The organism is Nonomuraea sp. NPDC001636, from assembly GCF_040298265.1.
GTDB lineage: Bacteria > Actinomycetota > Actinomycetes > Streptosporangiales > Streptosporangiaceae > Nonomuraea.
On sequence record NZ_JBEOZT010000009.1, the window covers coordinates 169,196 to 225,428 of the forward strand.

Below are 56,233 nucleotides of genomic sequence, written 5' to 3' on the forward strand. Positions count from 1 at the left end.
GCGGGTCTGGCCGACGATGTCCTGCTGGGTCAGGACGTGGTCGCCGAGGAAGCGGCGGTACTCGCGCTTGCCCGGCAGGCTGCCCACCCACTCCAGCGTCAGGTTGTCGGCCTCGAAGCGGCCGGAGTTCTTGATGTGGTGCCAGATGCCGAAGACGATGCCCCACAGCTCGTCGCGGATGCGCTCGTTGTCGGCCACCGCGTCGAGCTCGCCGCCCCACTCGATCCACCAGTAGTCGCAGCCGTTCATGCCGGGGTCGATGTGGCGGCGCAGCGGCAGGTCGAACGCCTCGACGTCCTTGGTGATGCCCGGCGGGACGAAACGGACCGGGCGGCCGGTGTCCTTGGTGTAGAAGAGGATCGTGCTGCCGAGCATGTTGTCGTCGGCGACCTCGGGGGCCCACTCCTCGCCGTACGCGCCGCGGTCCTCCCTGCCGGTGGCGAACCTGGCGCCGGCGAGCAGGCCGACCAGGCCGTCCCCCGTGCAGTCGAGGAAGATCGGCGACTCGAACGTGATCAGCTTCTCCGAGCCGGACTGCCAGCCGGTGACCGAGCGGATCACCCGGTCCTCCTCCTCGCCGTCCGCCTCGACCTCGCGGACCTCGGTGTTGAGGAAGAGGGTGATGTTCGGCTCGGCGCGTACCAGGTCGAGCACGACGTGGTCCCACAGGATCGGGTTGCCCTCCGGGTTGCGCCACTGGTTCTCCGCGAACAGCTCGCCCATCAGGCCGGTCTCGCGGGCGAACTTCTGCGCGCCGTGCGCGGTGGCGCCCACCACCCACACCCGGATCTCGCTGCTGGAGTTGCCGCCCAGCACTCCCCTGTTGTTGATCAGGGCCACTTTCGCGCCGTTGCGGGCGGCGCTCACGGCGGCCGTGACACCGGCCAGGCCGCCGCCGACCACGGTGACATCGGCGGTGTGTGCGATCTGCATCATGATTGCCGACTTTCTTGGTCGAATCGAGCAACGCGGATCTACAATATTTCCGACGTCTTGAATAAGTCAACGACGGGTTGGCTAAGGTAGGCGCAGAGCGCGACGACGGCGAGGGGAACGGGGACCAGTGGCAGCAGCCAGGCGGGAGTCGACCACGGTCGGGAAGGCAGCCAGGCGCGAGGGCGGGCCGCCGGCCCGATCCTCGGGGCTACGGCGCGGCTCCAATCTCGAACACGTCGCGGACTTCAACGACTCGGTCGTCCTCGACGCGATCAGGCGCGCGCGGACCGGAAGCTCGCGCGCGGAGCTGGTCGTCGAGACGGGCCTGGCCGCGCAGACCGTGTCGGACGTCTGCCAGCGGCTGCTCGACCAGGGGCTCATCGCGGAGACCGGCACGTCCACGACCGGGTTCGGCCGGCCCCGCCGCACCCTTGAGCTGGTCCCTGCCAGCCGCTACGCGCTCGGCGTGCACATCGACCCGGCCACGATCACGTACGTGCTGCTCGACCTCGGCGGCAACCTCGTGGCCCACTTCAGCAGGCAGACCGCCAGCCCCCAGGACGCCGACGCCATCATGACCGGCATGGCCTCGGCCCTCGACGTCCTGCTCGCCGGATCCGGCGTCGAGCGCGACCGGGTGCTCGGCCTCGGCATCGCGGCGCCCGGCCCCCTCGACATCGCGGGCGGGGCCATGGTCGACCCGCCGCACCTGCCCGGCTGGCACCGCGTCGAGCTCGTCGACCGGCTGCACCAGGCCACCGGGCTGCCCATCGTGCTCGACAAGGACGTCACCGCCGCCGCGGTGGCCGAGCGCTGGGCCGGCGGCGCGACCGGCAACAGCGACTTCGTCTTCCTCTACCTGGGCACCGGCGTCGGGGTGGGGCTGGTCAGCGGCGACATCGTGGTACGCGGCCGGTCCAGCAACGCCGGCGACATCGGGCACCTGATCGTCGACGCCGACGGGCCGCCCTGCGAGTGCGGGCAGCGCGGCTGCCTGGGCACCGCCTGCTCGCCGCTGTTCCTCATCCAGGAGGCCGTCGCGGCGGGCGTGCTGCCCGCCACGCCGGAGGACGGTCAGCTCGTCCAGGCGGTCAGGCGGCTCGGCGCGCTGTGCCGGGCGGCCGACGACGGCGACGCGCGGGCGGTGGAGATCCTGCGCCGGTCCGGGCGGCGGCTCGCCCGCGCGATCCTCACCATCGGCAACCTGCTCGACACCGAGCTCGTGGTGTGCGGCGGGCCCGCGTGGGCGCCGGCCGCGCACCACTACCTGCCGCTGCTCAGGTCGGCGGTGGCCGAGCGGTTCGTGATGCGCGAGATCCACGACCTCGGCGTCGCGGGGACCGCGCTGGGCGCCGACGTGGCCGCGATCGGCGCCGCCTGCCTGATCCTCGACGAACGCTTCTCGGCCCGCCCCTAGGTCCGCCCCTGGGTCCGCCCCTGGGTCCGCCCGGGAAGCAGGCGGGCGCTTATCGTCCGCCCCGGCCCTTACCGCGGAAGCAGGCGGGCGACGAAGCCGCCGCCCGGGGGCATGGCGGGGACCTGGAACGCCTCGCCCGCCGCCACGTCGGAGACCGCCACCGCGTCGCGGTCCGCGCCGTCGCCGACCAGGCGCCAGGCGCCGCTCAGCGGCCCGAGGCGCCCGAGGCGCCCGAGGCCGAGGGTGGCCGCCGGGCGCGCGACCGGGCCGTTGATGCCCGCCAGCCACCAGGTCCCTCCCGTACGGCGGGCCAGCACGACGTGGTCGCCCGGCTCCCCCGCCAGCCCGACCGTGTCGTCCCAGGCGGCCGGCACGGCCCGCAGCACCTCGCGCACCTCCGCCGGCTGCGCCCGGTAGGACTCGGGCGAGTCCGCGAAGTGCAGCAGCCCCGACTCGTAGACCACCGCGAGCGCCAGCTCGTGGGCCGCCGTGGTCCTGCGGGGCCGCAGCGCGTCGCCGAAGGTCACCGGCGTGTAGTCCATCGGGCCGATCACGTTGCGGGTGAACGGCAGCACGGTGTTGTGCCACACGGCCTCCTCCGCGAACTCCGGCCCGAACAGGTACCACTCGGCCCCGCGTACGGCCTCCAGCGTCATCAGGTGCGGCCACGTCCGCTCCCAGCCGCGCGGGATGGTGCTCCCGTGGAAGTTGACCATCAGCCGCGCCTCGGCCGCGTCCCGCAGGATGCCGAGGTAGTGCGCGATCCCGGCCTGCTTGTCGGAGTGGAAGAAGTCGACCTTGATCCCGGCGATCCCCCAGCCCGCGATCCTGGCCAGCTCCGCCCGACGCGTCTCGGGCAGGTGCATGAGGTCGCGCGGCCCCTCGGTCGAGTCGTTGTTCGGCCCGGCGGAGTTGTACCAGAGGAACAGGCGCACGTCCCGTTCGGCGGCGTAGCGGACCAGGTCGCGGATCTCGTGCTCGGCGTGGACCGTCCAGTTCGCGTCGACGAGCGAGTACTCCCAGCCCATCTCGCCCGCCAGGTCCACGAAGCGCCGCAGCGCGGCCAGGTCGCGCGGGCTGGCGTTCTCCGACCACCAGCTCCACGACACGCGTCCCGGCCTGATCCACGTGGTGTCGGTGATCGCGGCGGGCTCGGCCAGGTGCCACACGGTCGTGGACCCGATCAGCCCGGCCGCGCTGTCCGCGATCGCGACGAACCGCCACGGGAGCGTCCACGGCAACGCCGAGGTGGCCAGGGCGTCGCCGTGCCCGAGTCCCTCGTCCGGGTCGGGGCCCAGCACGCCGTACTCCCGGCCGGCCGGGACGGGGGCCAGCCGGGTGCCGTGGAAGGTCTCGTCCAGCCCGGCCTCGGAGACGAGCAGCCACTGCCCGTTCACCTCGAACGTGGCCGGCAGGTCGTACGAGCGCGCGCCGGTCGGGGTGCCGATGGGCACGCCGTCGGTGTAGAGGTTCTCGTGGGCGGGGCCGCCGCCGTCGGAGGGCGAGGTCGGCTGCGCCCAGGCCCGCCCTTCCGCCGCGAACGCGAAGGTCGTCAGCTCCCTGGTGACCGTGGCCGTGCCGGAGCCCTCGGGGAAGCGGTAGCGGAACGCGACGGCGTCGTCCAGGACGCGGACGTCGAGGTCGAGGCGCGCGCCGTTGCGTCCGCGCACCGACAGCGTCGCCGCCGTGGACCGCTCGCGCAGCACGGCGCGCTTGCCGTGCGCCGCGGCGTGACCGTCCTCCCGCACCTCGGCCACGGGTTCGGCGACCAGGGTGAGCCCGTCGTGGAACGACGCGTCCCGCCGCTCGACGCCGAGCCTGGACTGCCGGAGGAGCACGACGCCGCGCCGCCGCACGTCGTAGAAGAGCCGGCCCCGGTCGTCCAGTGAGACGTCGAGCTCGACCGCGCCCTCGGGCGACTTCACGGTCCACAACACGTTGGGTTTCCTTTAGTCCGATGGGTGGAATAAAAAGACGCCTTACCGGAGCGTCAGAAGGCGCGGCGTCAGCGGGGCCAGCTCCGTCCTCGACCGGTCGAGTCGTTCCCCGGTGAGCAGGTCCTGGAGGTCGCGCGGCGCGCGGCCGTGCAGCCTGATCGTCACCACTTCCGGCCGCCTGCCGTAGTTCGTCACGCCGACCAGCCAGCGCCCGCCGTCGTGCACCGGCCGCCACTCGACGTCGGCGGGCGGGCCGCCGGACGTACGCTCCAGCGTCACCACGTCGAGCCGGAGCCGCCGTGCCAGACCGAGGACGGCGGCCCCGATGCCGGCCGGGCCGTCGGACCGCAGGACGGTCGCCTTCCCGAGCACCTGCGCGCGCTCACCGGCCGGATGGGCCTGGTCCCGCTCGTCGCGCGTCAGGGCGTCGGCGCCCGCGACGACGAGCCGGGCCTTGCCTGCCAGGTCCCGCAGCCCTGGCAGGCAGGCGGACGGCAGATGCGTCACCCCGGGCGCGATCACCGTCTTCACCCCCTCGGCGGCCTGCCGCCCGGCCAGGCCGGACTCGGTGACGAAGTGCACGGGGACGCCGTTCATGGTCAGGGCCTTGTACACCTCGCGCACCGCGGCCAGGTGCTGCGCGGAGTACACCGACGAGGTGCGCGAGTACAGGATGCCGACACCGGCCCCGGCGCCCTGCAGCAGGGCCACCTCGGCGGCGAACCGGTTCAGGTCCAGGCTGGTCCGGCCGGCCGCGGCGATCACGTCCGGCCGGTGCAGCATGCTGCCCGCCAGCGTGGACGCCGTCTCGGTGGTCCGCGCCCACACCCAGAAGGCGGTGGCGGAACGGCCGTGCAGGGCGCCCTGCCACAGGTCCGCCGCGACATGGGCGGCCTCCACCTTCGAGTACGACGTGCTGCGGTCGGGGATCACGTGGTCCTCGGAGTCGAACACCGGGGTCCGCGCGATGCCGGCCTGGAGGTCGTAGAACGCGAACTTGCCCAGGAAGCCGTCGGCGCCCTGTCCCGGGTAGTTCGACGCGTCGTTGCCCGACAGCTGGGAGAAGGTGGCCCACTGCTCGGGATCGGGGCCCCACAGCAGGTAGTTGCGGTCCTTCAGGGTGCTGCCCACCATCTTGGAGTGCACCGGGACGTCCGGGGCGAGGTCGTGGACCACCCCGGCCATCCACGCGTGCCACGCGGCGAAGGCCCTGGTGTTGAAGGTGATCCAGTCGTGACACCGCACGGTCGGCTCGACCGCCCGCACGCCGGGGGCGGGCACCTCGTCGAAGGTCCGGTGCGCGGTGCCGTACACCTTGTTGAGCTCGGCGATGTCGCGGTACTCCGCGGTGAGGAAGCGCGCCCAGCCGCGTCTGGTCGACGGGCTCGCCGTGTCGACGTAGCGGGGCTCGTTGCTGAGGATCAGGCTGTGCAGCGCCGGTGACGTCGCGATCCTGGGGACGATCGCACGCAGGAACGCCTCGATCACCTCCCGCGCCAGCGGGTGGTGGACGTCGTACCCCTCGGCCAGCTTGAGCTCGGGGTGCCTGGCCGTCAGGAAGGCCGGGAAGTACTGCGGCGCCAGCAGCAGGCTCAGGGCGACGTTCGCCTCGGCCGCCGCCGCGAGCCAGCGGACCGGGCCCCGGTCGATCTCGTACGGCGACACCGCGTACTCGCCGCTCGCCGCGACCGTCACCGCTTCGTCGAACCCCCCGTTGCCCGCGATGTTCCCCGGACCCGTCCCGTCGGCGCGCGTGATGGTCAGGTCGTCGATCCACAGCGCCCCTACCTGGCCCTCGCAGATGATCGAGAAGCGGTAGGACGACACGTTGCCGGGGGTGAGCGTGAACTCGACCTGCCGCCAGTCGTAGGTGCCCTCCGGCGGATAGAAGCGGGTGGCCCAGGTGGCGGTGGGGATCGACACCGCGCGAAGGGCGACGTCCTGCCCCTTGATCCACGCGCGGACCCGGTAGGCGGCCCCGGGCTCCACGGTCAGCAGCTGGGAGAGCTGGCGGTAGTTGTCCGGCCGCCTCGGACCGGCGAACGACACCCGCAGGGACGCGGCGGAGCCGTGCGCGACCGACGGGTCACGGGCGAAGGTCACCGCCGCGTCGCCGACGCCCGTCGTGCCCCAGCCCGGGATCGCGTCCGGCGGGACGATCGCGCTCTGCGGCCCCATCTCCAGGGCGCAGGCGTTGAAGCCGAGATCGGCCAGCCTGGGGATGTCGGCGACCACCTCGGCCCATCCCATCGGGCCGCTGAACACGACCGGGCGGCCCTTCCTGGTCGTCGTGCCGTCGGATACCGTGCCGGTGAACATCCAGTCGTCGCGGCCGATCGGCCCGGTGACGTAGCGCGGCACCCGCGTCCCCCGCGCCTGCCCGGCGGCCAGGGAGCGCAGGCGGGTGAGGAGGTGGCCGGCCATCGCCGTCATGGTGACCGTGTTGTAGGTGGCGCGCCACCTCTGACCTGCCGTGACGTCGTCGCGGGTGTAGCCGGTGAACTTCTCCAAGGTGGTCGCGTCGACGCGTTCGTAGTGGGTGGGGATCCCCCGGTCCTCGCACTGTGCCAGCAGGTCCCCGGCCGTCGTGACGGACGCGGCGATCGCGGCGAGGTCCCGCGCGATCGCCTCCGCCGACATCGTCACCCGGCCGGTCGCCGCCAGCTCGGTGGTCGCGCCGCCGGTCAGGTCCTTGACCGAGGCGGTGATCGCGAGCTCGCCCGCGGTCGTCGCGGTGATCGGGATCGTGAGCCGCAGGGTGGTGCGAGCCGGGATCGTGGCGGGGGTCGCGGCGCCGTCCGGGCCGGTCACCTCGACGCGGCGGTCGGCGTCGTCCCAGTTCAGGACGTAGATCGCCGCCTCGATCGTGGACCCGGCCTCGACCTCGTCCGCGTCGAGGGTGATCCAGGCCTGGCAGGCGCCCGACTCGGGCAGGGCCGCCAGCCGGACGAACTCCTGCGCGGACTTGCCGGTGGCGATGCCGGGACGCCACTGGATCCAGCCCCGCCGGTTCGCGCCGTCGTTGTCGTTGACGATCGCGTTGAACAGCACCGAGCCGCCCGGAGCGGGGGCGTCGACACCGGTCGAGGCCCACGGGAACGCCGCCAGGTAGTGCGTCTTCGTCCCCTCGCGCCGGGCGGTCAGGGTGACGTCGCCGACCGGCGAGGTGACCGGGCCGTCGCTGAACCGGTAGACCTCGGGGCCGCCGTCGAGCAGCGCGAGGCCGTACTCCGGGCCGTATCCGCCGCCGCTGTCGCCGAAGGCGATCTGGAGCCCGTCGCCCTGCCACTGGTTGGTGCCGCCGATCGGGTGGTGGACGTCGTCGGTCACCGTCGCGGCGACGTACAGCCGTTCGGCGTCGTAGCCGAGCGCGAGGTCGGCCGACAGGTCGTCCGCGCCGGCCCACCCCTTGACGGACACCTGGTCGTCGCGGCCCGGCAGGCGGGCGCCGAACGCGCCGCCGAGGTCCCCCGGCGCGGCGAGCCTCACGAGCGGGAGGTGCGCGCCCCGTCCGAGCAGCGCCGTCAGCTGTTCGCGGGTCAGCAGGGCGGAGCGCGGATCTGCGGCCGCCCACTGGGCGGTGACGGCGGGGAGCACGGCGGCGGTGGCGGAGACGCCGACGCCGCGCAGGAAGGTACGGCGGGAGATTGTCACAAGGAGACCTCGAGATAGCAGGTGCGGATGCTGGACGCGGCGTTGCAGGCGGCGGCGGCCGACCCCGGCGCGTCGGCCAGCGGCACGGTGACCTTGCCGCCGGTGAGGGCCAGCGGCGTGCGCTGACCGGTCAGGTCCACGCGGGCCGCGACGGCGGTGGACGGCGGCGCGGCCAGGGTGAAGGTCACCTGCGTGCCCGCCCAGCCGGCCGGGGTGTGGACGGCGATGACGATCCTGCTGCCGCCGACCAGGAACCCCTCGACGGAACCGGCGGCCCAGTCCCGGGCCGTCGTGAGCCCGGCGTCGTTGGTGTGGGTGTCGTAGGTCTCGGGCACCACGCCGTCGAAGAGGTCGGCGACGGTGGCGAGGCAGACGCCGTGGGAGGTCGGCGTCCCGTCGGCCTTGCGCAGGTAGCGGCCGGCGTCGGCGGCGGACGCCGAGGCGGGCGCCTGCCAGGCGTACCAGAGCAGCTTGAAGCCGTCCGGCCGCTGCGCGAGGCCGCGGGTGATCGCCCAGTGCAGCAGTCCCGGGTACACCAGGGCGGCCGCCGCGGGGCTGGCCGAGTAGCCGATCTCGGTCTGCCAGATCGGCAGCGACGTCCCCAGCGCGGCCACGCAGGCGACCCGCAGCGACTCCAGGTCGGACGGCTTGTAGTAGTGCACGTCGAGCACGTCGATGCTGGACCAGGCGCTCGTCTCGGTCAGCAGGGCGGTGAAGCGGGCGATCGCCGCCACCGAGGGCCAGCCGCCGTAGACGACCTTGCCGCCGTGGCCGCGGATCACCGCCGAGGCGGGCTTGTGGATCTGGTCGACGTACTCGTACGGGCTGCCGTACCAGAATCCCGCCGACCAGTACGCCTCGTTCCACACCTGGAAGTACTCGACCCCGTAGGTGCCGCGCAGGATCCCCACGACGTGCTCGACGAACGCGCTCCACCTCGCCGGGTCCGCCGGCGGCGTCCTGTCCTTGGGCAGCGCGACGACCTCGTCCTGGAGGACCTCGCCGGTGCTGATCCGGGTCCTGGTCACCCGGCGCGACCAGCCCGCGCCGGTGTTCGCCTGGGCGGCGCCGACCTCGTACCGCACGTCCCAGTGCGTCCAGCCGTACGCGGTCGTCCGGGCGGCCCACGGGGCGGAGTAGGCCAGGACCGGGAGCAGGGTGACGCCGTTCGGCGCGGCGGCGGCGAACCGGGCGCCGAAGGCGTGGACGGCGGTGTCGTCGTAGGTCCCCTGGGTCGGTTCGACGGCGGCCCACAGGACGTCGGCGCGATCCCACGACATCCCGGCCAGGGCGCCGATGCCGGGACCGGCCCCGGCGGCGTGGTTGGTGCCGAGCAGCGCCCCCAGCGGCACGGGCGGCACGGCGGCGCTCGCCGGCCCGGGGAGCCCGAGCACGGCGGCGGCCGTGCCGAGACCCGCGCCCGCGAGGACGGCACGGCGGGAGAGTGCACGAGGAACGTCGGGCGGATCTGCTGCGGTCACGGGTTCTCCTTCGCGAACGGCGACTAAATCCATCCCCCGGATTAAGTGGAGACTAGAGATCCGGACCACCTCCCGTCAACGGACGCGTACGAGCGGCCCGTACGCCTTCAGGTTGACGCGTTAACACGTTACGATCACCGCCATGAGCGGCGTCCTGCTGATGACCTTCGACGACTTCTTCGTCTCCGAGTGGAGCGCGATGCGCGGCCTGTTCAGGGAGTACGGCGCGCGGGTGACGTTCTTCGTCAGCGAGCCGTACAGGATCGACGACGACGGCTGGAAACGGCTGCGCGAGCTGGCCGACGACGGGCACACCGTGGGGGCGCACGGCTACCGGCACCTGTGGGCGCCCGACCGGATCGCGGCCCTCGGCGGCGACGGCTACCTGGCCGAGGACGTCACCCCGTGCCTGGCGGCGCTGCGCGCGCACGGGTTCGAGGCCGCCTGCTTCGCCTATCCGGTGAGCCGCCGCGACGACCGGTCGGACGCGGTGCTGGGCGGGGTGTTCCCCCGGTTGCGCGGCGGCGCCCGCCACCCGGCAGAGGGCGGCCTGGACACCGTGGAGGAGATCTTCACCCCGGTCGCCGAGCTCGCCGGGCGCCGCGTGCTGATCGGGGCCGGGATCGACACGGGCAAGCTGTTCGAGCCCGCCGGGGTCGACGACGCCTCGGTGCGTTCGGCCCTGGTGCGCGCGGCCGGGCGGCGGGAGGCGGTGACGTTCTACGCGCACGCGGTCGCCGACTCGCACGAGTGCAACCACGTGTCACCGGCGCGGCTGGAGACGGTGCTGGCCCAGGCCGCCGAGCTGGGACTCGACGTCCTGGGCTTCGACGACCTGGACCGGCCCGCTCAGACGAGCTGGGCGGAGCGGAACAGCGCCGGGTTCTTGGGCGCGCTGCCGACGCCGCTCCCCCATTCGAGGTAGCCGTCGCGGGCGTCGCCGCCCGTTCCGCCGTCGGCGTCGTTGACGAGGAACGAGATCCCGATCACGCCGGTCGGCGGCTGGTCGTAGCCGAGCGACGCCCACGGCACGGCCAGCCGGTACGTGGTGGTCCTGGCCGTCTCGTCCCTGGTGATGGCGACGTCGGCGCCCGGGGTCGGCCCGGCCGGGCCGGTCCAGGTGTAGGCGGCGGGCCCCGACGGCAGCAGGGCCGCGCCGATCTCGACGCGGTCGCCGGTGAGCTCGCCGGGGAAGGCCGAGTAGAGGCTGAACTGCACGGAGTCGACCTGCCAGGTCAGCGACGGGTCGGTGCGGGCGGCGTTGTGCACGTCGTCCTTGATGACCGCGTCCAGGATCAGCGCGTCCGGGCTGTGCGTGAACCGGATGGTCCCGGACAGGTCGTCGGGGCCGGTCCGGGTGCCGCCGCGCAGGCCCACCCAGCGGCCCAGGCCGTTCAGGTCGATCGGGTCCAGGGTGGTCGCCCCGGCCTTCTCGATCGGGCTGAAGCTGAGCGACCCGGTGTCGCTCGCGTTCCCGGCCGTGACCGCGTAGCTGTAGTTCACGTACGGCAGGGCGTCCGGCACCGGCACCTCCATCGAGGCCGAGCCCAGCGCGGGCACCTCGGCCGGATCGGCGACCACCCCGCGCCACGAGCCCACCTGCCAGCCGACGGAGCTCAGCCTGACCGGCGTGGACGGGCTGTTGTTGGTCACGGTGAGCCGGAGCTTCCTCCCGTCGACGACCGGCCGCCCGTTGACCGTGTACGGCCTGACCACCTGGGTTCCCGAGCGCAGCCGGGCGATGGGGCCGCGGTCGTCGGCGGCCGTCGCGGTGACCGGCCTGCGGCCTGTCGCCGGAGTGGCGGGCAGCTCCAGCGTGACCGACGTCTTCCTGCCCTTGCGGGTGACCAGGTCGGCCTGGACGCCGCCGGCGGCCACGGCCAGCCTGCCCGGCAGCTTCGCGCCGCCGGTGCGGTCGGCGGTGACGGTCACGGCCAGCTTCTCGCCGGTGACCGACTGCCCGGGGGCGCTGACCGACAGCGGCGAGGCGCCGGCCTTGACCGAGGAGACGGGGCCGGAGACGAAGACGGGGCTGCCGTCCAGGTCGAGCCGCACCTTGCCGGCCTGCGGCCGGAGCGTGCTGACCGCGCCGAACTGGTCGGTCAGCGTGACGTCGCCGAGCGCGGTGAGCGTGACCGAGCGGGGCTGGACCGCCCACAGCAGCCGGGTGCCGCCGCTGATCGGGTAGGAGTGGACGTCGGCGTCGCCGGTGTCCTGGCGGGCGCCGAGCGTGCGGCCGGCGAGCTTGCGGATCAGCACGGCCTGGGAGATCGCGGCCGGCTTGGGCGAGGGGGCGGCGACGCCGGGGGCCGGGCGGCGGAACAGGCCGAAGCGGTGCTCGCGCTCGCCGGCGTTGTCGCCGTCGTCGATGAGGTCGTACCAGAAGTACTTGTCCGCGCCCGCGCTCCTGGCCAGCGTCTGCGCCCTGATCAGGTAGTCGGCCTGCTGGGCTTCGGTGGAGCCGGCGGTGTGGGTGGGCCAGCCGTTCTCGCTGATCCAGATCGGCATGTTCTTCCTGGCCTTGACCTTCGCCACGAGCTGCGGGAACTCGGTCGTCAGCACGGTCCGCTCGGGCGGCGTGCCGGCCCCGGCGTCGGCGTAGCCGTAGAAGTTGACGCTCAGCGTGTCGAGGTAGTCCAGGCCGCCGAGGGCGAGGAACTGGTCGTGCCAGGCGAGCTGGGTGCCGGCCGAGGTCGGTCCGACCACGTTGGCCGTGGGCACGGCTTGGTGGATGGCCGGGTAGAGGGCCTTGACGACGTCGAGGTAGCACTGCGGGGTGATGCCGCAGGCGCCGTCGTTGAAACCGGTGGAGTTGTACTCGTTGTAGACCGAGACGTCCTTGGTGAAGGAGGCGTAGTTGGCCGCCACGGCCGCGCCGAAGCGGCCGAACGCGGCCAGTCCGGCGGGGGTGCTGGGCGTCTTGCCGCCGTCGTACAGCGGGTTGCGGTAGCCGAGGATGGGCATCGTGGTGATGCCGTTCTCATGCGCCTTGCGCAGGCCGGCGTCGAGGGCGCCGGTGAAGTCGTAGACGCCCGCCTGCTTCTCGATGCCCGACCAGTTGGCGTCGGAGCGCACCTCGGTCCACCCGATCTGCGCGGCCGTCCTGAGCAGCTGCTCCTCGATGCCCGGCTGCCAGCCGTAGTGGATGGCGGCGGCGAAGTACGGATCCTTCGTGGCGAACGGGGTGACGACCCCGAACGAGGTGGAACGGGTGGTGACCCCGGTCGAGACGGTCAGCCGGTAGTAACCCGGGCCGAGATCGGAAATGTCGATCTTCGTGGTGCCCCCGGTCACCGCCCGCGTGCCCGACCGCAGCGGGACCCCGTTCGGGTCGCCGATCGTCCACTCGACCTGGTCGGCCGCCGCGGCGACGTCGATCGTGTTCGTCCCCTGGGTGAAGACCAGCGACGGGTTGGTGATCGTGAGCTGCGACGGGTCGGTGAAGTGCACCTCGACCCTGCTGAAGCAGACGGCGGGCATCGAGGCGGCGTCGGCCTTGACGTTGAGCCGGAGGTCGGCGCCGTTGGCCCGGTTCCTGAAGTTGATGTCGCTGAGCCCGATGACCGAGCTCTTCCACGTGCCGGTGCCGGTCAGCGCCACGTTGGCGGTGCCGGTGAAGGCGCCCGCCTTGCCGTCGTAGTGCACGTCGAGGCCGACCGGTCCGGCGTCGAAGTAGCGGACCACGACCCAGGCGCGGGTCGCCCCCGCCGGGATCGCGGCGTCGGCCACGTCCACGTAGACGTAGCGGTTGTACGGCGTGCCGGACATCTGCCAGCACGACTCGCCGCCGCGCTCGCCGACGGCGTGGGCCGGGTCCTTGTCCCCGTCGCCCGGCCACGCCTTGACGACGCCGGTGTAGACGGGGTCGGCGCCGAGCACGGCCGTGGCCGCCGCGGCGGCGCTCGCGCTCTGCGCGGGCACGGCCGTCAGCAGGGCGGCCGTCAGGGTGGCCGCGCAGGCGGCGGCCACCGTCCGTAAGGTGATCTTCATCAGCGGGATTCTCCTTGCCGTCCGTAGTGCTCTGCGGCCGCGCCGGTCATCTCGTCCAGGTCGCGGATCGCGCCGTCGGTGATGGTGCCGACGCAGCCCAGCGCGCGGTGCGCGCCGCTGTTGACCTCGCCCCAGAACGAGCCGACGGTCCTGGGCTTGTCGAGGTCCTGCACGACGACGATCTTCGGCCCGTCGACCGAGGCCACGTAGCGCCGGTGGTCGCGCGATTCCTCCTGGTGGAAGGCGATGTCGCGCTGGGTGGTCTGTTCCCAGCCGTTGTGGACGGCAGGGGTGTTCCAGCGGTTCAGCCGATGCATGCCACTCCTAGGTGACGCTCGTGGTCGGGCCCGCGCGAAGGTCGGTGCGGGTCCCGGCGGGCAGGGTGAGGTGCGGGGCGAGGGGGTTTCGGCTACTGCCCGATGAAGCGGGCGGGGCGGAAGAGGGCGGGGTTCTTGGTCCCGGCGATGCCGGAACCCCATTCGATCCAGCCCTCGCGGCCGGTCCCGTCGTTGTCGTTGGCGACGACGGACAGGCTGAACAGGCCGTCCTGCGGGGTGAGCGGGGCGAGCGCCGCCCAGGGCAGCGACAGCTCGTAGACGGTCTCCCCGGCGGTCTCGTCCCGGGTGACGGCGACCTCGGCGTCGGGTTCCGGTCCGTCGCCGAGCCAGCGGTGGAACTGCGGGCCCTGGGCGGTCAGCGCGAGACCCAGTTCTGACCAGGTGCGCGTCTCGCCGGGCAGTCCAGCGGCGACGGCGAACTGCAGGGAGTCGCCCTGCCAGATGTCGGCTCCGGTGCTGGTCTGGGTGTGGACGTCGTCGTGGATCCTGGCGCTGAGGTAGAAGCGGTCGGCGTCCCAGGTGACGTGGAGGGTGCCGCTGAGGTCGTCCGGCCCGCCGTACGAGGGGATCTTGACGGTGCCGTCGGCGAGGTCGACGGCCGGGCGGCCGGCCAGGTCGTCGGGCACGCCGTCGACGGTGATCGTGGCGCGGCCGGCCCGCGCGAGCGCGCCGTCGGCGACGCGGGCCACCCGGCCGGTGAAGCCGACGCCCGCGACGGCGTCCAGCCGCAGCTCGTACGGCCCGGCGGGCAGGTCGGCCAGCGGAAGACGCTCGGTGCGCGAGCCGCCCGCGGGCACGGTCCCGGCGATCGGCAGCGTGCCGGTGCGAGCGCCGAAGGTCCACCCGAGGTCGCCGGGGGCGAGTTCCCTGGCCGACAGGTTGCGCACGGTGATCGCCAGGTCGTCCGGCAGCACGTGCCTGGCGGTGACCGCGAACGGCTGCGTCACCTCGACCCGCGAGCCGAGCCTGGCGACCGGCCTCCCGTGCACCTTCAGGCGGCCGACCAGGTCGAGCGGCCCGGTGCGGGTCACGGCGGGCAGCGACACCGGGATCTCGGCACTGCGCCCGCCGCGCACCGACACCGGCACCTCGACGTCGCCGACGGCGAAGCTGCCGCGTACGGCGGGGCCGTGCGTGGCGTCCACGGTCAGCTTCAGCTCGATCCCCTCGCCGGCCACGGCGCCGCCGCCGGTGATCGTGTAGCGGGCGGCGTCCTCCAGCACGGCGTCGCCGCGCACGTAGATCGGGTCGCCGGACAGCGAGAGCGTGACCCGGCCGCCGAGCGGGCGCAGCACCTCGCTCGCGCCGGTCAGGTCGGTGACGGTGAGCGGGGCGTCGGTGCGCAGCGAGACGGTCGCGGGCCGGGCCGACCACAGGACGCGCAGGTCGTGGCCGTCCTTGCGGAAGAGGTGACGGCCCTCGGCCTCCTGCCTGACATGGGTGGCCCCGGTGAGCTGCCTGGTCATGGCGGCGTAGGCGACGTAGCCGGGTTTGGGCGTCCACCGGCCGGAGGCGTCGGCGGTGTTGCGCACCAGGCCGAAGTTGTCCTCGTTGAGCGCCGGGTCGGTGCCGTCGTTCATGAAGTCGTACCAGAAGAACCGCTGCACGCCCTTGGCCAGCGCCGTCACGTGGGTGCGGACCACGTAGGCGGCCTGGGCGGCCTCGCTGACGCCGCGCGCGTCGGTGTGGGTGGGCCAGCCCTGCTCGGTGATCCAGATGGGCTTGGACCGGCCGTTGTTGTACTTCCTGACCAGCGCGTCGAGGTCGTCGATGCTCTTGGCGGCCGACTCGGGGGTGCCCGGGTAGACGTAGGGGTGGATGGAGACGGCGTCGAGGTAGTTCAGGGCGCCGAGCTTGAACAGCTCCTCCAGCCAGGCGAGCGGCACCCCGGCGGAGGCCGGGCCGACGACCGTGACCTGCGGGTGGTCGGCCTTGACCTGCTCGTAGGTGGCCTTCAGCAGCGGGAAGTAGTAGTCGGCGCGCGAGTCGGCCGGGCCGTTGCCGCGGTCGCCGAAGCCGATGTTGAACTCGTTGTAGACCTCGATCCACGGCAGGTCGTACCTGTCGATCAGCGCCGAGGCGTAGGCGGCGTACGCGGCGCGGCCGGCGTCGGTGTACGGCGTGGCGTTCCCGTCGTGGTGGGGGTTGGTGTACGCGGCGATCGCCAGCCAGCGCATGTCCTTGGCGCCGAGCGTGGCGTGCAGCGGGTCGTAGCGGCCGTACTCGTAGACGCCCTCGGTCTGCTCGATCGACTCCCAGAACGCGTCGTCGCGCACAGTGCGCACCCCGGCCTCGGCGGCCAGTTCCAGCAGGTCGCCGCCGGGGGCGCCCCAGTCGGCCCGGGTGAAGTGCCCGGCCACGCCGAACGGGGAGTCGCCCGTCGCGGTGAAGGGCGTGAGCACGGCGAACGCGGTCTCCTTGGTGGCGATCGCCGTCCCGGCCGCGGTCGCGGTCACGCTGAGCCGGTAGTGCCCCGGCCTGGTGACCGGTACGGCCAGCGTCCCGGGAGTTCCACCGCCCGCGGCCACCTGCACGCCGGACAGGTCGCGTACGGTCCAGGTCAGCGCGTCGCCCCGGCTCGTCACGTCGAACGAGGGCTGGGCGGGCTGCACGAACACGTTGCCCACGGCCCGCTGCCCCAGGGCGAGGTCGGGGGCGGGGGCGGTGATCGTGACCCCGTCGAGCCTGAGCTGCCCGGTGCGCTCGACGAGGAACGCCACCCGTTTGGCCGGCCCGTGCCAGACGCCGTCGCCGGCCCCGCCGAAGTGCTGGTAGGACTGCCCGGCGGTGAAGGAGGTGACGGTGAGCCGCTGCCAGCCGCCGCCCGCGGCCAGCGGCAGCCGCTGCTGGTGGGTCTGTCCGGTGCTGTCCACCAGCCGGAGCGTCACCGTGGGCAGCGCGGGCGAGCGTGCCCAGAGCGACAGCGCCGTCAGGTCGGCGGTCGTGGCGTACCCGGCCTCGACGTACTTGCCGCCGGCGGTGAGGTCGGCGGTCAGCAGGGCCGAGCGCGCTCCGGTCCTCGCGTCGGCCGCGTCGCTGGTGAGGGCGCCCTTGGCGCCGGGGAACTCCGGGCCGAGCCCCAGGGCCCAGCCCTGGGTGCCGTACTCGAAGTCGCCGACGACCTGGTCGACGTCGGTGGCCGCGTGGGACGGCACGGCCAGGAACGGGACGATCAGTAGGGAGGTGATGACGGTTCGTAACCAGAGATGGATGCGGGATCTCATGGGGGGTGGATCCTCTCCGTTCGTCAGAGCCGGTACAGGTGCTCCGCCTCGAAGCCGAGGACTCGGCGGGCCTTGGTCACGTCGATCGGCACGGCCCGGCCGGGCAGGGCCGCGCGCAGCGGGGAACGGGGCAGGAAGTGGTGGACGAGTTCCTCGGTGGGCAGCGGGACGATGGTGTCGGGGGCGGCCACGAACAGCACGTGGGAGCCGTCGATCGGCCGGGTGACGCCGAGCCAGCAGGCGGTGGCGGCGTCCCGGGAGTCCAGGTAGGCCCACAGGTCGGCGACTCCCCTGACCGGCTCGGCGGCGAACTCGGCGGCCCGCTCGGGCAGCCGGTCCTCGGGGCCGCCGACGAACGGGAAGCGCAGCGCCACCACCGTCATGCCGTGCAGCCGGTGGATCATGCGCGCGGTGGACTCGTCGGCCTCCTTCGACAGCGCGTACGGGTCGGCGGCCAGCAGCGGGTGCGCCTCGTCGACGGGCAGGTAGGCCGGTTCCAGGCGGTGCGGGGAGAACGGCATGCCGAGCACGCTGAGGCTGCTGGCGATGACCGCCCGGCGCACCCCGGCCCGGCCCGCCTCGTCGAGCACCGCGAACGTGGCGCCGGTGTTGTTGAGGTAGACCTCCTGCGGGGGGTGGTCGTTGGGGCTGGGGATGGCCGCCAGGTGGATCACGGCGTCGACGCCGTCCAGCGCCCGCCGTACGACCTCGGGGTCGCCCGCGTCGCCCACGACGACGCGGTCGGCCTTGAGGTCGCCCGGATCCTCCAGGACCAGTGCGGTCACCGGCACGCCCTCGGCCGCGCAGCGCGCGAGGACGGCCCGGCCGATCAGCCCGGCGGCGCCGGTGACGAGCACTCTGCTGAGCATCAACCCTTGACCCCCGTGAACCCCACGCCGCGCACGATGTACTTCTGGAAGACGATGAAGACGAGCACGGGCGGCATCAACGCCATGAACATGCCGGCGATGACCATGTTCTCCTCGGCGAACTCCGCCAGCCTGGGCAGCGCCACCGAGATCGGGTGCAGCTCTCCGTCGGAGATGGCCACCATGGGCCACAGGAAGTCCTTCCAGGCGCCCATGATCGTCAGCAGCGACGTCACGGCCAGGACGGGCTTCGACATGGGCAGCACGATGTACCAGAACATCCGCCACGGCCCGGCGCCGTCGACCTGGGCCGCGCCGAACAGCTCGCGCGGGATCCCGTCGAAGAACCGTTTCATCAGCAGGACGGTGAAGGCGTGCGCGGCGTGCGGCAGCCACACCGCCCACATGGTGTCGGCGATGCCCACGTCGAGCACCGTCAGGTAGAGCGCGACGAGCGACACGCTGCCCGGCAGGAACAGCGTCGCCAGGATCGCGCCGTAGACGTATTTGCCGTAGCGCGGCCGGAGCACCGACAGCGCGTACGCGCCCATGACCGACACGACGATCTGCGCCAGCCACGACCCGCCGGCCAGGACGACCGTGTTGAGCATGAAGTGGCCGATGCGCAGCCTGCTCCAGGCCTCGGCGAGCAGCGACCAGTCGGGGGCGGCCGGGTAGAGGCGCAGCGGGTCGGTGAGCAGTTCCCGCGTCGGGGAGATCGCCCCCTTCACCGTCCACAGGATCGGGCCGAGCCCGGCGACGAGCACGCCGAGGAAGACGGCGAACTGGGTCGAGCCGAGCACCGCCCGTACGCCGCGCTTCTTGCGGTCGGAATCGGAGATCAGTCCGCTCATGTCGTGCTCCAAGCCTTCGTCATGCGCAGGTACACCGCCGACAGCAGGCCGAGCACGACCGCCAGCAGCACCGACAGCGCGCCGGCCATGCCGTAGTCGCCGTAGACGAAGGCGTACCGGTAGATGAGCAGCAGGACGGTCACCGTCGCGTCCTCGGGGCCGCCGTCGGTCATGACGAACGGCTCGGTGAAGACCTGGAAGGTGCCGATGACCTGCAGCAGCAGCATGAGCAGCAGCACGCCGCGCAGCTGGGGCAGCGTGATGTGCCACACGCGCCGCCGGATCGACGCGCCGTCGCTCTCGGCCGCCTCGTACAGCTCCCTGGGGACGCTGGTCAGCGCCGCGATGTAGATCAGCACGGTGCCGCCCGCGCCCGCCCAGGTCGCCTCCAGCACCAGCGACGGCATCGCCCACCGCGTGTCCTGCAGCCACGGGAACGGGCCCAGGCCGACGAGCCCGAGCAGGCCGTTGACCAGGCCGTAGTCGCTGTTGTAGAAGAACTTCCACATCATGATCGCCACCACCGGGGGCACCGCCACCGGCAGGTAGACCAGCACGCGGAACAGGCCGCCGCCCTTGCGCAGCTCCGACATGACCACCGCGAGGAAGACCGGCACCGGGAAGCCGAGGACCAGGGCGAGGACGGTGAACCAGAGCGTGTTCAGCGCGGCCTTGCCGAGCAGCGGATCGGCGAACAGGTTGGCGAAGTTCTGCCAGCCGACCCAGCTCGCCGCCTCGACCAGGTTGGTGCGCTGGAAGGCGAGCATGGCGCTCTGCAGGATCGGCCACCAGGAGAACACGGCGAACACGAGCACCAGCGGCGCGAGGAACAACACCGAGGCCACCGCGTAGGGGTGCCGGGCCCGGCGCCGCCTGGGCGGGCGCGGCGTGGTGACCGCCGCGTCCGCCTGCTCGGCCAGCGCCGTCACTGCTGCGACCTGTCCAGGATCGGCTTCACCTTCTCGACGGCCTTGGTGATCTCGGCCGCCGGGTCGGCGTCCTGGCGGGTCAGCACCGCCTGGACGACCGTGTCGAGCGCGGCGTAGAGCTCCTGGCCGGCGACGGGCGGCTCGGAGATGAACTCCTGCGCCTTCACGCCCTCGTTGTAGGTGGCGAAGTGCTCCCAGTCGACGTTGGAGACGGCCTTCTCCGCGGCCATCACCGGGTCGGAGACCGCGGGGGCGAAGAACGGCAGCTGCGGCACGGCGGCCACAAGACCGTCGGCCTTCTTCTTCTCGGCCCGCTCGGTGGCCAGGGCCGGGTCGTACTTGGGCCGCAGGTAGACGGCGTCGATCCACTTGACCGCCGCCCGGCGCTGCTCGGGCGTGGCCTTCGGGCTGACGACGGCGACCGTGCCGCCCAGCAGCGTGCCCTTGCCCGACCCGGACGGCAGCGTGGTCTGGCCGTACACCTCGGGCTTGCCGTTGAACTTGGCGACGTAACTGCCGTAGAGGTTGGGCGCGCCCATCATCATCGCGACCTTGCCGGCGGCGAAGTCGCGCAGCAGGTCGTCCTGGTTGCGCAGGTGCTGGGTGCCCATCGAGCGGTCGTCCCAGCGCATCGCCTTGAGCAGCGCGAGAGCCTGCTTGGTGGGGGCGTCGTCGAAGGCGGGGACGACCTTGCCGCCCTCCTCCTTCTCCATCCGGCCGCCGTAGGAGTAGGTCATGGTCGTGAGCATCCAGCCGCCGGTGTTGGCGGTGGCGTGCATGCCGAAGCCGGGCACCCCGGTCTCATCACTGATCGTCTTGGCGGCGGCCCGCACCTCGTCCCAGGTGGCGGGGGGCTTGTCGGGATCGAGCCCGGCCTTGGTGAACAGCTCACGGTTGTAGACGAGGCCGGCGGCGTACGCCTCGGTGGGCAGGCCGTAGATCTTGCCGTCCGGGGTGCTGCTCGGGGCCAGGATGCGCTTGTCGAAGTCGGACTTGGCGAGCAGCTTCAGGTCCGCGGTGAGGTCGGCGACCTGGCCGCGCCTGATCATGGCCTGCGGGTCGGTCAGCGGGACGCGGAAGACCGTCTCCAGCCGGCCCGCGGCCAGGCGCGCGGCGAACGTCTTGACGTCGTACTGCGTCTCGGTCGGCTTGACCTTGATGGTCGGGTTGGCCTTCTCGAACTCGGCGACCTGGGCCAGGAAGTTCTTCTGGCTCTCCGGCTGGGTGCTGGGCGGCATGCCGGAGACGGTGATCTCGATCTTGCCGCCGGACGTGCCGTCCTGCCCGCCGCCGCACGCCGCGACCGCGGCCAGGAGCAGCAGACCCGCGGCTCCTCTAGCCATGTACGTGTTCATCGGGACTCCAAGTTCATGCCGGGGGGCGAGTCGAGTCGAACGCTATATATGACGCGTTAACGTGTAAAGCACGGGATGGTAACGCGCACGAAATGCAACGGGTTAACGCGTCAACTAGGGTGGCTCAATGCCGCCGTCGGGGCGGCGGACCCGCGCGGCCCACCGCTCGTGCAGGTGCGTGACCGGCGGGTACGCGGCGGCCAGCTTCTCGTCCAGCTCGATCCCCCACCCGGGCAGGTCGGCGGGACGCAGGTGGCCGCGGACGGGATTGAGCGTGCCGGGGAACACCTCGCACACGCTGTCGGGGTAGACGTGGCCCTCCTGGATGCCGAACGCGGGCGTGGTGACGTCCAGCGCCAGGTTCGCCGCCACGCCGACGGGCGAGACGTCGCCCGGGGCGTGCCAGGCCGTGCGCACCCCGGTCAGCTCGCAGAGCGCGGCAAGCTTGCGCGCCGGGGTCAGCCCGCCGACGGCCGAGACGTGGCAGCGCAGCAGGTCCACGCCGCCGCCCAGGACCAGCCTGGCCGCGTCGGGCACTGAGACGAGCAGCTCGCCGACCGCGATCGGCACGGGCGAGGCCGCCCGCACCTCGGGCAGCCGGTCGTAGTGCTCGGGCGCGACCACGTCCTCCAGGAAGAACAGCCGGTACGGCTCCAGCGACCTGGCCAGCACGACCGCCTCCTTCGGCGCGAGCCGGCTGTGCACGTCGTGCAGCAGCTCGACGTCCTCGCCCAGGACCTCGCGGGCCCGGTCGAACAGGGCGGGGGTGGTGCGCAGGTAGTGCCTGACGTCCCAGCCGTCGGGATGCGGCGCGTCCGGGTAGGCGTTCGCCCTGCCGGGCGCGCCGTAGCCGCCCAGCCCCGGCTGCCCGGTCTGCAGCCGGACGTGGCGATAGCCGGCGGCCATGAGCCGCTGGGCGTGCTCCAGCGTGCCCTCGACGGTGGCGCCCTCGGCGTGCAGGTAGACGGGCGCCGCCGCGCGCACCCGGCCGCCGAGCAGCTCGTACACGGGCATGCCGGCGCGTTTGCCCGCGATGTCCCACAGCGCCATGTCGACGCCGGACAGCGCGTTGTTCAGCACCGGCCCGCCGCGCCAGTAGGACGACAGGTGGATCATGCGGGTGATGTCCTCGATGTCGGCCGGGTGGCGGCCGATCAGCATCGGGCCCACGTGCTCGTCCACGGTCGCGGCGACGGCGTGGAAGCGCTGGGTGAAGGTGGCGCAGCCGAGGCCGTGCAGGCCGTCGTCGGAGGTGTCGATCCGCACCACGACCAGCGGGACGCCTTCGGGCGCCGTGACGACGGCACGCACCCGCGTGATCGTCAGCCCGTCCCTGGACGGCCAGGGGGCCTGAGTTTCCTGCATGCGGGGACGCGCCTTTCAGAAGCGGGTGGGACGGGCGGGCACGGCGACCTCCAGGCCGCCCCACGACCAGCGGACCTCCTCCTCCCCCACGGCGCCGATCAGCGCCTGCGCGGTGGGTTCCGCGCCGTCCGCGAGCAGTTCCAGGGCGAACCCGGCGCGCAGCACCGCGTGGTGGAAGTCGACCGGCCGGCGCGGCCCGCTGTAGAGCACCGCCTCGACGGCGACCTCGTGCTCGCCGGTCGTCAGGGCCCAGGTGGCGGGCTCGCCGAGGAAGGCGGCCGCGCCCGTGTGCACGACCGCCCGGCGCGTTCCGGCGGCGAGCTCGAAGACGCCGTCGCCCAGCTCGCGGCCCCGCACGCCCCGGCCGCGCAGCGTGACGCGCAGCCGCAGGTCGCCCATGTCGAAGACGCTGCCTTCTGGCTTGTCCAGGTTCGGGTGGAAGTCGCCGGAGTCGTAGGTGAGCCACCATCCGGCCAGCGCCCTGGGCCCGTCCTGCGCCTGACGGCACCACGCGGCGGTCAGGTCGTGGCCGTTGTGCATGATCCGGGCGCGCAGCACCACGGCCGGGTCCTCGGGCGTGCGCCAGTAGCCGAGCAGCGGCCTGCGCTGCACCCAGGCGAACTCCTCGTTGACCGTGCCCAGCGTGGCGTCCTCGCTGAGCCAGGTGGTGCCGGTGGTCCGGCCGTCGAAGACGGTCCTGACCTGCACCTCGGGCTCGGGCAGCCGGGCGAAGCGCCCGGCCAGGCGCGGCGGGCAGGGCAGCGTGGGCACCAGGCGCGGGGTGTCGTCACGGATCCCGACGCCGGGGCGCGGCTCGATCGGCGCTCCCGTCTGGGCGGCGAGATAACACGTCAACTCCTCGCTGAGCCAGTCGGTGTACGCGCGGGCGTGCGGCCCGGCGAGCTGCCCGGTGCCCGGATGGAAGCGCTCGGCCAGCGCCGCCCAGACGCGTTCGCGCATGACCTCGATCTGCTCCAGGAACCCCTGGTCTCGGACCACCACGTGGGCGCGTTCGCAGATCTCCAGCAGGAACGGGCTGTAGGCGGGCGAGTTGTACTCGGCGAAGGCGTCGCGTTCCAGCATCGCGGTGAGCTTGCGCCTGCCGTAGGCGAGGAACTCGGGCGTGCCGAGCAGCTCGCCGGCGCTCGCGCAGGTGACGGAGCCGAGCAGGGCGATGTTGGTGTAGCGCGGGCCGACATTGCGCCGGAAGATGGACAGGGCCGCGTGGCGCAGCGCCTCGGCGATCCGGCCGTCGAGGACGTCCCCGTGCGCGGCCAGCACCTGGGCCAGCCGTACGCCGATGAAGTCGGCCCAGTTCCAGTCGGCGGGCGCCATGGCCTGGGGCGGCTCCTCCATGAAGTAGCCCCAGATGCCGTAGTGGTCGTCGAGCGGGTCGCGCTCCTGCAGGTCGGCGATCGCGCCGAGCACGTCCTTGGCCCGGTCGAGGCGGCCTGCCTGCAACAACGCGATCGCGTAGTCGGTGGAGGCGCGGATGTCGTGCACGCGGGTGCCGGCCGGGATCGTCGTGTGGTATCCGTTGCTGCGTGACAGCTGCCACGGCAGCCGGTGTTCGGGGTCGTAGCGCTCGTCCTGAGCCTTCAGGTACTCCTCGGGTGTCACCGCTGGGTGTCCTTTCGCCGAATGCGGCCCGACGTTAGTCTTAGCGTGTTAACGTGTCAACGATCACGAATAGGACAGATGGGGGCAGGATGAACGAATCGTCCGACAGCCAGGAGCCGCTCTACCAGCAGGTCAAGCGGGATCTGGTCGCGGCGATCTCGCGCGGTGAGTACGTGCAGGACGAGCCGTTCATCAGCCAGCGCGAGGTCTGCGAGCGGTTCGGAGTGAGCACCACCACCGCGGTGCGCGCGCTCAACGAGCTGGTCACCGAGGGTTACCTGGTACGCCGGCGCGGACGCGGCACGTTCGTGGCCGACCGGCCCGTCCCCGCCGAGTCGGCGCGGGAGCGCTCCATCGCCTACATCATGCACGGGCACGGGCCGCACAACTCCGACGTGATCGACGGCATCGAGTCGGTCTGCGCCGAACTCGGCTACCGGATGTTCCTGTCCAACACCAAGGGCTCACCGGCCGCCCAGGAGAAGGCGCTGCGTCAGGCGCTCGACACCCAGGCCAGCGGCGTCGCGCTGTACTCGGTCGACGCCCACCACGACTCCCCCGCCCTGGCCGAGCTGCGGCGGCGGCGCGTCCCGCTGGTCATGGTCGACCGCTACCACCCCGAGTCCCCGACCGACGCGGTGCTCTTCGACAACTTCGCCATCGGCTACCGGCTGACCGAGTACCTCGTCGGGCAGGGGCACCGGCGCATCACCGCGCTGTGGGACGCCACCGACTGCACCTCCGTGCAGGAGCGCCTCACCGGGCACGTGCAGTCGCTGCGCGAGCACGGGCTGCCGGTCTCGCCGGAGCTGACCGCGCTCAAGACCTACCTGCGGCTGCCGGAGGACCGGCGGCGGGAGATGCTGGCCGGGCTGCTCGACCGGCGCGAGCCGCCGACGGTGCTGCTGTGCGCCAACGGGTTCGTGCTGGCGCACGCGGCCTCCGACCTCACCGCGATGGGCGTCGAGGTGCCCGGCCAGGTCGAGCTGGCCGGCATGGACGACGCGGGGCCGTTCGACCTGCTGCCGCTGACGGTCGCCGCCGCCCGCCTGCCGTCGCGGGAGATGGGCGAGCGGGCGATGCGGCTGCTGGCCGAGCGCATCGACCATCCCGAGACGGCGTCGGAGGTCGAGCACGTGGTGCTGCCGATCGAGATCCGCACCCGCGAGTCGGCCGCCGCCTATCTGCGCGTGGTCTCCGCCCAAACCGCCTGAACCCCCGAGGTACCCCCATGCCTTCCCCTCTTCGCGTCGTCCTGGTGGGCGGCGGTCAGATCGCCGACTCCACCCACATGCCGACTTTTCGCGAAATGTCAGCTGATATCGAGGTTGTGGCGGTCGTCGACGCCACCGTCGAGGCGGCCCGGTCGTTCGCCGGCCGGTGGGCCGTGCCGCATGCCTCGGACGACCTCGCCGCGACGCTCCGGGACCTGCGCCCCGACCTCGTCGACATCGCCAGCCCGCCCGCGCTCCACCGCGACCAGGTGGTCGCCGCGCTGCGCGCGGGCGCGTGGGCCTGGTGCGAGAAGCCGCCGTGCCTGTCGCTGGCGGAGTACGACGAGATCACCGCGGCCGAGCGGGACGGCGGCCCGTACGCCGCGGTCGTCTACCAGCAGCGTTTCGGCTCGGCCGCGCAGCACGCCCGCGCGCTGATCTCCGGCGGCGCACTCGGCCGGCCGTACGTCGCGCACTGCCAGACCACCTGGTTCCGCGACCCCGGCTACTACGCGGTCCCGTGGCGCGGCCGGTGGGAGACCGAGGGCGGCGGCCCCGCCATGGGCCTCGGCATCCACCAGATCGACCTCATGCTCGAACTGCTCGGCGACTGGAGCGAGGTGCGCGGCATGGCCGCCAGGCTTGCCCGCGACGTGCGGACCGACGACGTGACGACCGCACTGGTCCGCTTCGACTCCGGCGCGCTGGCCACGGTCGTCAGCACGTCGCTGGCCCCGCGCCAGGTCAGCCACCTGCGGGTCGACCTCGCCGCCGCCACCCTGGAGCTCACCCACCTGTACGGCTACGCCAACGAGAACTGGACGATCACCCCCGCCCCCGGCGTGACCGGTCTCGACTGGCCGCCGCCCGACGACGTGCCCAGCTCCCACCTGGCCCAGCTCCGGGGCCTGATCGCCGACCTGCGGGCCGGACGGCGGCCACGCGGCAGCGGCCAGGACGGCCGCAGGGCGCTGGAGCTGATCACGGCGATGTACAAGTCGGCGCTCACCGGGCAGCCGGTGCGTTCCGGCGAGATCGGTCCGGGCGACCCGTTCCACCGGAACCTGCACGGCGACAACCCCGAGGTGTTCCGGTGAAGATCATCGGCTTCGAGCTCTTCGTCGTCACCCCGCGCTGGCTGTTCCTGCGCGTCGACACCGACGAGGGCGTCAGCGGCTGGGGCGAGCCCATCGTCGAGGGCCGCGCCGAGACGGTCGCCGCCTGCGTGAACACGCTGATGGAGGCGCTGGCCGGCGCCGACCCCGGCCGCATCGAGGACCACTGGCAGGTGATGTCGAAGGGCGGCTTCTACCGGGGCGGCCCGGTGCTGTCCAGCGCGGTCGCCGGGATCGACCAGGCGTTGTGGGACATCAAGGGCAAGGCTCTCGGCGTGCCGGTCTACGACCTGCTCGGCGGCCCGGTGCGCGATCGGGCCAGGGTCTACACGTGGGCGCACGGCGACACGGACGCGGAACTGGCCGAGAACGCCGTGGCCAGGGTGGAGGCGGGCTTCGACACGCTGAAGTTCGCCGCCTGGGAGGGCCGGCTGCCGCCGATCCCGTCACCGGCCCTCACCAGCCGGATCGTGGCCCGCTTCGCGGCGGTGCGGGACGCGGTGGGCGACGGCGTCGATCTGGCCGTCGACCTGCACGGCCGCTTCACGTCGGCGGCCTCGCGCAAGGTGCTGCCGCTGCTCGAGCCGCTGTCCCCCTTGTTCGCCGAAGAGCCGGTGCTTCCCGAGTTCTCCCGCGACCTGCGACGAGTGGTGGAGTCCACCACGATTCCCGTCGCGACCGGCGAGCGCCTGTTCTCGCGCTGGGACTTCCGCGACGTGCTCCCGACGGGCGTGGCGGTGATCCAGCCGGACCTGTCGCACGCCGGAGGCATCTCGGAGGTCCGCCGGATCGCCGCGATGGCCGAGACCTGGGACGTCACCCTCGCTCCCCACTGCCCCCTCGGCCCGATCGCTCTGGCCGCCTGCCTGCAGATCGACTTCGCGACCCCGAACTTCCTCATCCAGGAGCAGTCGCTGGGCATCGGCTACCACGACGGCGGCGAACTCCTCGACTACCTGGTGGACCGCTCGGTCTTCACCTTCACCGACGGCCACCTCGACCGCCCGACGGGTTCCGGCCTGGGCATCGAGGTCGACGAGAAGGCGGTGCGCCAGGCGTCGTCGCACGCCTGGCGCAACCCGGTCTGGCGGCACCGGGACGGCTCGTTCGCCGAGTGGTAGCCGTCAATGGAGCGCGGCCGAGCGCACGGCCGCGCCTGCGGGAGATCGTCATGGGTACCGGCTTCGGTTCCCCGGCATCGCCCTGACCGTCGCGCGGCCGCCGGTCGTCATCGACGGCCGCCGAACTCCCAGTCGTGCACCTCGATCCCGGCGTAGCGGTCGGCGGTGAGGACCGCGCGGGCCGCGTCCGCGTCCGGCGCGCGGACCAGCAGCGCGGTGCCGACCCAGGTGGCGCCGTCGTCGGACAGCAGCGGCCCGTACGCGATCAGCTCGTCGCCGTCGGCCGGCGGGACGAGGTCGGCGGGCTGCCCGGAGCCGAGGCCCAGCACCAGGTACCGGTTGCCGCCCCGCCGGCCGCCGGGGAACTCCCACATGGTGCGCCCGAGCACGTTGCGCCAGCGGCGGAGCAGCACGTCGCGGTAGACCCCGGCCTGATAGTTGGGCTCGTCGAAGGCGAACGCCCGCGCGGCGGCGGGGTCGGGCAGGTCGACGATGTGCACGCTGCCGGTGGCCGCGTCGGTGTCGCGGTCGAAGGTCGGGCCGCGGGCGATCAGCTCCGCTTCGTACCGGTCCATGTAGGACCAGTGCGCCTCCCCCAGCTCTCCGCGCAGGGGGCCAGATCCGGGACGGTCACGGTGGTAGCAGAAGAACTCCATGCCGAGAGTACCTACCACGTGATCTTCACCCGGTCACGACCGTCGCGCGGCCCGGCGGCTCAGCCGAGCATCTGCTCGACGAGGTCGGCGGCGCGGGTGGTGCCGCCCTCGGCCCGCGCCTCGGCCTGCAGGCGCGTCAGGCGGCGGGCCACCTCGGGGTCGCCGGTCAGCTCGGCCAGCGCGGCGCGCAGGGCCTCGGCCGTGGCGTCGGCGGTGTCGATGCGGCGGGCCACGCCCAGCTCCACGAGCCGGTCGGCGTTGGCGAACTGCTCGGCGCCCTGCGGGACGGCGATCATCGGCACGCCCGCCAGCAGCCCTTCGCAGCAGCCGCCCATGCCCGCGTGGGTGACGAACGCGTCGGCCTGGTCGAGGATCGCCCGCTGCGGCACCCACGGGTGCACCTCGACGTTGGACGGGATCTCGCCCAGCTCCCCCACGTCGGTGTACTTGCCGATCTGCAGCACGACGTGCCAGCCGGGCAGGTCGCCGAAGGCCGCCAGGCACCGGCGGTAGAACTCCGGCTGACGGGTGTAGGCCGACCCCAGGGAGATCAGCAGGACGTTCGCGGCGTCGTCCGGACGGGTCCAGCCGCCCTGCCCGCGCAGGTCGTGGCAGGGGCCGACGAAGGTCACGGTGGCGGTGTCGACCTGGTCGGCGTGCGGCTGCATGGCCCGCGGGATCAGGGCCAGCGCGCGGGGCGGACGGCCGGAGAAGGCGTCGACGTCGGTGGTGGTGGCGCCGGACCCGGCGAGCCAGGCGGCGAACCTGGCCCGGTAGGCGTCGGCCCCCGGCAGCCGCCACAGCTGCGCCGCCACCTCCTCCTGGTAGCCCTTCCAGGCCACGAACGTCGGCGACAGCTGCAACAGGGGACGGCCCTGCGTCTCGGCCAGGGCCCGCGCGGCGTAGGCGCCGATGTCGTACAGGTAGAGGTCGGCGGGGTCGTCGTCGTAGGCGGCGCGCAGCTGCGGGAGGGCCTGGACGGCGTCGTCCAGGAAGAGGCTCATCGCCGCGATGGGGTCGTCGGGCCAGTCGTTGTCGGCGACCGGCAGCGTCGAGGTGCACGGGACCAGCTCGGCGCCGGTGCCCGTGACCAGGTCGGCGACCGCCGGGTCGTTGGCGTACGTCACCCGGTGGCCGCGGGCCACCAGCTCGCGGACGATCTCCAGGCTGGGCAGGACGTGGCTGACGGCGGGGATGCCGACCATGGCGATGTGGGCGCGGCGGGACATGGGCGAATCACTCATTTCGGGTTCTGCGCGGCGGGACGGGCTCTGGACGACGGTCAGGCGCGACGCGCGCCCGGCGCGGCGGCCTCCAGGTCGGCGACGCTGCCCGACATGATCGTGCGCACGTGCTCGGTGATGTGCTCGGCGGGCCAGTCCCACCAGGCCACCGCGAGCAGGCGGGCGACGTCGTCGGCCGGGTAGCGGGTGCGGATGAGGCGGGCCGGGTTGCCGCCGACGATCCCGTAGTCGGGCACGTCGGAGGTGACCACGGAACCGGCGCCGATGATCGCGCCGTGCCCGATGCGCACGCCGGGCAGCACCGTCGCGCCGTGGCCGAACCAGACGTCGTTGCCGACGACGGTGTCACCGCGGTTGGGCAGGCCGGTGAGCAGGTCGAAGTGGTCGGACCACGAGCCGCCCATGGTGGGGAAGGGGAAGGTCGAGGGGCCGTCCATGCGGTGGTTGGCGCCGTTCATGATGAACCGCACGCCGGTGCCCAGGGCGCAGAACCGGCCGATGACCAGCTTCTCCGGGCCGTAGTGGTAGAGCACGTTGCGGGTCTCGAACGCGGTCGGGTCGTCGGGGTCGTCGTAGTAGGAGAACTCCCCCACCTCGATCAGCGGGGACTTGACCAGCGGCCGCAGCAGCACCACCCGTGGCTGGGCGGGCATCGGGTGCAGGACGGTGGGGTCGGCGGGGCCGCGGGCATTCATGGATCTCTTCCTTCCGCCACTGCTAATGCGACAACTTGTACATTAAGATGGTGGCATGCCGACGTCCGCCTCGCAAACGGGTAAGGGAACGACGACGCCCGAGGGCCCGTCGTCCGGGCCGCGCCGCCGTCCGGGTGGCCGTACCGGTCGCATCCGCGCGCAGGTCCTCGACGCGGTCCGCGCCGAGCTGGCGGAACGCGGCTTCGACGGGCTGACCCTCGACGCCGTCGCGGCCCGCGCGGGCGTGCACCGCGCGACGGTCTACCGGCGCTGGCGGGACGTCGGCGGCCTGCTCGCCGACGTCCTGGAGACGACCGGCGACGACGACTGGCAGCCCCAGGACACCGGCTCCCTGCTGGGCGACCTGGCGGCGCTCAACCACGAGAACCAGGCGGCCATGACCGCGCAGCCGTCGATCGCCGCGGCCCTGATCGCCGCCTCGTTCCGCTCGGAGGAGGCCGCCCGCGGCGTGCGGCGGCTCTGGGAGGACCGGTACACCCGCTGCGAGGTCATCGTCAGGCGGGCGGTCGAGCGGGGCGAGCTGCCGGCCGGCACCGACGCGCGGCGGCTGCTCGTCGCCGCCACCGCGCCGCTCTACCACCACCTGGTGCTCCTCCGCACGCCCCCCGACCCGGACCTGCCGGAGCAGGCGGCGCGGACGGCCGTGCTCGCCGCCGCGGCCGGCGCCTTCGCCCCTCCGCCGGGGCGGTGAGGCGGGGGCCGCGCTCAGGAGGAGACGGCGACGGGCAGGCGGTAGGTCCGCGGGTCGTCGAGGTGGCCGACGACGAAGGCGGCCAGGTCGGCGCGGGACGTACGGGCGCCCAGGCGTTCGCTCGCGCCGATCGAGACGCGGGAGGTCATGAGCGGGCCATCTTCCGTGGTGCGGGGCGGTGAGGGTCTCAGGCGTGGGCGGCAGGCTTGCTGGCGGGCTGGAACGTGAAGGAGATGGCCTCCATGAGGGCCTGGTGCTTGGTGTTCTGGAAGGCGGCGATCTTCCAGTCGCCGTCCGGCTGCCGGACCATCGTGTAGGTCTGGATCTTGTGCAGCTTGCCGGGCCTGCCCTTGTAGGTGTCGCCGCGGGTGATGACGAGCGCGGTGCCGGGGCCGGCGAGGCGGATGCCGACGGTCTCGCTGGCCAGCCTGGTGCCCTTGACGAAGCTGTCGAACAGCGCCTGGTGGGCCTCGCCGATCTCACGGGCGCCGGTGTAGAGGGTGCCGACGTAGGTGATGTAGGTGGCGTCCTCGGTGAACAGGTCGCCGTACGCGCCGCCGTCGGCCCGGTTCCAGGCGTCGGCGAGCCGGTCGAGCACGGAGGTGATGGCGGCGGCGTCGGCGGCGGTGAGGGTGTTGCTCATGGTCGTTGCCCTTCCCCAGGTAGCTTCTCGAAAGCATTTGCTTCTTCAAAGATTTATCTTCTCTAAAGATGAGATTAGGAGAGGGGTAGGCCACTGTCAACACGGGACGCCGGCAGTCGCCGGGCCGCCTGACGGGGCATGATCCAGGGCGGCGGGCTCACGTATGCTTGCGGTCCCATGGATGAGCAGTTGACGATCGGCGAGCTGGCCGAACGCACCGGGGTCGCCACCTCCGCGCTGCGCTACTGGGAGGAGCTCGGGCTGATCCCGGCGCCCGAGCGTGTCTCGGGGCAGCGGCGGTATCCGCCGTCGGCGGCCGAGCGGGTCGCGGTGATCCTGCTGCTGCGCGAGGTCGGCCTCGCGTTGCGCGAGGTCAGGACGTTCATCGCGGCCCGGTCCGAGCCGGGCGACGGGTGGCGGGAGCTGTACCGGCGCAAACTCGCCGAGCTGGACGAGCGCATCGCCCGCGCCCAGGTGGCGCGCACCGCCATCGCGCACGGCATGGCCTGTCCGCACGAGAACGTCTTCGAGTGCCCCGCCTTCACCGGGGCGGTCAGGGCCCGGCTGGCGGGGGCGTCCCTGGAAGAGGCGCACCAGCACTGAACGGCGGCCCGGCGGGCGCGGACGCCCCGGCCGCCGCATGCACCGGTGCGGTGCTCGCGGCGGCCGGGGCGCGCGTCAGCGGGAAAGGCGGTCAGGGGCAGGCGGTCAGGGGGCCGACCGTCAGGGGGTCGGGTCGGGGGTGCGGCGGGGCAGGGTGAGGGTGACCAGGAGGCCGGCGATCATCACCGCCGCCGTGAGCAGGACGACCAGGTACTCGCCGTCCGCCGTGGCCGCGCGCAGCGCATGGCCGGTCCTGCCCGCGGTGCCGAGGTCGGCGATGACGGTGAAGACGGCCAGGCCGATGGCGTTGCCGATGTTGAGCGCGGTGGAGGCGATGCCGTTGGCGACGCCCTGCTCGTGGGCGGGGGTGCCGGTGGCGGCGGCGATCCACATGGCGGTCCAGACGACGCCCTGACCCAGGCCGGAGACGACGAGACCGGGGATCAGCAGGCCGTACCCGGCGTCGGCGTCGAAGCCGAGGGCCAGGACGGCGGTCCCGGCGACGCCGACGGCGAAGCCGATCAGCAGCGTGGCACGGGTGCCGATCCGGGTGGCCAGGCGTTCGCCGCCCTGGGTGCCGGCGGCGATGGCCAGCGACGGGACGAGGAAGGCCAGCCCGCTCTGCAGGGCGCTGTAGCCGTGGACGCTCTGCAGCAGCACGGTGAGGAAGTACGGCAGGACGCCGAACGTGGCCATGTAGACGAAGGTGACCAGCATGCCGACGGTCAGGCTGCGGTTGCGGAACAGCCGGAACGGCATGAGCGGGTCCGCGCTGCGGGCCTCGACCAGCGCGAAGATCACCAGCAGCACGGCGGCCACCGCGAAGGCGCCCGCGACCAGGGGGCTGCCCCAGCCCAGCTCGGGCCCCTCGACCAGGGCGAAGACCAGCAGCGTGGCCCCGCCGGTCACGGTGAGCGCCCCCGGCATGTCGAACTTGCGTCGTTCCCGCCTGGCCGGGTCACGCGGGACGACGGCCAGGGCGGCCACCGCGACCAGCCCGGCCAGGGGGACGTTGACGAAGAAGACGGCGGGCCAGCCGAAGTTCTCGGTGAGGACGCCGCCGAGCAGCGCGCCGATCGTCAGCCCGCTGGCGCCCGCGCCGCCCCAGACGGCCAGCGCCCGGTTGCGCGGCCGCCCCTCGGCGAACAGGCTGTTGAGCAGCGCCAATGTCGAGGGCAGCAGCAGCGCCCCGCCGACGCCCTGCACCGCGCGGGCGACGATGATGACGACGGGGCCCGCGGCCAGCCCGCCCGCCAGCGAGGACAGCGCGTAGAGGGCCAGGGCGAGCACGAAGACGCGGCGGCGGCCGAGCAGGTCGGCCGCCCGTCCGCCGAACAGCAGGAAGCCGCCGGCGAAGACGACGTACGCGCTGACCACGAGCTGCTGGGTCTGGCCGGGGAAGCCGAGGTCGGCGCCGATCCGCGGGAGCGCGACGAAGACGATGTTGAGGTCGAGCGCGTAGATGAGCTGGGCCAGGGCGAGCAGCGCCAGGGTCCAGCCGAGCCGGGGCTTGACGCCGTCCGCGACGGACGCGGGCAGCGTGGATGGTGTGGACATGGAACGCCCTTCGGTGGGAGCCGGTGAGCGGGCACGCGGAAGCCCGCCGCACGAAACGATCGTACGATGATTTACGTACGGTCGTACTATGCCAGACCAGGGGGGACTGTTCGACAGTCGCGGTACAGTTGGACCATGGCCTTCCGTCATCCCGACCGTGATCAGATCCGGGTCGAAGACGTGCTGTCCGCGCTGGGGAACGGCGTGCGGCTGTCCGTCGTCCGCATCCTCGACGCCGGGGGTGAGCACAACTGCACCAGCGTGCTGAACACGCTGGGGATCACCGCGAAGTCGACCATGACCCACCATTGGCGGGTGTTGCGCGACAGCGGGGTGATCTGGCAGCAGCCGTCGGGCCGGGAGAACCTGCTCGTCCTGCGGCGCGAAGACCTGGACGCCCGCTACCCCGGCCTGCTCGACGCCATCCTGTCCGGCGCCCGCACCGACGCCGCCGCCCACCGGCACGACGGCACCGGACAGCCCTCCCGGTGAAGCAGTGCTCCCGGAAGGGCGGTCCGACCGGCTTACGGCGCGTACATTGCTGTCATGTTGCTGCGCGTCGGCCGGGTGGTCGCGGGCGTGGTCGCGCTGGTGCTGGCGGCTGCCGCCGCCTTTCCGCTGAACGCCCTGGGCCCGCGGCTCGGAGCCGATGGCTGCCCGATCTCGACCGCCGGCGGGTGGGAGCGCGGTGACCGGCCCGGGGAGCTGGTGCCCGCCGACGGCGCGGTGTCGGTGACGATGTGCGAGCTGCCCCTGCCGTCGTCGCAAGGGCTGGCGACGGTGCCGGTCAGGAGGCTCACCGCCGGGGTCGGCGCGATGGTCTCCGAGCTCAACAGCCTGCCCACGCGCGACGCGCTGGAGGCCGAGCTGCGCCGGCGCGAGTCGGCCAAGGGCCGCGTCCTGGGCGACGACCTCCGCCTCGGCGAGATCTGCAACGCGGTCGGCTACGGCACGAGCCTGTCCTTCGTCGTGCACTACGGGGACGTGCGCCGGCCCGCCGTCGTGCTGGTCGATCGCAACTGCGGGACCGCCCGGTACGCGGGCCGGACGCGGTTCGGCGATCCGAGCGAGGGCTTCCTCCGCCGTTACCGGGCGCAGCTGGAGGCGCGGCCGGCGCCCGTGGCGCTTCCCGGGTGCGCGGCCGCGCTGCCGGTCGCCGACATCGACCTGACCCGCCCGCGCGGTCGGCCGCGCGACGACGTCGCCGCCAACCGCGGCTTCCGGTGGCGCGCCCTCCTGCCCAGCCCGCTGTCGGCCGCCGCCGCCTGCCGGTACCGGCTCGACGGGGACGTGCTGCGGTTACGGGCCCAGGCCCACGTCCCGGATGATCTCGAATCCGTGCGGTCGCTGCTCAACGTCTCGACGGCCGTGGACACGGTGACCGACCGTGGCGGAACGGAGAGCGTCATCAATGCCACCGACTGCGGGCTCGGCAGGTTCACCCGCCCGGCCGCCCTCGACGTGGTGTGGGTGGGCGACTTCACCGGCGCCGTCGCCGAGGTGCGGGTCTGGCGCGCGCCCTGCCGGGCCGTGCACGCCGGATCGACGGGCGGCAGGATCCCGACAGCGCAGCTGCTGGCCCGTCTGGACGCCTGGCTGGGACGCTGAGAGACCCCGGGCGGGCGGTCAGGCGGCCCTGACGGCGGAGACGTCGAACTCCAGGGCGATCCGGTCGGAGATCATCACGCCGCCGGTCTCCAGCGCGGCGTTGTACGTCATGCCGAAGTCCTTGCGGTTGATCGCCGTGCCGCCCTCGAAGCCGACCCTGGTCACGCCCTGGGCGTCGACGGCGGTACCGGTGTAGTCGAGCGGGACGGTGACCTGCCGGGTCACCCCCCGGATCGTCAGGTCGCCGGTCACCTCGAAGCTGTCGCCGCCCGCGTGCTTGACGGACGTGGACTCGAAGACGATGTGCGGGTGGGCGGCGGCGTCGAGGAAGTCGCCGGTGCGCAGGTGGCCGTCGCGCATCTGGTTGCCGGTCTGGATGCCGGCCACGTCGAGCACCACGCGGACGGCGGAGGCCGCCGGGTTCGCCGCGTCCAGGCGGGCGGTGGCCTCAAGGACGGGGATGCTGCCGCGCACCTTGGTCACCATGGCGTGGCGGGCGACGAACCCGAACCGGCTGTGGGCCGGGTCGAAGGTGTAGTCGCCGCTCAGCTCGCTGGGGTACATGTCGCGCTCCAATTAGTTCAGTACTGGAAGATTCGGCACGACAGTACATAGATTTATTTCAGCACGCAACCTTCCAGTACGATCGGGGCATGACCCGCTGGCTCAACGACGACGAACAGCAGGCGTGGCGCAGGTTCGGGCTGGCCACCCGCCTGCTGACCGACCGCCTGGAACGCGACCTGATGGCGGCCGCCGACATGCCGCCCACCTACTACGAGCTGCTCGTCCTGCTGTCGGAGGCCCCCGGGCGCACGATGCGCATGAGCGAGCTGGCGCAGTGGACCAACTCCAAGCCGAGCCGCATCTCGCACGCGGTCAACAAGCTGGAGCAGAAGGGGTGGGTGCGCCGGGAGCACTACGCCGGCGACCGGCGCGGGTGGCTGGCGGTGCTCACCGACGACGGGCACGCCGCGCTCCGGGCGGCCGCCCCGAAGCACGTGGCCAGCGTCCGTGAGCACCTGGTCGACCTGCTCACCGCGGAACAGCTGCGGCAACTCGCCGACATCAGCCAGGTCCTGCTCGACCACCTCACCGAGCAGGAGTGACGACGTCCGGTCAGCCCACGCCCGGCCGGCTCACCCGGCGGGGGTGACGCGGACGGGCGGGTCGGTGGTGAAGGCCGCCAGCGCGTCCGGGTCCGGCGTGACGCCGACGCCGGGGCCGTCGGGCACCGCGATGGAGTCGCCGGTCAGCTCGATCGGCGCGGTGATGTCACGCTCGTAGTAGCGGGCGGTCGCCGAGATGTCGCCCGGCAGCGTGAAGCCGGGCAGGCTGGCCAGCGCGAGGTTCGCCGTCCGGCCGAGCCCGGTCTCCAGCATCCCGCCGCACCACACCGGCACGTCCGCGGCCAGGGCCAGGTCGTGGATCCGGCGGGCCTCCAGGTAGCCGCCGACCCGGCCGGGCTTGATGTTGATGATCGAGCAGGCGCGCGCCCTGATCGCGGCGGTCGCGGATCGGGCCGAGGTGATCGACTCGTCCAGGCAGATCGGGGTGTCCATGCGGGCGGCGAGCCGGGCGTGGCCGTCCAGGTCGTCCGGGGCGAAGGGCTGCTCCAGCAGGGTCAGGCCGTAGGCGTCCAGGCGGGCCAGGTGGCGGGCGTCGGCGGGGGTGTAGGCGGTGTTGGCGTCGGCGGTGAGCATCAGGCCCGGGCCGAACGTCTCGCGCACCAGCCGCACCGGCTCCAGGTCCCAGCCGGGCTCGATCTTGAGCTTGATCCGGGCGTACCCGGCGCCGACGTGCCGGTCCACGGTGTCGAGCAGGTCGTCGAGGGTGTCCGCGATGCCGACGGACACGCCGACGCGCACGCTGGACCGCACCCCTCCCAGGTGGGCGGCCAGCGACAGGCCGCGCGCCCTGAGCACGGCGTCCAGGACGGCCGTCTCGACGGCGGCCTTGGCCATCGGATGGCCGCGCAGGTGCGCCAGCGCGGGCGCGACGCCGGCCGGTTCGAGGCGCGGCACCGCGAACAGGGCGGGCAGCAGGAAACGGCGGATGAGGTCGGCCGCGCCCTCCAGGTACTCGGGGCTGTAGGTGGGCTCGTCCTCGGCCACGCACTCGCTCCAGCCCTCCTCCCCCTCGGCGCCGCGCACCCGCACCAGCAGCGCCCGGCGCACGGTCTGCGTGCCGAGCGAGGTGCGGAACGGGGTGATCAGGGGCAGCGCGACCGTGCGCAGCTCGGCTTCGGCGATCCTCATGCCGCGCGCTCCAGCACGTACCAGCCGTCCATGGTGAAGGCGGCGATCCGGTAGCCGCGGGCGAGCGCGCCGCCCAGGGCGGCCCGCTGGGCGGCCCGCCACCGCGCGGCCTCCGCGGGCTGCTCGCGCCGCAGCCGCTCGGCGTCGGCGGGCGTGGCGCAGCGCAGCACGGCCGCGCCGCCCGGCTCGCGCGGCGCCCCGGTCTCGTCGAGGATCACCTCGGCCTTCCCGGTCCCGCCCGGGACCGACCGCTCCGGAGAAGGGGCCGGGTCGACGGGCCAGTGGGCGAACAGGCGGTCGGTGACGTCGCCGCCGTTGATGCCGTCGTTCATCGGCCCGTAGAAGTCGGGCACGTACCGTTCGGCCCGCGCGCCGAGCCGGGTGAGGTTGAAGAAGGCGTTGCGGCGCACGAGCGGGTCGAAGGTCCAGGAGATGGAGTTCAGGCCGCGTTCGGCGGCCCACGCGCGCTGGTGCGCCTTGATCGCCTGGCCGATCCCCCGGCCCCGCGCCTCGGCGGCCACGCCCACGACGTGGGAGTGCAGGCTGCCCCCCTCGGCGAGGAACCCGGAGGCGGCCGCGACGAGCGAGCCGTCGAGGAAGGCGCCGCCGACGTAGCCGCCGGTGTGCTCAAGGGCGCACATGAGGTCGACGGCCACCGGCGGGTCGTCGCCCGCCCTGGTGTTCCAGACGCGGCGCAGCAGCCGGTCGGCGGCCTGGAACTCGGAGGTCCCGTGGAGGATGCGGATTTCGAGCATGGCACCAGCATTCCGCCGGACCGCCGCCGGATCGTTGGCGCGCAAGCCCAACTTCAGCCGCCGCTGTTTGTGCCGGACGCCGGGCTCTGACCGCCGCCCGTGCCGGACGCCCCGATCTCGGCCAGCCGCAGCTGAAGGCCCAGCACGAGCCGGACGTCCGGCTCGTCGAGCGCGATCAGCTCGCCGATGCGGCGCAGCCGGTACCTGAGCGTGTTGGGGTGCAGCGACAACGCCTCGGCCGCCCTGGGCACGTCGTAGTGGGCGGCCAGCCAGGCCCGCAGGCTGCGGACGTAGTCGGTGCCGTGCCCGGCGTCGTGCTCGGCCACCAGGGACAGCGGCTCGCCCGTCAGCGCCGGGCCGGACCGCATCGAGGCGGCCGCGTCCAGCAGGAACAGCGCGGCGGCCAGCTCCTCGTGCAGGCCCACCTCGCCGCCCGCGAACGGGCCGCCCATCGCGCGCAGGGCCTCGTCGGCCTGCCGGGCGGCGGCGGGGACCTGCGCGAGCGAGGCCGTGACCCGTCCGACGCCCGCCCGCCAGTGCCCGCCGAGCCGGTCGGTGATGCGGCCGAGCGTCTCGGCGGTGACGCGGCGCAGCAGCGCGGTCCCGGCGCCGGCCGCCACGATCGCGTACGTCCGGCCGTCCACGGCGCCGACGGCGGCCCTGATCCGGTAGACGGCGTAGGCGGTGCGCAGCAGGTCGGCGGCGTGCGTGGCGGCGAAGACGTCGGTCCGCCCGGCCGGGTCCCCGGCGGCCACGACCCTGACCGGCTCGTCCGGGCGCAGGCCGAAGGAGGCGGCCAGCTCACCGGCCGGGCCCGCGCCGCGCAGCAGCCGGCCCACCCACTCGTCCCTGGTCCGGCGGGCCTCGTCGGCGGCCAGGCTGAGGCGGGCCAGGTGCGGGGCGGCGGTCCTGGCGGCCTCGGCCAGCACGGCGGCGGCATCGGGCGCGAGCGGCTCGTCCGCCTGGATGGCCCAGATCGTGCCGAGCGCCTCGCCCCTGGCGCGGACCGCGATGGCCAGCCGGGGCAGGTACTCGCGCGGCTCGTGGCTCCACACGGCCTCCTCGCAGCGCAGGACGGCGGCGTACTCCTCGGCGTTCGTCGGGTGCTCGGGCACGCGCCGGCCGAGGATGCCCTCCCTGCGCAGGTCGTCGATCGGCTGGCCGATCGTGGAGTAGGCCAGGACGCGCATGGCCAGGTCCTCGATGGCCACCGCGCCGCCGACGCGGGCGGCGACCTGGTTGGCCAGCGCGAACAGGTCGCCCGCCTGGCCGCCGCCCAGGTCCGCGGCCGGGGCGACGAGCGCGAGCAGGGCGTCCACCAGGGCGTAGAGCTGGCCCCAGGCCAGGCCGGGGGCGGCGGCCAGCAGCGCCACGCCCGCGCCGCGGGCCGCCTCGGTGAGCGCGGCGGCGTCGCCGATCCCGGCCCGGACGACGACCGCGCTCACGCCCGCCCCGGCCGCGCTCTCCAGCAGGGACGGCTCCGGCCTGCCGGTGGCCAGCAGCAGCGCCCCGGCGTAGGCGGCCATCGGCTCGTCGGAGCCGTGGATGACCGGCGCGCCCACCATCGCCTGGCGGCCGGCCGGCAGGCACAGCGCGCTCACCGTCTCCGCGCCGAGGCTGTCGAGCAGCACGCCGAGCGTCACCCGGCCCTGGCCGCTCACGCCCGGCCCCCGCGCACGTCCACCACGCGGGCGGCCCGGCCGAGGTCGCGGCCGGTCGCGGTGACGCGGCCGACGGCGACGGCCACGTCCGCGGTGCGGCCGGGCGAGCCGAACCCGTCGTGCAGGGTGCCGCCGCGCAGGATGAGGTCGTGCATGCGGGTATTACCTTTCCCGGGTACGAGATTCGTCGGTCATGTCAGGGGACGGCCGCCACCAGGCGCCTGGTGTAGTCGTGGGCGGGGGCGTCCAGGACGGCCGCGGTCGTCCCCTCCTCCACGACCGCGCCCTTCAGCAGCACCACGGTCCTGGCGGCGACCTGGCGGACGACCGCCAGGTCGTGGGTGATGAACAACATCCCGGTGCCCAGCTCCCGGCCGATGCCGCGCAGCAGTTCGAGCACGTGCGCCTGGACCGACACGTCCAGGGAGGCGACCGGCTCGTCGCAGATCAGCAGCGCGGGCCGGACGGCCAGGGCCCGGGCGATGGCGACGCGCTGGCGTTCGCCGCCGGACAGTGCCTTGGGGCGGCGGGCGGCGTACGCGGCGGGCAGGCCGGCCAGCTCCAGCAGCTCGCCCACGCCGATCCGGTCGGCGGGCGCGGCCCTGGCGATCGCCTCGGCCAGCGTCGCGCCGACGGTCATGGCGGGGTTGAGCGAGGTGGAGGGGTCCTGGAAGACGCACTGGACGAGCCGGTGCACGCGGGCGCGCTCGCGCGGGTCCAGGGCGGCGCGGTCGGTGACGTCGAGGCCGGCGAGCCTGATCCGGCCGCCGTCGGGGGTGATCAGGCCGAGCACCGACCGGGCCAGCGTGGTCTTCCCCGAGCCCGACTCCCCCACCAGGCCGACGGTCTCGCCGGGGTTCACGTGCAGGCTGACGCCGCCGAGCGCGGTGTGGGCGCCGTACCGTTTGCGCAGGTCCTCGATGTGCAGCAGCGGGTCGCCGGCGGCCGGGGCGGCGGGGGGCGCGGCCTCGCGCAGCGCCGGGCGGGCGGCTCCGGCGGTGTCGTGCACGCAGGCGGTCAGCCGGTCGGGGCCGATCGGGCGCAGCGGCGGCCTGGCCGCGGTGCAGGCGTCGGCGGCCCGGTCGCAGCGGGTGGCGAACGCGCAGACGTCGGCCACCGCGTCCGCCCGCGGCACGGCGCCCGGGATGCCCACCAGGCGCTCCAGCGTGCGTTCCGCCGAGGGCAGCGCGGCCAGCAGGCCCGCGGTGTACGGGTGCGCGGGCGTCGCGGCCAGCTCCGGGCCCGGCCCCTGCTCGACGACGCGCCCGGCGTACATCACGGCGACCCGGTCGCAGACGGCGAACGCCACGCGCAGGTCGTGGGTGATGAGCAGCACGCCCATGCCGCGCGCCTCCTGGACGCGGCGCAGCAGCGCCAGGATCTCGTGCTGGGTGGTGGCGTCGAGCGCGGTGGTGGGCTCGTCGGCGACGAGCAGCTCGGGGTCGCCGGCCAGCGCGGCGGCCAGGGCGACGCGCTGGCGCATGCCGCCCGAGAGCTGGAACGGGTAGCGCCCGGCCACGGCGGGGTCGTCGATGCCGACCTCGGCCAGCCTGCGCGCGATCTCCTGCCGCGACGTGCGGCCGCGCAGGGTCTCGGCGATGTGCGCGCCGGCCGCGCACAGCGGGTTGAGCATGGCGAAGGGGTCCTGCATGAGCAGCGAGATCCGCCGTCCGCGCACGCCGCGCAGCAGCCGCTCGGACGCGCCGACGAGCTGCGCGCCGCCGACCTCGACCGACCCCTCGGCGCGCAGGCCGCGCGGGAGCAGGCCGACGAGGGCGCGGGCGGTCAGGGACTTGCCGCTGCCGGACTCGCCGACCAGCCCGACGGTCTCGCCCGCGGCGACCGTCAGGTCCACGCCGTCCACGAGCACCCGGTCGCCGACGACCCGCAGGCCGCGTGTCTCAAGCATCGGAGAGCCTCTCGAAGAGCTGGTCGCCCAGCAGGGTGGCGGCGGTGGCGGCGACGGTGACCAGCGCGGCGGGCACCACCGCGGCCCACGGGTTGAGGTCGAGCAGGCCGCGGTTCTCCTCGATCATCAGCCCCCAGTCGGGCGTGCCGGCGGGCAGGCCGATGCCCAGGAAGGACAGGCCGGACAGCGCGACCAGCGCGGCGACGAAGCTGAGCAGCGCGCCGGCCACGACCGTGGGCGCGATGTTGGGCAGCAGGTGCCTGAACATGATCCGGCCGCGGCTGAGCCCGAGCGTGCGGGCCGCCTCGGCGTAGGCCAGCTCGCGCTGGGCCATGGTGAGGCTGCGCACCACCCGGATGTCGCCGGGCGTGAACAGCACCGCCATCGCCAGCACCGCCCAGCCGATGCCGCCGCCCAGCACGCCCACCAGGACGATCAGCATGAGCAGCCCCGGCATCGCGATGAGCAGGTCGACCACCCGCATCATGACGGCGTCGATCCAGCCGCGGCGGTAGCCGGCCAGCAGCCCGAGCGAGGTGCTCATCGCGCACGTGCCCAGCGCGACGACGAGCGGCCACAGCAGCGCGGAGCGGGCTCCGGCCAGGCAGCGCGACAACACGTCCCGGCCCAGCTCGTCGGTGCCCGCCCAGTGGGCCCAGCTCGGCATCGTCGCGCCGAGCGCGAGGTCCTGCGCGGCCGGGTCGTAGGGCGCGATCCACGTGCCGAACAGGGCGGCGAACGCCATCAGGGCGAGGATCCCGCCCGACAGCAGCGTCAGCGGCCCCGGCCTGGCCCGGCGCAGCCGCCGCGCCCTCCCGCCGAGGCGCACGGTCCCCGTCACGACGCTCACGCGGCCACCGCCCCGTGCCGCACCCGCGGGTCCACCGCGAGGTAGGCCAGGTCGATCAGCAGGTTGACGGCGACCACCACGGCGCCTCCCATCAGGACGAGCGCCTGGACGACGGGCAGGTCCTTCTGCCCGACGGCGCTGACGAGCAGCTCGCCGACGCCGTGCAGCCCGAAGGCCCGCTCGACGAACAGCGCGCCGGTGAGGTTGGCGGCCAGCAGCAGCCCGCCGACCGTGAGGACGGGCAGCGCGGTGTTGCGCAGCGCGTACCCGATCCAGTAGCGGGCCCGGCCGACGCCGCGCGCCCGGGCGAAGGTCATGAAGTCCTGCCCGGCCAGGTCGAGCGCGGCCGCCCGCATCTGCCTGACGACGACCGCCGCCTGCCCGGTGGCCAGCGCGATCGCGGGCAGCGTCAGGTGGGCGACCCGCTCGGCGAACGTCTCGCCCGCGCCGAAGACGGGGAACCAGCCGAGGGTGACGGCGAAGCCGTACAGCAGCAGGATGCTCATCGCGAACGGCGGGATCGCGAGGCCGACCAGCGCGGAGAGCGTGATGCCCCGGTCCAGCGGGCCGCCCCTGCGCATGGCGGCGGCCAGCCCGGCGGGCAGGCCGACGGCGAGGGTGAGGAGGATCGCGTAGGCGGCCAGGCCGGCGGTGACGGGCAGCCGGTCGGCGATGACGCTGGTGACGGGTTCGCGGCTGTAGAGGGACGCCCCGAAGTCGCCGCGCACGGCGTCGCCGAGCCAGGTGGCGTAGCGGACGGGCAGCGGGTCGTCGAGGTGGTACTGCGCGCGGACGGCGGCGCGCGACTCCGCGGTGGAGGGCCGCGGCCCGAGCAGCACCTGCTCCGGATCCCCCGGGGCGAGCGCCAGCAGCGCGTAGGTGAGCACGGACAGCACGCCGAGCAGGAGCAGCGCGGCGGCCAGGCGGCGGGCGACGAAGGCCATCAGACACCGGCCGCCGGGCGGATGGTGCTGAAGACGTTCATGGTCCAGGTGCCGAACTGGCCGGTGAACCGCTTGCGCAGCGCGACGGCGGCCTCCTTGGTGTAGAGCGGCACGTACGGCACCTGGTCGGCGATCTCGGCCAGCACCTCGGTGACCGCGGCGGCACGGTCCGCTCCCTCGAGCTTGCCGAGGTCGTCGAGCCGGGCGTCCGTCTCGGGCGAGCCGTAGCCGCTGAAGTTGAAGCCCTGGGGCCCGGCCGAGGCGCGGCTGACCAGGTCGGGCAGCACCTCGCCCGGGTCGGGGGTGCCGTAGAGCAGGTCGACGAGCTGCAGCGGGGTGTCCTGGTGGCTGAACATGCGCTGCCGGTACTGCTCGGTGGGCAGCGGCTGGAGGTCGAGCTTGACGCCGATCACCGCCAGGTCGGCGGCGATGGCCTGGAGCGCCTTGACGTCGTCGCTGCCGCTGTCGTACGGCGCGGCCAGGGTGAAGCCCTCGGGGTGGGCCGACCTGGCCAGCTCGGCCTTGGCGGCGTTCACGTCGTGGGGGTAGGCGGGCAGCTTCGGCGGCGTGCCGCCGTACAGGGCGGCGAGCTGCGGCTTGGGCAGCATCAGGTCGGCGATGCCGCCGTGGCCGCTGGTCATGAGCGTGGCCAGCGCGTCCCGGTCGAGGGCGTGGGCGATGGCGCGGCGCACGTGCACGTCCTTGAGCGGGCCCTCGCGGACGCCGAGTGACAGGTAGGCGATGTTGTTGGCCGGGTAGAAGGAGGTCGTGACGCCGGACAGGGCGCTCCACTTGCGCGTCTCGCTGACCTGGATGTCGTTGGTGCCGTCCACCTCGCCGGAGGAGACGGCCAGGCGCAGCGTCTCGGCGTCGCCGATCGCCTTGATCTCGATTTTGCGCAGCTCCGGCTTGGGGCCCCAGTACAGGTCGTTGCGTTCCAGCGTCACCCCGGAGGTGAGCGAGAACTTCGTGACCTTGAAGGGGCCGGAGCCGAGGGTGCCGACCTCGGGCGAGCCGAGGTCCTTCGGGTGCGCGGCGGCCAGCTTCTTCGGCACGATCTGCCAGGCCAGCGCGGCGGTGGCCAGGAAGCTGGCGCTGGGCTTGCTCAGGGTGACCTTCACCGTGCGCGGGCCGGTGGCCTCGGCCTCCTTGACCTGCGTGACGTAGCTGGCGGCCTGGGAGGTCACGGCGGGGTCGAGGTGGCGGGTCAGGGAGTAGGCGGCGTCCTCGGCGGTGACGGGCGTGCCGTCGCTGAATCTCGGGCCCTCGCGCAGGGTGAAGACGTACGTGCGCGGGTCGGGATGGGTCCAGGAGGCGGCGATGCTCGGGATGACCCTGCCGTCCGGGCCGAGGGTCACCATCGTGTCGAGGACGGCGAACTGCACGGTCGTGGAGGCGTCGTTGAAGCCGTGGGCGATGTCGAGGCTGTTGGGGGCCGTCCCCGTCGCCCAGCGGAGCGTGTCGGGGGCCGCGCCGGAGCTCGCGGCTCCGGCACAGCCGGCCACCAGCACGAGCAGAGCGCCCGTGGCGAGCCTGGCGAGTGCGGTCGCGGATGTCATGGAACCACCTCGGGGAGTGAGCGGGGGGAATAGTCGGACGCTAGAAGCCCGGCCCCCCTCGTTCACTGACCCGGCAGCCAAACTCTGCGTGCCCCGGCTCGTGCTGCAGGCCAACACGCCCCTAGACCAGGCCAGGGGGGACGCCGACGGGCGCGGTGCCCTCGGGCTGGGCGGCGAAGCGCAGGCCGAGCAGGCCGAAGCCGCTGAGCAGCAGGTCGCCGTCCCCGTCGAGGCGCAGGGTGAACGGGCCGGCCCGCCACGTCCCGGCGGGCGCGGGGACGACCGGGGCCTGGAAGGTCAGGCCGACGCGCAGCGTCCCCTCGTCGATGACGGCGAGCACGCCCGTCTCGTCGTTGAGCCAGGCGCCCTGCGGGGCGGGCTGCTCCCCCGGCGGGTCACACGGCTCGTACACGTGCGGCCAGCGGATCGAGCCGTCGTGGCCGAACAGCAGCCGCCCGTCCTCCGGCACGATCCAGATCCGGCCGGCCGGGACCTGCGCGTACCAGCGGCCGTCGTCGTCGAGGGCGAGTTCGAGGTCGGTGGCGCCGGTCAGGGAGATCTTGCCGCCGTGGTCGTCGCCGTGGTCGTCGCCGTGGTCGTCGGCGGCGGGTTCGAGCGTGAGCGTGGCGTCGGTCTCCGGGTCGTGCCAGTGGCCGAGCAGGGCGGGCCGCGCCGCCTCGGCGGCGGCCCGGGAGGCGGGGGCGGGGCGGGGGGCCGGGTCCTGGCCGGTGAGGGCGCGGGCCAGGCCCAGGCTGAGGCCGACGGGGTCCAGGCCGCTGTGGTTGGTCAGGACGGCCACGCCGAGGCCGGGCTCCGGCAGGTGGAGCAGGTTGCCGACGTAGCCGTGCATGCCGCCGGCGTGACCGTACCCGGCCAGCTCGCCGACGGTCAGGTGGCAGATGCCGCGGGCGTACCGCAGGACGGCGCCGTCGGCGAGCGTGGTGCGCTCCAGCAGCGCGCCGCGCACGTCGGCGCCCAGCACCCGGCCGTCGGCCAGGAAGCCGAGCCAGGGGGCGAGGTCGGCGACGCCGGTCACCAGGCCGCCGTCGCCGACCGCGCTCTCCTGCGTGTCGGCCCGCGCGCCGGCGCCGTCGTAGCCGTAGGCCATCCGCGGCAGCGGGACGGAGGCGTCGTCGCGGAAGACGGTGTCGTCCATGCCGAGCGGCTCGAAGAGCCGTTCGCGGGCGAAGTCGGCCAGCGACCGGCCGGTGAGCCGCCGGACCACGACGGCGGCCAGGACGTAGCCGGTGTTGGAGTAGGAGAAGCGGGTGCCGGGCTCGAACGTGGTCCGGCGCATGCCCGCCACGAGCTTCATCAGCCGTTCCTCGTCCATCAGGGTGAACGGGACGCCGGTGACGGCCTGCAGGCCGTACCACTCCGGCAGGCCGCCGGTGTGCCGCAGGCACTGGTCGAGCGTGACGGGCACACCGAGCCGCAGCTCGGGGACGTGCTCGCGGACGTCGTCCGACAGGCTGAGCCTGCCGTCGCGGGCCAGCAGCAGCAGGCACGCGGCGGTGAACTGCTTGCTGATGGAGGCGATGTCGAAGCGGGTGCGGGAGTCGATCGGGACGCCGAACTCGACGGAGGCCACGCCCCTCGCCGCGGTGTGCAGCACCTTGCCGTCGGCGTAGACCCCGACCGCCAGTCCCGGCCCGCCGGGGCGGAGGCCGGGAAGGGCGTCGAGCGCGCGTTCTACCTGCTCAAAATCCATCGTTCAAGTATCTGGATGTCCGGGTTCGAAACGCTTGTCCGGAGCGGCAAACCTGGGGGCTACCTGGTTGGTCTGCCGTACAGGGCCATCCTGGCGATCATGGCGTCCGCCGCCAGGTGGTAGCAGGTCGTCACGCATCCGAGCACCTCCCTCGGGGTGGTGAAGGTGGCCGCGAGCGTCTTGTCGGCGATCCGGCGCACGCCCGGCACCAGCTCGCCCAGCTCGGCGGCGGGCGTGGTGGGCATGTCGATCTCCAGCTCCAGCACGCCGGGCAGCTCGACCGGCCGCAGCTCCCCGGCCGAGCGCACGGTCTCCGCGGCCGCCTCCTTGATCAGCCGCCGCGCCTCGGACGGCGAGAGGCTGTCGGCCGCGGTGTGCCCGTGAGCGATCTTGACGGCGACCGTGCGCACCCCGGGGAACGCCTTGGCGGCGACGTCGCAGATGACGTCGTCGCCGGTGAGCAGCCCCACCGGCACGCCGACGGCGGCCGCCTGCAGGGCGTTGACCTCGGCCTCGGAGACGATCGCGCCGTTGAGCCGTACCTGGTAGAAGTGCGAGGAGAAGGTGTGGGCGAGCACGCCCGGCGAGCCGGCGGCGGCGTGGTAGCCGAGGAACATGGCCACGTCGTGCTCGGCCGAGACGCCCTCGGCCATGCAGTCGAGCTTGGGCGTGCCGAAGATCAGCCGGGCGCGCGGGTCGAGCTCCTCGTGCAGCAGGTTGTCCATGGTGCCGTGGCTGTCGTTGACCAGGACGCTGGCGGCCCCGGCCGCGAAGGCGCCCTCGGTGGCGGCGTTGGCCTCGGCGGTCATCAGGCGCTGGGCCCGCGGGTAGCCGTGGCCGGCGCGGGAGACCTGGTCCATGGTGGCGATGCCCGCCACGCCTTCCATGTCGATGGAGATGTAGACGTTCGTCATCGTCACAGGCTTTCACCGGGGCGGACGGACGGCTTCGTCGCCAGGGCAGAAACCACCTGCCCCGCTTGCGTCTTCCGCACAGTGGCCGGGATCACGAGGGCGGCGGCGACGGCCAGCAGGCCCAGCGCGGCCGACAGCAGGTACGTGTCGACGAAGCTCTGCTCGGTGGGCACCCCCGCGACGGCGCCGGAGGCCAGCACCATGGCGCCGAGCTGGGCCCCGAACGTGCCGCCGATGCTCTTGGCGACGAAGACCACGCCGCTGACCCCGGCCGCGCGCTCGCCCGGCACGTCGGCGGCCACGGCGTTGAGCCCGGCGGTGAGGCCGATGGAGGCGCCCAGCCCGATGACCGTCACCGCGGCCATGACCTGCCAGGGCGCGGAGTGCCACAGGGCCAGCCCGCCGGTCCCGGCGCAGACGAGCACGCTGCCCAGCACCAGCACCGCGCGCCGGCCCAGCAGCCTGGTCATGGGCCCGACCAGCGGCGCGATCACGGTGCCCGCGACGCCCATGGGGAACATGTAGATGCCGATCCACAGGGTGTCGGCGCCCTGGCCGTACCCGGTGCCGGCGGGCGCGGCCAGCATCATCGGCAGGGCGACGACCAGGCCGAAGGAGGCGAAGCCGAGCAGCACCCCCATGGCGGTCACCCCGGCCGGGGTGCGTCCGGCCAGCAGCCGCAGGTCCACGAGCGGGTCGGCGACGCGCAGCTCGACGACCACCCACGGGCCCAGCGTCAGCACGGCGGCGGCGAACAGGGCGAGGGTGGCCGGGGACGTCCAGCCCCAGCTGGAGACGGCGGTCAGGCCCAGCATGACCAGGGCCACGCCGCCGCCGAGCAGCAGCCCGCCCGCCCAGTCGACGCGACCGCCGGCCGCGCGCGGGGTGGACGGCACGGTGAACCAGGCCAGCAGGGCGGCCGCCGCCACGCCGGCCACGGCCAGCAGGAACAGCGACCGGTAGCCGAGGGCCGAGGTGATCGGCCCGGCCAGGATGAGACCGAGCGCGCTGGCCAGCGCGGCGACGCCGACGACCAGGCCGTTGCCGGTGGCGGCGCGCTCGGGGGTGAGGGTGTCGCGGAACAGCCCGACGGTCAGGGGCAGCACGCCCAGCCAGATGCCCTCGATCGCCATGCCGGTGATCAGCAGGGTGATGTTCGGCGCCAGGGCGGAGAGCAGGACCCCGGCGCCGCTGATCGCCATCAGCGCGAGCAGCACGCGCCGTTTGTCGTACATGTCGGCCAGGCGGCCGACGATGGGGGTGCTGATGGCCGAGCTGATCAGCGAGCCGGTGAAGATCCACGCGAGCGCGCCGGGCGAGGCCCCCAGGTCCTGCTGGACGAGCGGGAGCGCGGGCGAGAGCGTCATCTCCATGGTCTGGAGGACGCCGATGTACAACACCGGCGCGCCGATGACGCCGAAGCCGGATCTGGACATGGTTCTGCCTTTCGGGGTGGGGTGACGTGCGGCCGTGTGGTCCCCCCGAACCCCGGCCGTGATCTAGGCCGGTCCGAGCACCGTCGGCGTGATCAGCGCCAGGGCGGTCTCGACGAAGAACCGCTCGTCGGCCTCGTGGGCGCCGAGCACGACGTTCTGGCCGAGCCCGGACAGCAGCGCCTTCAGGGCGCGGGCCAGGCGCAGCGCCTGTTCCGCGGTGACGGCGGCCCCGCCGTGCTCGCGGCCGGTGAACAGCGCGGCGAGCTCGACCTCGGTCGACCTGATCGAGGTGGTGAGCCTGCGGCGCAGGTCGGGGTCGTTGAGCACGAGGTCGAGCACGCGCGTCTCGAACAACAGCCGGCCGGCCGCCTGCGGGTCGGCCGACATGCGCAGGAAGCGGCGGGCGATCTCGGCCACGACCTCCGCCAGCCGCGGGCCGAACCCCCCGGCCTCGGCCGTGCGCAGGTCGAGCGGGCCGACGTAGTCGTCGACCATGGCGGCCATCAGCCCGTTCTTGCCGCCGAACAGGGAGTAGACCGCGCCCGTGGTCAGGCCGGCCAGCTCGGTGATGTCCTCCAGCTTGGCCTTTGAGCCGTCCCTGCCGACGATCTCGCGGGCGGCCTCGATCAGCGCGCGCTTGTTGGCGGCCTTGCTTTCCGCCCTGTTCAGCCGCATGACATCTCCTGCATGCCGTAAAGATAATCTGATTTACTAGAATAATCCAGATTATCAGGAGGCCCGAAATGGACGTCGCCCCCCACCTGAGCCGCGTGCCCGACTTCACCGCGTTCCCGACGGTGGACCAGATGCACGCCGAGCTCGACGACCTCGCCGCCGCCCACCCCGACCTGGTGCGCCTGCGCCGCATCGGCACCTCCCGCCTCGGCGAGCCGCTGCGCGTGGCCACCATCGGCGCGGGCCCCCATGACGCCGTGATCATCGGCGGCCCCCACCCCAACGAGCCCATCGGCGCGCTCACCGTCAGCACGCTGCTGCGGCAGCTCGTCGAGGACGCCGCGCTGCGGGAGGACTTCGGCTTCCGCTGGCACCTCGTCCCCTGCGTCGACCCCGACGGCGCCCGGCTCAACGAGGGCTGGTACGCCCGCCCGAGCGACCGCCGCGCCTACGCCGAGCACTTCTACCGCCCGGCCGAGGCCGACCAGGTCGAATGGACCTTCCCGCTGACCGGCGAGGACTACTTCTTCGACCGCACGCTGCCGGAGACCGAGGCGCTGATGCGGCTGATGGACGAGGTCCGGCCCGCCCTCGTCTACTCCCTGCACAACGGCGAGCTCCAGGGTGCCTTCTACTACCTCAGCCGCAACGACCCCGCGCTCGCCGCCCGCCTGACCGCCATCGCCACGGCCGAGGGCCTGCCCCTGCACATGGGCCCGCCGGAGCTGCCGGGCGCCGTCCAGATCGCGCCGGCGGCCTACCTGACGCCGCGCGGCGCCGACATCGCCGCGACGTACGGCATCGGCGGCGGCAGCGTCGACTACGCCGAGCGCTTCGGCGCCCTGCACCTGATCGCCGAGCTGCCCTACTGGGCCGACCCCCGCGTCGCCGACCAGACCCCGACCGGCCAGAAGTACCACGAGACGATCCGCGACTGCCTGGCCGGGCAGCGCGAGCTGATCGGCGAGCTGGCCGCCTCGCTCGCCCGCGCCAAGGGCGACCTGACCGTGTCCTCCCCCTTCCGCCGGGCGCTGGAGGACTTCGTCGGCGCCCACGACGAGTTCATCAGCGAGTGGGAGGACCTGCCCGGCACCGACCGCCCGGCCACGGTGGCCGAGGCGGTCGGCGGCCGGCAGCTCGTGCACTCCATGCGGCTGCGGTACTGCGGCACCTACCTGCGCATGCTGGACGCCGAGCTGGCCGCGGGCAACGCGACGCCCGCCGTCCGGGCCGAGCGCGCCCGGCTCGGCGCGCGCTTCGACGAGTGGTTCGAGCAGGCCGAGGCCGACGCGCAGGGCACGCCGATCCCGCTGCGCTCGCTGGTCGCGGTGCAGCTCGGCGCGGCGCTGCTCGCGGCGGACGCCGTCAGGCGGGCAGGAGGGCGGTCAGCTCACGCCTGACCAGCGGCCAGGTACGGCTCTCCGGGTCGATGAGCACGAAGTGGCCCGCCCCCGGGACGCGCACCAGCGACGTCCCCGGGTGGGCCGCCAGGTACGACTCCGAGACCTGGACGGGGACCCGCTCGTCCGCCGTGCCGTGCACGATCACCAGCGGGCCCGTCCGGTCCGGCAGGCGTACCGGGTCCAGGCCGGGATGGTCGTCCGGCGGCCCGCCGAGGAAGTCGGCCACCGCGCCGTCGTCGAGGTCCAGCCGCGCGGCCAGCCGCAGGTCGGCGACCGGAGCCAGGGCCAGGACGGCGGTCCCGTCCGGCGCGGCGCACATGGCGAGATGACCGCCGGCCGAGTGGCCGACGACCACCGAGGGACGCAGCAGGCCGACCGCGGCCCGCAGGTCCGCGACCGCCGCCGCCGGATCTCCCGGCCTGCGGCGGTACTCGACGGCGGCCACGCCGCACCCCGCCCGGTGCAGCGCGTTGGCCATGGGCCGCAGGTGCGTCCGGTCGTACTCCGGGCGCCAGAACCCGCCGTGCACCAGCGCCACCAGGGGTCCCTCGCCCGGCCAGAGGTCGATCACCTGGTCGGCGTCGGCCCCGTACCGCAGGGTGCGGAGCGGGCCGGGCGCCGGGCGGGTCAGGACGGCACGGTTCTCCACCCTCACCTCCCGCCGGACCGGCGGGAGCCGAGCCGGGCGAGCCCGGCCGCGCCCGCCGCCAGCAGCGCGGCCCCGACCCCGGCGGCGGCCCCGGCCAGCAGCAGGTGCTGCCGCCGTACCCGCCGCCTGACCTGCGCGTACGGCACCGTGGAGAACGACACCAGCTCGTACCGCGAGACGTAGCGGCCGGGCAGCGCGCGTTCGAGGCGGTGCTCCACGCTCTTGGTCAGCCGGTGCACCGGGGAGGCGACCTTGTCGCGCATCTCGACGAAGTTGGCCAGCGCCATCTCGGCGATCGCGTCGGTGTCGTCCCTGCGCCGCAGCTCGAACAGCGGCAGCGCGCGGGACCAGTCGCCGCCGGTCTCCGTCAGGCACCGGTCGAGCACGGTCACGTCCTCGAAGCCGCTGTTGGCGCCCTGCCCGTAGAAGGGCACGATGGCGTGCGCGGCGTCGCCGATCAGGCCGACCCGGCCGTCCGTCTGCCACGGCGCGCAGCGGACGGTGCCGAGCCGGCCGACCGGGTTCTCCATGTACTCCCCCACCAGACCGGGCGCGAGGGGGGGCACGTCCGGGTAGTGGGTGCGGAAGTGGCGTTCGATCGCGGCCGGGCCGCTCAGCGAGGCGAAGCTCGACGTGCCCTCGGTCGGCCAGAACATCGTGCAGGTGAAGGAGCGGTCGGGGTTGGGCAGCGCGATCATCATCGAGGTGCCGCGCGGCCAGATGTGCAGGGCGCCGGGGTCGAAGGCGAACTCGCCGGCCACGGGCGGGATCGTCAGCTCCTTGTAGCCGTGGCCGAGGAAGTCCAGGCTCTCCCGGACGCCCCGGTGGGCCACCAGCTCGGCCCGGACGGCCGAGCCGGCCCCGTCGGCGCCGAGCACCACGCCGGCCGCCGCGCGCACCGGGCCGGCCGCGGTGTCGAACTCCATCGCGCCGGTCGCCGGGTCCAGCCCGGTCAGCCGGTGCCCGAAGAAGATCTTCACGCCGGGCGCCGACTCCGCGGCGTCCAGCAGCGTGTTGTTGAGCGCGCCGCGGCTGATGGAGTTGATCGAGCGCACCCCGTCGTGGCTGTACGGCTGAAAGTTCAGCGGCCCGTCCACCGGGTGGATCATCCGGCCGCGCATGGGCAGCGCGCCGGCCATGACCTGCTCCTCCAGGCCGATCCTGCGCAGCGCGTCCAGCCCGCGCTCGGAGATGGCCAGGTTGATCGACCGGCCGCGCTCGGCGAGCCCGGCGCGCGGGTCGGGCCGCCGTTCGTAGACGGTCACGTCGAGGCCGCGCCGGGCCAGGTAGCAGGCGAGCAGGCAGCCGGTCAGGCCCGCGCCGACCACGGTGACGTTCATCGCTCCTCCTCGACGCACTCGGCCAGCGCGACGGCGGCGCGCCAGCAGTCGTGGTAGGTCGAGTACAGGGGGGTCGGCGCCAGGCGGACGACGTCCGGCTCGCGGGCGTCGGCGATCACCCCGTGCTCGTGACGCAGCCGCCGGGTCAGCTCGGCCGCGCCGCCGCGCCCGACGCGCAGGGAGAGCTGGCAGCCCCGGCGGGCGGGGTCGCGCGGCGTGACCAGCGTGAGCGGCCTGGTGGGGGTGACCCGGTCGAGCAGGCTCTCCAGGTAGGCGGTGAGCCGTACGCTGCGGGCCCGCAGGGCGGTCATCCCGATCCGGTCGAAGACGCCGAGCGAGGTGCGCACCGGGCCCATCGCGTAGATCGGCGGGTTGGAGACCTGCCAGGCGTCGGCGCTGGCCGGCGGCCGGGAGACCGGCGCCATCTCGAACCGGGTCGCCTGCTCGGTGCTCCACCAGCCCTCCAGCCGCTGCAGCGCCGGGTCGCCCAGGTGCCGCTGGTGGACGAACACGCCGCCGAGGGCGCCGGGCCCGGAGTTGAGGTACTTGTAGGAGCACCAGGCGGCGAAGTCCGGCCCCCACGCGTGCAGCTCCAGCGGGACGTTCCCGGCGGCGTGCGCCAGGTCCCAGCCGACGGCCGCGCCGCTCGCCCGGCCGGCCGCCGTGATCGCCGGGATGTCCATCAGCTCGCCGGTCAGGTAGTTGACGCCGCCCAGCAGGACCAGCGCGACCGTGTCGCCCTCGCGGTCCAGGAAGTCCAGCACCTCCCGGCCGTCGCGCAGCCGGACCACCGTCTCGTCCGGGTCGAGGCCGTGCAGGCGGGCCTGGCTGCGCACGGCGTAGCTGTCGGAGGGGAACGCGGTGTCCTCGATGAGGATCCGGGTCCGCGTGCCGCGCGGCCGGTAGAACGAGACCATCAGCAGGTGCAGGTTGACCGTCAGCGAGTTCATCACCACGGTCTCCTCGGGCAGCGCGCCGACCAGCCGGGCGGCCGGGCCGGTGAGCCGCTCGTGGTAGGGCAGCCACGGACGGGCCCCCTCCAGATGTCCCTCCACGCCGAGCCGGGCCCATGCCGCAAGGTCCTCGGCCAGCTCCGCCGCGGTCGCCCGGGGCTGGAGCCCCAGGGAGTTGCCGGCGAAATAGGCGCACTCGGGGTGGCCGCCGCCGTCGGCGGGCGGGATCAGGAAAAGCTCGCGGTGGCCCGGGTCGTCGCGGTCGCGGCGCAGGGCGTCCTGCTCGGCGGGCTTCCAGTCGTCGATCACGTGTCGTCCGTCCTTCACATGTGGGTCCGGGCGGACCACAGCTCGGGGAAGACCACCCGCGCCATGCTGCGTTCCAGCCAGGCCAGGCCGTTGGAGCCGCCGCTGCCGGGCTTGGCGCCCATCGACCGGCGGACCGCCGTCACGTGCTGGTAGCGCCAGTCGCCGAACTGCTCGGCCACGTCGGTCAGCGCCTCGCCGAGCAGCCGCGGCGCGTTGCCGGGGCCGGTGTCGCGGTACACCTCGACCCAGGCCCGCTCGACGGCCGGGTGCGGCTCGTGCTCGACGGCGAAGTCGCGTTCCAGCAGCTCGCGGGGGAGGTCGTGGCCGAGGCGGGCCAGCAGGGCGATGGCGTCGTCCCACAGGCTCGGCGACTCCAGGGTGGTGAGCAGGTCGCGGTGGGTGCGGTCCTGGCGTCTGAACGGGCGCAGCAGGGCCGGGTTCTTCAGCCCCAGCAGGAACTCCACGTGCCGGTACATCGCCGACTGCAGGCCGCTGGCCTCGCCGAGCTCGTCCCGGAAGCGGTTGAAGTCGGCGGGGGTCATCCAGCGCAGGCCGCGCCAGCTCGCGTTCAGGCCCTCCAGGTGCAGCGCCGTACGGCGGAGCGGGTCCAGCGCGGCCCACACGTCGTCGGCCCGCAGCCGCTCCTGCGCGTTGCGCAGCTCGAAGGCAATGAGCTTGAAGTACAGCTCCATCACCTGAGTGATCATCAGGAACGACATCTCGCCCGCGTCGTCGCTCATCGGGTGCTGCAGCCCGTGCAGCACGTCGGTGCGGACGTAGGCGTCGTAGGGGGTGCGGGTCTCGAAGTCCAGGGTGGGGGCTCCGCCCGTCGCCCTGGCTCTTGCGGCGCGTTCCTCCGCCGTGGTCGGCCGCACTGCTGCTAACTGTCGCGTCGCGTCCACGCGCTTGCCCTTCTCTTAGCCTTGCTGTCCCCATGATGGCGTCGGGATGATGGAGAAGGAATGCCACATGGAAGGCTATATCGCCATATAGGCTTATGTTTCGGTATAAATCATGATTTGGGGCTTACGAACGGAAGGCGCGATCGTGGACGAGACCGACTGGGAGTTGCTGCGCGAACTCCAGGACAACGCCCGGCTCTCCCTCAAGGAGCTGTCCCGCCGGATCCACCTGTCCGCGCCCTCGGTGGCCGACCGCGTACGGAAGCTGGAGGAGTCGGGCGTCATCACCGGCTACCACGCGACGGTGGACCCGGTGCGGGCCGGCTGGCCGGTCTCGGCCTTCATCCGCATGTCCTGCTACGGCACCCGCTGCGTGCTGCGCGACCCCGAGGTGGCCGGCTGGCCGGAGGTCCGCGAGATCCACCGGGTCACCGGCGACGTGTGCAGCATCCTGCGGATCGTGGCCGTCTCCATGGTCGCCTTCGAGGACCTGATCGACCGGCTGGCGGTCTACGGCCCGCCCTCCAGCACCATGATCCTCTCCACCCCGCTCCCCGGCCACCCCCTCACCTCCCCCGACGGCCCGTGAACCAGCCACCTCAGCACCCGCTCACGAACCCCTCGGGCCAGGCGTCCGCGTCGAGCTCGACCTCGCCGTACCAGAAGCAGTCGGGCTCGTCGCGGAAGCCGGGCAGCGCCCGCGCCGACGCGATGCGCCGCCGGGCCCGCTCCTCGCTGGAGTAGACCCCCAGCAGCTTGACGTCGTCGCCCCGGTCCTCCTGGGCCGAGAAGTCGGCGCCGGGGAAATGCACGACGTTCCCGTTCTCGTCCTGTGCGACGTGGTGGACGTGCCACAGCATGTAGACGC

49 protein-coding genes (2 of these 49 cut by a window edge) are annotated in these 56,233 nt (G+C 73.5%); 12 read left to right on the forward strand and 37 right to left on the reverse strand.

Annotated features, from left to right (window positions below; genetic code table 11):
- Positions 1–936 carry the 5' end (the start) of an FAD-dependent oxidoreductase gene (locus ABT158_RS19490; RefSeq protein ID WP_352355117.1) on the reverse strand. The gene continues 1,308 nt to the left of window position 1, outside the view, so the window shows 936 of its 2,244 coding nt (coding positions 1–936); it begins with the start codon at positions 934–936; the stop codon falls past the left edge of the window.
- 127 nt (positions 937–1,063) lie between these two features.
- On the opposite strand from ABT158_RS19490, the gene ABT158_RS19495 reads away from it, so the two are divergent.
- Positions 1,064–2,353, forward strand: a complete 1,290-nt coding sequence (locus ABT158_RS19495) for an ROK family transcriptional regulator (RefSeq protein WP_352355119.1) — start codon at positions 1,064–1,066, stop codon at positions 2,351–2,353.
- A gap of 68 nt (positions 2,354–2,421) precedes the next feature.
- On the opposite strand, the gene ABT158_RS19500 is transcribed toward ABT158_RS19495, so the two are convergent.
- From ABT158_RS19500 to ABT158_RS19510, 3 genes are read right to left on the reverse strand one after another with little or no spacing between them, the layout of a single operon-like run.
- Entirely contained in the window at positions 2,422–4,290 is a 1,869-nt protein-coding gene (locus tag ABT158_RS19500; RefSeq protein ID WP_352355121.1) for a glycoside hydrolase family 97 protein, read from the reverse strand.
- Positions 4,291–4,332: 42 nt separating this feature from the next.
- On the reverse strand, positions 4,333–7,944 hold the full coding sequence (locus ABT158_RS19505) for a beta-galactosidase (RefSeq protein ID WP_352355123.1): 3,612 nt from the start codon (positions 7,942–7,944) through the stop codon (positions 4,333–4,335).
- The gene (locus tag ABT158_RS19510) at positions 7,941–9,425 is read right to left on the reverse strand and encodes a twin-arginine translocation signal domain-containing protein (protein WP_352355125.1); all 1,485 of its coding nucleotides are present in this window, start codon (positions 9,423–9,425) and stop codon (positions 7,941–7,943) included. The genes ABT158_RS19505 and ABT158_RS19510 overlap by 4 nt, the downstream gene beginning before the upstream one ends.
- 142 nt (positions 9,426–9,567) lie before the next feature.
- On the opposite strand from ABT158_RS19510, the gene ABT158_RS19515 reads away from it, so the two are divergent.
- On the forward strand, positions 9,568–10,350 hold the full coding sequence (locus tag ABT158_RS19515; RefSeq protein ID WP_352355127.1) for a polysaccharide deacetylase family protein: 783 nt from the start codon (positions 9,568–9,570) through the stop codon (positions 10,348–10,350).
- On the opposite strand, the gene ABT158_RS19520 is transcribed toward ABT158_RS19515, so the two are convergent.
- The 9 genes from ABT158_RS19520 to ABT158_RS19560 form a co-directional block, all read right to left on the reverse strand.
- Positions 10,275–13,415: a hypothetical protein gene (locus ABT158_RS19520; RefSeq protein ID WP_352355129.1), complete on the reverse strand. Its 3,141-nt coding sequence runs from the start codon at positions 13,413–13,415 to the stop codon at positions 10,275–10,277. The genes ABT158_RS19515 and ABT158_RS19520 overlap by 76 nt on opposite strands.
- On the reverse strand, positions 13,415–13,732 hold the full coding sequence (locus ABT158_RS19525) for an RraA family protein (protein ID WP_352355131.1): 318 nt from the start codon (positions 13,730–13,732) through the stop codon (positions 13,415–13,417). Before ABT158_RS19525 ends, ABT158_RS19520 begins: the two co-directional genes overlap by 1 nt.
- Before the next feature lie 92 nt (positions 13,733–13,824).
- Positions 13,825–16,977, reverse strand: a complete 3,153-nt coding sequence (locus ABT158_RS19530; RefSeq protein WP_352355133.1) for a sugar-binding protein — start codon at positions 16,975–16,977, stop codon at positions 13,825–13,827.
- A gap of 23 nt (positions 16,978–17,000) precedes the next feature.
- Positions 17,001–17,846, reverse strand: coding sequence for an NAD-dependent epimerase/dehydratase family protein (locus ABT158_RS19535; RefSeq protein ID WP_352355135.1), 846 nt, complete (start codon positions 17,844–17,846; stop codon positions 17,001–17,003).
- The gene (locus ABT158_RS19540; protein ID WP_352355137.1) at positions 17,846–18,700 is read right to left on the reverse strand and encodes a carbohydrate ABC transporter permease; all 855 of its coding nucleotides are present in this window, start codon (positions 18,698–18,700) and stop codon (positions 17,846–17,848) included. Before ABT158_RS19540 ends, ABT158_RS19535 begins: the two co-directional genes overlap by 1 nt.
- Complete coding sequence (locus ABT158_RS19545) at positions 18,697–19,629, reverse strand: carbohydrate ABC transporter permease (protein ID WP_352355139.1); 933 nt, start codon at positions 19,627–19,629, stop codon at positions 18,697–18,699. The genes ABT158_RS19540 and ABT158_RS19545 overlap by 4 nt, the downstream gene beginning before the upstream one ends.
- Entirely contained in the window at positions 19,626–20,972 is a 1,347-nt protein-coding gene (locus ABT158_RS19550) for an extracellular solute-binding protein (protein ID WP_352355141.1), read from the reverse strand. The genes ABT158_RS19545 and ABT158_RS19550 overlap by 4 nt, the downstream gene beginning before the upstream one ends.
- A gap of 126 nt (positions 20,973–21,098) precedes the next feature.
- Complete coding sequence (locus ABT158_RS19555; RefSeq protein ID WP_352355143.1) at positions 21,099–22,349, reverse strand: enolase C-terminal domain-like protein; 1,251 nt, start codon at positions 22,347–22,349, stop codon at positions 21,099–21,101.
- A gap of 15 nt (positions 22,350–22,364) precedes the next feature.
- Positions 22,365–23,969 carry a DUF8769 domain-containing protein gene (locus ABT158_RS19560; protein ID WP_352355145.1) on the reverse strand — a complete coding sequence of 535 codons (1,605 nt, stop codon included), beginning with the start codon at positions 23,967–23,969 and terminating at the stop codon, positions 22,365–22,367.
- Between the two features lie 89 nt (positions 23,970–24,058).
- Here ABT158_RS19560 and ABT158_RS19565 point away from each other — a divergent pair, with 89 nt between their 5' ends.
- Genes ABT158_RS19565 through dgoD form a run of 3 tightly spaced genes read left to right on the forward strand, consistent with a single transcriptional unit; the run spans position 24,059 to position 27,419 of the window.
- Entirely contained in the window at positions 24,059–25,183 is a 1,125-nt protein-coding gene (locus ABT158_RS19565; RefSeq protein ID WP_352355147.1) for a LacI family DNA-binding transcriptional regulator, read from the forward strand.
- A gap of 17 nt (positions 25,184–25,200) precedes the next feature.
- A complete protein-coding gene (locus ABT158_RS19570) occupies positions 25,201–26,280 on the forward strand; it encodes a Gfo/Idh/MocA family protein (protein ID WP_352355149.1) in 1,080 nt (359 codons plus the stop codon).
- Positions 26,277–27,419, forward strand: a complete 1,143-nt coding sequence (dgoD, locus tag ABT158_RS19575; RefSeq protein WP_352355151.1) for a galactonate dehydratase — start codon at positions 26,277–26,279, stop codon at positions 27,417–27,419. The genes ABT158_RS19570 and dgoD overlap by 4 nt, the downstream gene beginning before the upstream one ends.
- Positions 27,420–27,526: 107 nt before the next feature.
- Here dgoD and ABT158_RS19580 read toward each other — a convergent pair whose 3' ends face one another.
- Genes ABT158_RS19580 through ABT158_RS19590 form a run of 3 tightly spaced genes read right to left on the reverse strand, consistent with a single transcriptional unit; the run spans position 27,527 to position 30,014 of the window.
- A complete protein-coding gene (locus ABT158_RS19580; RefSeq protein ID WP_352355153.1) occupies positions 27,527–28,093 on the reverse strand; it encodes a YciI family protein in 567 nt (188 codons plus the stop codon).
- A 41-nt stretch (positions 28,094–28,134) separates the two neighbouring features.
- Positions 28,135–29,304, reverse strand: a complete 1,170-nt coding sequence (locus tag ABT158_RS19585; protein ID WP_352355155.1) for a macrolide family glycosyltransferase — start codon at positions 29,302–29,304, stop codon at positions 28,135–28,137.
- A gap of 53 nt (positions 29,305–29,357) precedes the next feature.
- Complete coding sequence (locus tag ABT158_RS19590) at positions 29,358–30,014, reverse strand: CatB-related O-acetyltransferase (RefSeq protein WP_352355157.1); 657 nt, start codon at positions 30,012–30,014, stop codon at positions 29,358–29,360.
- Between the two features lie 55 nt (positions 30,015–30,069).
- Between ABT158_RS19590 and ABT158_RS19595 the strand changes: the two genes are divergently transcribed.
- The gene (locus ABT158_RS19595) at positions 30,070–30,726 is read left to right on the forward strand and encodes a TetR/AcrR family transcriptional regulator (RefSeq protein WP_352355159.1); all 657 of its coding nucleotides are present in this window, start codon (positions 30,070–30,072) and stop codon (positions 30,724–30,726) included.
- A gap of 14 nt (positions 30,727–30,740) precedes the next feature.
- Here the strand turns inward: ABT158_RS19595 and ABT158_RS19600 are convergent, their stop codons facing one another.
- Both ABT158_RS19600 and ABT158_RS19605 read right to left on the reverse strand, forming a co-directional pair.
- The gene (locus ABT158_RS19600; RefSeq protein ID WP_352355161.1) at positions 30,741–30,875 is read right to left on the reverse strand and encodes a hypothetical protein; all 135 of its coding nucleotides are present in this window, start codon (positions 30,873–30,875) and stop codon (positions 30,741–30,743) included.
- A gap of 38 nt (positions 30,876–30,913) precedes the next feature.
- Positions 30,914–31,369 (reverse strand): SgcJ/EcaC family oxidoreductase, encoded by a 456-nt coding sequence (locus tag ABT158_RS19605; protein ID WP_352355163.1) that lies wholly within the window; start codon positions 31,367–31,369, stop codon positions 30,914–30,916.
- A gap of 177 nt (positions 31,370–31,546) precedes the next feature.
- Here ABT158_RS19605 and ABT158_RS19610 point away from each other — a divergent pair, with 177 nt between their 5' ends.
- Positions 31,547–31,972 carry a MerR family transcriptional regulator gene (locus tag ABT158_RS19610; RefSeq protein ID WP_352355165.1) on the forward strand — a complete coding sequence of 142 codons (426 nt, stop codon included), beginning with the start codon at positions 31,547–31,549 and terminating at the stop codon, positions 31,970–31,972.
- Positions 31,973–32,092: 120 nt separating this feature from the next.
- Here ABT158_RS19610 and ABT158_RS19615 read toward each other — a convergent pair whose 3' ends face one another.
- Positions 32,093–33,529, reverse strand: a complete 1,437-nt coding sequence (locus tag ABT158_RS19615) for an MFS transporter (protein WP_352355167.1) — start codon at positions 33,527–33,529, stop codon at positions 32,093–32,095.
- A 135-nt stretch (positions 33,530–33,664) separates the two neighbouring features.
- On the opposite strand from ABT158_RS19615, the gene ABT158_RS19620 reads away from it, so the two are divergent.
- A complete protein-coding gene (locus ABT158_RS19620) occupies positions 33,665–34,021 on the forward strand; it encodes an ArsR/SmtB family transcription factor (RefSeq protein WP_352355169.1) in 357 nt (118 codons plus the stop codon).
- 54 nt (positions 34,022–34,075) lie between these two features.
- Positions 34,076–35,137 (forward strand): hypothetical protein, encoded by a 1,062-nt coding sequence (locus tag ABT158_RS19625; RefSeq protein WP_352355171.1) that lies wholly within the window; start codon positions 34,076–34,078, stop codon positions 35,135–35,137.
- A gap of 18 nt (positions 35,138–35,155) precedes the next feature.
- Here ABT158_RS19625 and ABT158_RS19630 read toward each other — a convergent pair whose 3' ends face one another.
- Positions 35,156–35,701, reverse strand: coding sequence for a YceI family protein (locus ABT158_RS19630; protein ID WP_352355173.1), 546 nt, complete (start codon positions 35,699–35,701; stop codon positions 35,156–35,158).
- An 89-nt stretch (positions 35,702–35,790) separates the two neighbouring features.
- Here ABT158_RS19630 and ABT158_RS19635 point away from each other — a divergent pair, with 89 nt between their 5' ends.
- On the forward strand, positions 35,791–36,246 hold the full coding sequence (locus ABT158_RS19635; RefSeq protein ID WP_352355175.1) for a MarR family winged helix-turn-helix transcriptional regulator: 456 nt from the start codon (positions 35,791–35,793) through the stop codon (positions 36,244–36,246).
- 30 nt (positions 36,247–36,276) lie between these two features.
- Here the strand turns inward: ABT158_RS19635 and menC are convergent, their stop codons facing one another.
- From menC to ABT158_RS19695, 12 genes are all read right to left on the reverse strand, one after another.
- Complete coding sequence (menC, locus tag ABT158_RS19640; RefSeq protein WP_352355177.1) at positions 36,277–37,395, reverse strand: o-succinylbenzoate synthase; 1,119 nt, start codon at positions 37,393–37,395, stop codon at positions 36,277–36,279.
- A complete protein-coding gene (locus tag ABT158_RS19645; protein ID WP_352355179.1) occupies positions 37,392–38,150 on the reverse strand; it encodes a GNAT family N-acetyltransferase in 759 nt (252 codons plus the stop codon). The genes menC and ABT158_RS19645 overlap by 4 nt, the downstream gene beginning before the upstream one ends.
- A gap of 53 nt (positions 38,151–38,203) precedes the next feature.
- A complete protein-coding gene (locus ABT158_RS19650; protein WP_352355181.1) occupies positions 38,204–39,811 on the reverse strand; it encodes a PucR family transcriptional regulator in 1,608 nt (535 codons plus the stop codon).
- The gene (locus ABT158_RS19655) at positions 39,808–39,966 is read right to left on the reverse strand and encodes a hypothetical protein (RefSeq protein ID WP_352355183.1); all 159 of its coding nucleotides are present in this window, start codon (positions 39,964–39,966) and stop codon (positions 39,808–39,810) included. Before ABT158_RS19655 ends, ABT158_RS19650 begins: the two co-directional genes overlap by 4 nt.
- 41 nt (positions 39,967–40,007) lie before the next feature.
- Positions 40,008–41,720: an oligopeptide/dipeptide ABC transporter ATP-binding protein gene (locus ABT158_RS19660; RefSeq protein ID WP_352355185.1), complete on the reverse strand. Its 1,713-nt coding sequence runs from the start codon at positions 41,718–41,720 to the stop codon at positions 40,008–40,010.
- On the reverse strand, positions 41,713–42,570 hold the full coding sequence (locus ABT158_RS19665; protein ID WP_352355187.1) for an ABC transporter permease: 858 nt from the start codon (positions 42,568–42,570) through the stop codon (positions 41,713–41,715). Before ABT158_RS19665 ends, ABT158_RS19660 begins: the two co-directional genes overlap by 8 nt.
- The gene (locus tag ABT158_RS19670; protein WP_352355189.1) at positions 42,567–43,514 is read right to left on the reverse strand and encodes an ABC transporter permease; all 948 of its coding nucleotides are present in this window, start codon (positions 43,512–43,514) and stop codon (positions 42,567–42,569) included. Before ABT158_RS19670 ends, ABT158_RS19665 begins: the two co-directional genes overlap by 4 nt.
- Positions 43,514–45,073: an ABC transporter substrate-binding protein gene (locus tag ABT158_RS19675; RefSeq protein WP_352355191.1), complete on the reverse strand. Its 1,560-nt coding sequence runs from the start codon at positions 45,071–45,073 to the stop codon at positions 43,514–43,516. The genes ABT158_RS19670 and ABT158_RS19675 overlap by 1 nt, the downstream gene beginning before the upstream one ends.
- A 121-nt stretch (positions 45,074–45,194) precedes the next feature.
- Entirely contained in the window at positions 45,195–46,784 is a 1,590-nt protein-coding gene (locus ABT158_RS19680) for a serine hydrolase domain-containing protein (RefSeq protein ID WP_352355193.1), read from the reverse strand.
- Positions 46,785–46,843: 59 nt separating this feature from the next.
- Entirely contained in the window at positions 46,844–47,698 is an 855-nt protein-coding gene (locus ABT158_RS19685) for a M55 family metallopeptidase (protein WP_352355195.1), read from the reverse strand.
- A gap of 2 nt (positions 47,699–47,700) precedes the next feature.
- Positions 47,701–49,134 carry an MFS transporter gene (locus ABT158_RS19690; RefSeq protein ID WP_352355197.1) on the reverse strand — a complete coding sequence of 478 codons (1,434 nt, stop codon included), beginning with the start codon at positions 49,132–49,134 and terminating at the stop codon, positions 47,701–47,703.
- Between the two features lie 63 nt (positions 49,135–49,197).
- The gene (locus ABT158_RS19695) at positions 49,198–49,809 is read right to left on the reverse strand and encodes a TetR/AcrR family transcriptional regulator (RefSeq protein ID WP_352355199.1); all 612 of its coding nucleotides are present in this window, start codon (positions 49,807–49,809) and stop codon (positions 49,198–49,200) included.
- A gap of 68 nt (positions 49,810–49,877) precedes the next feature.
- Here ABT158_RS19695 and ABT158_RS19700 point away from each other — a divergent pair, with 68 nt between their 5' ends.
- Entirely contained in the window at positions 49,878–51,209 is a 1,332-nt protein-coding gene (locus ABT158_RS19700; protein ID WP_352355201.1) for a M14 family zinc carboxypeptidase, read from the forward strand.
- On the opposite strand, the gene ABT158_RS19705 is transcribed toward ABT158_RS19700, so the two are convergent.
- From ABT158_RS19705 to ABT158_RS19720, 4 genes are read right to left on the reverse strand one after another with little or no spacing between them, the layout of a single operon-like run.
- Positions 51,175–51,861 (reverse strand): alpha/beta hydrolase family protein, encoded by a 687-nt coding sequence (locus tag ABT158_RS19705; protein WP_352355203.1) that lies wholly within the window; start codon positions 51,859–51,861, stop codon positions 51,175–51,177. The two genes, ABT158_RS19700 and ABT158_RS19705, sit on opposite strands and share 35 nt — an antisense overlap.
- A gap of 2 nt (positions 51,862–51,863) precedes the next feature.
- Positions 51,864–53,201 carry an FAD-dependent oxidoreductase gene (locus ABT158_RS19710; protein WP_352355205.1) on the reverse strand — a complete coding sequence of 446 codons (1,338 nt, stop codon included), beginning with the start codon at positions 53,199–53,201 and terminating at the stop codon, positions 51,864–51,866.
- Entirely contained in the window at positions 53,198–54,463 is a 1,266-nt protein-coding gene (gene kynU / locus ABT158_RS19715; protein WP_352355207.1) for a kynureninase, read from the reverse strand. The genes ABT158_RS19710 and kynU overlap by 4 nt, the downstream gene beginning before the upstream one ends.
- A gap of 14 nt (positions 54,464–54,477) precedes the next feature.
- Entirely contained in the window at positions 54,478–55,365 is an 888-nt protein-coding gene (locus tag ABT158_RS19720) for a tryptophan 2,3-dioxygenase (RefSeq protein WP_352355209.1), read from the reverse strand.
- 145 nt (positions 55,366–55,510) lie between these two features.
- Here ABT158_RS19720 and ABT158_RS19725 point away from each other — a divergent pair, with 145 nt between their 5' ends.
- On the forward strand, positions 55,511–55,954 hold the full coding sequence (locus tag ABT158_RS19725) for an Lrp/AsnC family transcriptional regulator (protein WP_352355211.1): 444 nt from the start codon (positions 55,511–55,513) through the stop codon (positions 55,952–55,954).
- 10 nt (positions 55,955–55,964) lie between these two features.
- Here ABT158_RS19725 and ABT158_RS19730 read toward each other — a convergent pair whose 3' ends face one another.
- Positions 55,965–56,233 carry the 3' portion of a DUF7336 domain-containing protein gene (locus tag ABT158_RS19730; RefSeq protein WP_352355213.1) on the reverse strand. Its footprint extends 13 nt past the window's final position, so the window shows 269 of its 282 coding nt (coding positions 14–282); its start codon lies off the right edge, out of view; the stop codon is at positions 55,965–55,967.

Excerpts from the sequence above, each read along its gene's own strand:
- ABT158_RS19520 (WP_352355129.1), bottom strand. The coding sequence starts at position 13,415 with ATGAAGATCACCTTACGGACGGTGGCCGCCGCCTGCGCGGCCACCCTG.
- ABT158_RS19620 (WP_352355169.1), top strand. The coding sequence starts at position 33,665 with ATGGCCTTCCGTCATCCCGACCGTGATCAGATCCGGGTCGAAGACGTG.
- ABT158_RS19660 (WP_352355185.1), bottom strand. The coding sequence starts at position 41,720 with ATGCTTGAGACACGCGGCCTGCGGGTCGTCGGCGACCGGGTGCTCGTG.
- ABT158_RS19515 (WP_352355127.1), top strand. The coding sequence starts at position 9,568 with ATGAGCGGCGTCCTGCTGATGACCTTCGACGACTTCTTCGTCTCCGAG.
- ABT158_RS19615 (WP_352355167.1), bottom strand. The coding sequence starts at position 33,529 with ATGTCCACACCATCCACGCTGCCCGCGTCCGTCGCGGACGGCGTCAAG.
- ABT158_RS19570 (WP_352355149.1), top strand. The coding sequence starts at position 25,201 with ATGCCTTCCCCTCTTCGCGTCGTCCTGGTGGGCGGCGGTCAGATCGCC.
- ABT158_RS19525 (WP_352355131.1), bottom strand. The coding sequence starts at position 13,732 with ATGCATCGGCTGAACCGCTGGAACACCCCTGCCGTCCACAACGGCTGG.
- ABT158_RS19630 (WP_352355173.1), bottom strand. The coding sequence starts at position 35,701 with ATGTACCCCAGCGAGCTGAGCGGCGACTACACCTTCGACCCGGCCCAC.
- ABT158_RS19555 (WP_352355143.1), bottom strand. The coding sequence starts at position 22,349 with ATGCAGGAAACTCAGGCCCCCTGGCCGTCCAGGGACGGGCTGACGATC.
- ABT158_RS19710 (WP_352355205.1), bottom strand. The coding sequence starts at position 53,201 with ATGAACGTCACCGTGGTCGGCGCGGGCCTGACCGGCTGCCTGCTCGCC.
- ABT158_RS19635 (WP_352355175.1), top strand. The coding sequence starts at position 35,791 with ATGACCCGCTGGCTCAACGACGACGAACAGCAGGCGTGGCGCAGGTTC.
- ABT158_RS19590 (WP_352355157.1), bottom strand. The coding sequence starts at position 30,014 with ATGAATGCCCGCGGCCCCGCCGACCCCACCGTCCTGCACCCGATGCCC.
- ABT158_RS19595 (WP_352355159.1), top strand. The coding sequence starts at position 30,070 with ATGCCGACGTCCGCCTCGCAAACGGGTAAGGGAACGACGACGCCCGAG.
- ABT158_RS19655 (WP_352355183.1), bottom strand. The coding sequence starts at position 39,966 with ATGCACGACCTCATCCTGCGCGGCGGCACCCTGCACGACGGGTTCGGC.
- ABT158_RS19700 (WP_352355201.1), top strand. The coding sequence starts at position 49,878 with ATGGACGTCGCCCCCCACCTGAGCCGCGTGCCCGACTTCACCGCGTTC.
- ABT158_RS19625 (WP_352355171.1), top strand. The coding sequence starts at position 34,076 with ATGTTGCTGCGCGTCGGCCGGGTGGTCGCGGGCGTGGTCGCGCTGGTG.
- ABT158_RS19610 (WP_352355165.1), top strand. The coding sequence starts at position 31,547 with ATGGATGAGCAGTTGACGATCGGCGAGCTGGCCGAACGCACCGGGGTC.
- ABT158_RS19695 (WP_352355199.1), bottom strand. The coding sequence starts at position 49,809 with ATGCGGCTGAACAGGGCGGAAAGCAAGGCCGCCAACAAGCGCGCGCTG.
- ABT158_RS19670 (WP_352355189.1), bottom strand. The coding sequence starts at position 43,514 with ATGGCCTTCGTCGCCCGCCGCCTGGCCGCCGCGCTGCTCCTGCTCGGC.
- ABT158_RS19685 (WP_352355195.1), bottom strand. The coding sequence starts at position 47,698 with ATGACGAACGTCTACATCTCCATCGACATGGAAGGCGTGGCGGGCATC.
- ABT158_RS19550 (WP_352355141.1), bottom strand. The coding sequence starts at position 20,972 with ATGGCTAGAGGAGCCGCGGGTCTGCTGCTCCTGGCCGCGGTCGCGGCG.
- ABT158_RS19690 (WP_352355197.1), bottom strand. The coding sequence starts at position 49,134 with ATGTCCAGATCCGGCTTCGGCGTCATCGGCGCGCCGGTGTTGTACATC.
- ABT158_RS19680 (WP_352355193.1), bottom strand. The coding sequence starts at position 46,784 with ATGGATTTTGAGCAGGTAGAACGCGCGCTCGACGCCCTTCCCGGCCTC.
- ABT158_RS19535 (WP_352355135.1), bottom strand. The coding sequence starts at position 17,846 with ATGCTCAGCAGAGTGCTCGTCACCGGCGCCGCCGGGCTGATCGGCCGG.
- ABT158_RS19600 (WP_352355161.1), bottom strand. The coding sequence starts at position 30,875 with ATGACCTCCCGCGTCTCGATCGGCGCGAGCGAACGCCTGGGCGCCCGT.
- ABT158_RS19530 (WP_352355133.1), bottom strand. The coding sequence starts at position 16,977 with ATGAGATCCCGCATCCATCTCTGGTTACGAACCGTCATCACCTCCCTA.
- ABT158_RS19605 (WP_352355163.1), bottom strand. The coding sequence starts at position 31,369 with ATGAGCAACACCCTCACCGCCGCCGACGCCGCCGCCATCACCTCCGTG.
- ABT158_RS19565 (WP_352355147.1), top strand. The coding sequence starts at position 24,059 with ATGAACGAATCGTCCGACAGCCAGGAGCCGCTCTACCAGCAGGTCAAG.
- ABT158_RS19585 (WP_352355155.1), bottom strand. The coding sequence starts at position 29,304 with ATGTCCCGCCGCGCCCACATCGCCATGGTCGGCATCCCCGCCGTCAGC.
- ABT158_RS19675 (WP_352355191.1), bottom strand. The coding sequence starts at position 45,073 with ATGACATCCGCGACCGCACTCGCCAGGCTCGCCACGGGCGCTCTGCTC.
- ABT158_RS19645 (WP_352355179.1), bottom strand. The coding sequence starts at position 38,150 with ATGCTCGAAATCCGCATCCTCCACGGGACCTCCGAGTTCCAGGCCGCC.
- menC (WP_352355177.1), bottom strand. The coding sequence starts at position 37,395 with ATGAGGATCGCCGAAGCCGAGCTGCGCACGGTCGCGCTGCCCCTGATC.
- ABT158_RS19540 (WP_352355137.1), bottom strand. The coding sequence starts at position 18,700 with ATGAGCGGACTGATCTCCGATTCCGACCGCAAGAAGCGCGGCGTACGG.